The organism is Ketogulonicigenium robustum (genome assembly GCF_002117445.1).
Lineage (GTDB): Bacteria > Pseudomonadota > Alphaproteobacteria > Rhodobacterales > Rhodobacteraceae > Ketogulonicigenium > Ketogulonicigenium robustum.
Map to the genome: position 1 here is coordinate 2,392,293 of NZ_CP019937.1, position 56,592 is coordinate 2,448,884.

Genomic DNA, 56,592 nt, shown 5'->3' on the forward strand with positions numbered 1-56,592 from the left:
CGGGTCACGCGGCAGCTCTCGATTCGGGTCCAGCATGGCCCAAAACTGATCGGCGGCGGTCAGGCCGGTGGCGCCCAATTCCAATTTATACGGCTGCGGTGCGGTGCCCGCCACGACAGGCATCAGCATTGCGAAACTCAATGTCTCGGCCGATCCCAGCGGCCCAACCTGGTCTTGGCTGACGTCGATCGCGCCCAGATTGCTGGCCACAGCCATCCCGTGCTGGTCGAAGTTGAGGTTGAACCCCGTCACACCGATGGTGCTGCGCACAGTGGTGGCGCCGCTGACGACATCCATCACCACGTCGCGCACCGTGCCGTCTGCGGTCACCGTCAGCAGGTTGCGGGCCAGTGCGTCTTGCACGTCGCCAATCGACAGCGGTGTTTGAAGCGTAGCGGTCGATTGCGCGGCTCCGGTGCCGCCGGTCACCGTGACGTTGACGGCGCTGTCGGGCCCGCCATCGGGATCGGGCGGAATCACCACTTTCAGCGACAGCGTGTTCGAGGCAAGGGTCGACGTTGCGTCGATGTGCAGCGTGTCGTTTGCGATATCGGCGTTGATTTTGTAAATCGCGTGATGGTCGATTGATGTCATCGCACCGCGCACTTCGGGCAAGTCGGGGCCGGTTTTACCGTTTTCGGTGATGGCCCCCGCCGGAATGCGGACACCCGACCGCGGGGCGGTCAGTTCCAGCGTGATGGCGGTGGGATCGCCCGAAACAATCAGCGTCTCGTTTTCGTAAAACAGCGTCTGCACAAAGCTAAGCTGCGAGGGCGCGCTACCATCGCCCATATCCACCATGGTCGTGTTCGTGGCATCCATGGTGTCGGGCAGGTCGACCAGCACCGACCCGCCTTCGTGCGGGGCAAAGCTGAGGGTGGGGATGAACAGCGTCGTCTCGCCGCCGTCGGAGGACGGGATAACCAGCGTGATGTCGTTGACGGTGGTGATGCCGTTGGACGTGCTTTCGGTGCCGGTGGTCAGGCTGCCGCTGGTCGATGACGCGACGCCCGACATCAGGCCGCGCATGAAACCCCAAACCTCGGCAGGTTGCAAATCGGCATGGGCGGGGGCCGCAATCGCCAGCGCCAGCACGGATGTGCACCCAAATTTCAGAAACCGCGACATCTTAATGCTCCTTGCGACGGCACCATGATGCCTGCGGATTGGCCACAAGATTGGCCCGCAGAGCGGATGGTGCGAAACTCGCGCGGATGCTAGACGGGCTTCAACCACATTGAAAGACTAAAACCGGGACAAGCACGATGGGTGGGCCAGTCAGCAGCGAAGCATTGCCGGTCGAGGCCGTCGAGGCGCTTGTCGTGGGGGCGGGCCCTGCTGGCTTGATGGCGGCCGAGGCGATGGCGCAGGCGGGCTTGCGGGTCACCATCGTCGACGCCATGCTGTCGCCCGCGCGCAAATTTCTGATGGCGGGAAAATCGGGCCTCAACCTGACCAAGGACGAGCCGCTGGACGCTTTCGTGTCGCACTACCACCCCTTGCCGCCCGTCTTGCGCCGCGCCATCGGGGCATTCGGGCCCGAAGCCGTGAAGGCCTTTGCCGAAGGGTTGGGGCAGGCGGTCTTCACCGGCTCGACCGGGCGGGTGTTTCCGGTGGTGATGAAGGGGTCGCCGTTCTTGCGGGCGTGGCTGGCGCGCTTGGGCGGCCTGGGGGTGGATTTGCGCAAGTCGTGGCGCTGGACGGGGTGGGACGGGGGCGCGTTGCGCTTTGACACGCCTAACGGTGCGCGCGGGCTGACGGCGCGGGTCACCGTGCTGGCGTGCGGCGGCGCAAGCTGGGCGCGGCTGGGCAGCGACGGTGCATGGGCAGGGTGGTTGGACGATGTCGCGCCCTTTGCCCCTGCGAACATGGGCCTGAACATGGGGTGGAGCAGCTTCATGGCCCCTCATTTCGGCCAGCCGGTGAAGGGCGTGGCGCTGCATTGCGGCGGGGCGGTCAGCCGTGGCGAATGGGTTGTCACGGCGCGCGGAATCGAGGGCGGCGGGATCTATCCCTTGGGGCGCCAGTTGCGCGCGGGTGCGCCGCTGCTGCTGGATTTCTTCCCTGATACCACCTTGCCCGCACTGCGGGAAAAACTGACAAAGCCGCGCGGAAAAGGCAGCCTGTCCAACTATTTGCGCAAAACGCTAGGGATGCCGCCAGTGCAGATCGCGCTGCTGAACGAATGCGCGCGCCCGCTGCCTGCCGACCTTGCGCCGCTGCTGAAGGCGCTACCGATCCGCCACAACGGCCTGCGCCCGCTGGACGAGGCGATCTCGGTCGCCGGTGGCGTGCGTTTTGAGGCGCTGGATGAGGGGCTGATGCTGAAAGCGCGCCCCGGCACCTTCGTTGCGGGCGAGATGCTGGACTGGGAGGCCCCGACCGGCGGATACCTGCTGACCGGCTGCTTTGCCACTGGCCTTTTGGCGGGGCGCGCCGCTGCCGGTTGGCTGCGCACCCACTAAAGCGCGCCTGTTGCTCCAAGTGGCAGTTGGCAAGTCGTGTAAACGCAGGCTATCTTGCGTATAATTCGGTCAGCAAAGGACGAACTCCCATGCGCCCATTGACGCCCTCGGTCACCGTTCTGGCTGTTGCGCTGGCCAGCGCGGCCACCGCGCAGGAACGCGGCATTACCTACGCTATGACGGGTGGCCCCGGCTTGGTTGAAATGCCCAGTGCGCTTGCCTCGCCCGATGCCACTTTGGGCACCACGCTGTCCTATGTCGGCGGTGAATATCGCCTGAACTTGGGCTTTCAGGCCGCGCCGTGGCTGTTCGCCTCGTACGGGTTGGGGTTCGTGCCCGACTTCTACCCAGATGACAGCTATTCGGTGCGCGATTTCAACCTGCGTTGGAACATCCGCGGCGAAGACGGCCCTTGGCCTGCATTCGCGCTGGGCATCAACGACCTGACAGGCGGTTACCATTCGGGCGAGTATTTGGTCGCGACCAAGACCATATCGGATACGCTGCGTGTGACGGCGGGCCTCGGATGGGGTCGTATGGCGGGCACGGGGTCGTTCGACAATATTCTGGGGCTGGATGACCGCGACCCGTTTGACCCGACGCCCAACAGCAATTTCAGCCTGTCGCACCTGTTCCATGGCCCGATGGCCGTCTTTGGCGGCGTCGAATGGGCCTTTGCCGATGATTACACCTTGAAGGTCGAATATTCGACCGACGACGGCTACCGTGACGCCACTGGTGCGCGCCTGTTCGACCATAACTCGCCGCTGAACTTGGGTCTGACATGGCGCCCGAACAGCACATTCCACCTGAGTGCGGCCTATATGTATGGCAGCACGTTCGGCCTGTCGGGCACGTTCTTCCTGAACCCCGCCCGCGCCAGTGCACCGGCTGTTGCCGGTGCCGTGCCGCCCCCGCAGCCCATCACGCCGCGCACCGCCGCGCCGACGGTTTTTTCGCCCGAAAACATTGCCAGTCTGAACGCCGCCCTCGCCAGCGAAGGGATTTTGCTGGAAGGGGTCGAGATTACCGGCGACACCGCCCGCATCCGCTATACCAACACGCAATATCGCGCCGATGCTCAGGCGATGGGGCGCAGCCTGCGCGTGCTGACGGGGCAGTTGCCCGCCAGCGTGTCGCGTTTCGTGCTGGAGCCGATGCGCGAGGGGATCCCCCTCAGCCGCGCCAGCTTTACCCGTGCCGATCTGGAGCGGTGGGAAAATCGCGTCGGCGGCACCGAAGCCATTGCCGCCAGCCGCGATCTGCGTGATGCGGCAGGGGGCAGCGCGGGCATCGTTCCCGTCGCGCAGCAGCGCTTCCAATGGGGCTATGGCCCGACCATAGGCCAGTATAGCCGCGGCGATGGGCACCCGACCGAACTGGCGTTGGGCGCGCAAATCAACGCCAGCTACGCCATCTTGCCCAACGTTATCCTATCGGGCGAGGTTCAGGCGCGTTTGCTGTCGAACGTGAAAGATACGCCTGTGGTGCCGAACCCCGACTACCCGACGGTGCGGCGCGACGGCGGATTTTATGGCGACGATGCCCCCGGCATCAGCCAGCTGACGCTGGCGTGGTACGACCGCCCCGCGACGAATGTTTACAGCCGCCTCAGCTTTGGCTTGCTCGAGGCTGCTTACGGCGGCCTGTCGGCCGAGCTGCTTTATAAACCCGTCGACAGCCGCTGGGCCTTCGGGGCCGAGGTGGATTACGTCGTCAAGCGCGACTACGACATGCTGTTCTCGTTCGAGGACTATGACACCGTGTCGGGGCATTTGTCCGGCTATTATGATTTCGAAAACGGCTACATGGCGCAGGTCGATGTCGGGCGGTATCTGGCTGGCGATTGGGGCGCGACGTTCAGCCTGCACCGCGAATTCGCCAACGGTTGGCGGATCGGCGGCTTCATGGCCGTCACCGATATGCCCGAGTCGGATTACGGCAGCGGGGCGTTTACCAAAGGCGTGACCCTGACGATTCCGCTGGATGGGCGCGGCGGCAAGCCGTCGCGGGCGGTGCGCGCGGTCAATCTGGATGGGCCGCTGCGCGATGGCGGTGCGCGTCTGAATGTTGCGGGCCGGTTGTATGACACGGTCCGCAGCGCGCATGGGCCGGATCTGGACGAAAGCTGGGGACGGTTCTGGCAATGAAGAAAATCGGATTCTGGGCGACTGCCGCACTTATGGCGCTGGCCGGGTGCGGGGGTGGCTCGCCGTTGGCGAGTGTCGCGCAGGTTGCGGGCAAGGTGTTACCGCTGGCCATGGGTGACAGCGACACGCCGCCGCCGCCGGTTGTCGTCGACCCTGCGGTATTCCAGCCCGAAGCCATCGCCGCCCGCCCCGACGATTATGTTGTCGTCACGGTTAATGCTATGGGCGTGAACGAAATGGCACATCGCCAACAGTTGTCGGGCGATCGGGCGACATTCATCACCCAGTCGGGACTGCAGTTCACCTTGCAAGACGGCGTTCTGCTGTCGACACGCGGCTTCGGCGCCGATCTGGTGACCACCGGTGCCATTGATCCGGCCGCCCTTCAGGCCGTGATTCGCGCAGGCGAAGGTAGCACGACGCGCATCGTCGAGCGTCTGACCCCGCAGGGCCAGATTGAATCGCAGCGCTTCCAGTGCGTTTTCACCGCCATCGGCCCCGAGGAGGTCGCCCTTGCCCTGTCGACGATCACCGCAAACCGCGTGAACGAGCGTTGTACAGGCCCGCAAATGATCTTCGACAACATCTATTGGCTGGAAGAATCGGGGAAAATCGCCGCCGCCCGACAATATGTCTCGCCAAGTGTTGCATATTTGCGCTTTAATCGTCTTTGATCGCTTGGCCTGTTGCATGCACGTTGGACATGAAAGCTGCTTGCGATAATTATAGGCCACAGCGGTTCACACGCTTTGAATTCAAACTGGAGCAAAAAAATGCGCCTCACCAAGACCCTGATCGCGGCCGCTCTGGCCACCACCGTTGCCGGTTCGGCTATCGCCGGCGGTTTCGCTGCTGAAGTTGTCGAGCCCCCGGTCGTCATCGTCGAGCCCGAAGCCCCCACCTCGTCCTGGGGCATCATCCTGCCGATCGCCGTTCTGGTCGGTCTGGTCGCTCTGGCATCGAGCTAATTATAAGCGATTTCTTGAAGCCGATGCTTCCGGAAATCGTAAGGCGGGGTCTTCGGGCCCCGCCTTTTCTTTTGCGCCTATCAGCGCCGATTGTTGTCTTGCCCGCGCGAACTTTGCGCCTTTGCGATTGACGCAAGCCGCAGCAACATCCGTTCGACCAGCGGCCCTTGCGGGGGCGGGTTTGCAGATCGCAAACGCAGGTCAGTTTCCAAAATGGTTTGCAACGCGCCCTCGACGCGGTCGGTTGTCCAGCCGCGCGACTGGGCGATGATGGCATCGCGGCGTGGGCCGAAAACGGGGGGCTGCGCGCTGGATAGCCCCTCGGCCACGCCGCCGGGGTGCGTCATGGCAGCGTGGAGCTGACGGAAATGGCGCAGGGTGGCGATGCACAGGCCCACAGGCTGCACGCCTTGGGCGTACAGCAGTCGCATCTGCCCCGCGATCTCGCCGCGCCGCCCCAGTGCAACGGTGGCGATCAAGCTGTCTGTATCTGCCTCGTGACTTTGGGGGGCGTTGGCGGCGATATCTGCAGCAGACACCGGCGCAGCATCACCCATCTTGAAAAGCGACAATTTTTCAATGGTTTGCCGCAAATCGCCCGGATCAAGCAGTTTGGATAGGGACAAGATGGCGACCCGCCCATCGTCGGCCACTTGCGTCAGGCCAGCCGTTGCCAGCATCTGCATCACCTCGTCGGGCGAGGGCGGATCATCGTAAAGGACGACAGCGGCGAAACGAGGCGCGCCTTCGGCCAATTTGCGCAGGCTGGATCGCGCCGTCAGCGCGCCTGCGGTGATGATCAGCTGCGCGTCGCCCGCCTGCCATTCTTTCATGGCTTTGCCGATCACCGCCGACAGCCCGTCTGTCGCATCTTCCAGCAGCACCGCCCGCGGCCCCGGAAAAAACCCGATGGCCTTGAGGGCGTCCAGCAGCATCGCGCCATCTTTGCGCAGGTCTGCAGCGGGGATGCGTGTCAGGCGCATCTCGGCCTCGGCGTTGGGGCCAAGCAGCGCGGATAGCACCTGCCGACGCCGTTCGGCCACCCGGACCTGATCCTCGCCGGCGATCAACGCACCCATCCCTGCAGGGTCGGGCCGCTGGAAAAAAGCCAGCGCGTCGCGGGCGTTCAGCTTCATTACGGTGCGGGCGTGGCCGCGGTAGCGACCAGCAATTGCGTGACGATCCGTTCCGCCAGCAGGCGGGCCAGGCGATCCTCGGCGTCGACCCTTGCGGCCGCAACCGCGCGGGTCGAGGCTGATGCCGAATAGCCCGTAAACGCATCGACTGTGCCGCTGGCGACCACGCGCCCGCCCGAATCAGTCAGCCTGTACTGGGCCGTTCCAGGGATAGTGTAGCGCAAAATCTCGCCCCCGCGCGTCTCGGCCGAGGTCACAACACTGGTCGAGACGCTGACGCTGAGGGCCATTTCGCTGCCTTCACCCAGCGAATCACGCAGGGCTTGGCGCAGCCGATAAGCCAGCGCGGTTTCGGGAATCGCGTAGCTGATCCGGTTTGTCAGATGGTTTGCAGGGCCTGACGGGCCGTAGACCGGCGAAAATCCGCAACCGGCTAGGGCACCGGCCAACAGGACGGCCACCCCCGCAAGGGCGGCGCGTCGGGCGAGGGGCGCGCTAGGCCACCACATTGACGATGCGCCCCGGAACGACGATCAGCTTCTTGGGGGCGTTCCCCTCTAGCACCTTTTGCACGGCGGGGTCGGCCAGAACCAGCGCCTCGATTTCGGCGGCAGGCATGTCTTTGGGCACTGTCACTTCCGACCGGCGCTTGCCGTTGATCTGGATCGGCAGCGTCACGCTGTCTTCCACCAGCATGCTTTCGTCGGCCTGCGGCCATGGGGCCAAGGCGCAAAGACCTTCGCCGCCCAGCATCGCCCAGATTTCTTCGGACAAGTGCGGGGTCATCGGTGCCATCAGCTGGGCCAATGCCAACGTGGCGCTGCGCCGCGCGCCGCGGCTGGCACCGGATTTCGACAGCGCATTCGCGAAGGTGTAGATCCGCGCGATGGCGGCGTTAAAGCCGAAGCTTTCCACCCCGCCCGTGACATCCGCAATGGTGCGGTGCATCTGGCGCAGCAGGTCTGAATCGGCGTTGGCATCGCCCGCGTCGTCGCCATGCGCAACGTCCCATCCCATGCGGAAGACGCGCGACAGGAACCGGTGGGCGGCTTCGGCGCCCGATGCCGTCCATTCCACGTCACGTTCGGGCGGGCTGTCGGACAGCACGAACCAGCGCGCAGTATCGGCGCCATAGGTCGAAACGATAGAAACGGGGTCGACCACGTTCTTCTTCGACTTCGACATTTTGGCTGACGGGATGATCTCGACTGCCTCGCCCGTTGCCTTCAGCGCGCCGTTTTCGACGTCTTCGGGGAAGTGGTAGACAGGGCGGCCATTGTTGTCGGTCGTCTTGTAAATTTCATGTGTGACCATGCCTTGCGTGAACAGCGCATCGAACGGTTCAGTCGCGGTGGCGGGCAGGTGCCCCGTGGCGTGCATCGCGCGTGCAAAGAAACGCGAATACAGCAGATGCAAAATGGCGTGCTCGATCCCGCCGATATATTGGTCGACGTTCATCCAGTAATCGACATCTTCCTTTACCGTCGGCGTCGTCGCGTGGGCATTGGTAAAGCGCGTGTAATACCAGCTGGAATCGACAAATGTGTCCATCGTGTCGGTTTCGCGCAGGGCCGCGCGGCCGCAAACGGGGCAGTTGGTGTTGCGCCATGTCGGGTGGCGGTCAAGCGGGTTGCCGGGCACGTCAAAGGTGACATCATCGGGCAGGCGGACGGGCAGGTTCTCTTTCTTCTCGGGAACGGTGCCGCAGCTTTCGCAGTGCACGACCGGAATGGGGCAGCCCCAATAACGCTGACGCGACAGGCCCCAGTCGCGCAGGCGGAACTTCGTCACGCCTTGGCCGACGCCGTTCGCCTCGCAAAACGCGATGGCGCTCTCGATCCCTTCGTTGCCGGTCTGCTGTTCTTCACCGGCAAAGCCGCCGACATAGGCGATCTTTTCGGTCTTTAGCGGGGCAAAGGCGGGGCCGCCGTCTTCGGGCGCGGTATAGGCGGCGTCGCCCAACGGGCGCAGCACCGATACCACGGGCAGGTCATATTTACGCGCGAAATCCAGATCGCGCTGGTCATGTGCGGGGCAGCCGAAGATCGCGCCGGTACCGTAATCCATCAGGATGAAGTTGGCGATATAGACCGGCAATTCCCACGAGGTATCGAACGGGTGGCGCACGCGCAGGCCGGTGTCAAAACCCTTCTTTTCAGCCTTTTCAAGGGCTTCTTCGGTCGTGCCGCCTTTGCGGGCATCGGCGCAGAAGGCGGCGATGTCGGCGTTTTCGGCTTCCAACTTTTTCGCGATGGGGTGGTCGGGCGAGATGCCGACAAAGCTTGCGCCCATCAGTGTGTCGGGGCGGGTAGTGTAAACCTCGATCCGGTCGGTGCCGGCGGCTTCTTCATCCGTGACGGAAAACGCGAATTGCAACCCGCGCGAGCGGCCGATCCAGTTGCCCTGCATCAGCTTGACCTTGGCCGGCCAGTTGTCCAAGCCGTCCAGCGCGCTCAGCAATTCAGGCGAGTATTCCGAGATTTTGAAGAACCATTGCGTCAGCTCGCGCCGTTCCACATCGGCGCCAGACCGCCAGCCTTTGCCGTCAATGACCTGTTCGTTGGCCAGAACAGTCATGTCGATCGGGTCCCAGTTCACAACCGCATTTTTGCGGTAAACCAAGCCCTTATCCAACATGTCGATGAACAGGGATTGTTGCTGGCCGTAGTATTCGGGGTCGCATGTCGCGAATTCGCGGCTCCAGTCGATCGAGAAACCCAGCGGCTTCATCTGGTCGCGCATGTCCGCGATGTTTTGGTATGTCCAATCCTTGGGGTGCCCGCCCGAGGCCATGGCCGCGTTTTCTGCGGGCATGCCGAACGCGTCCCACCCCATCGGGTGCAGTACGGCATGACCCGTTGCGCGTTTATAGCGGGCGATTACGTCGCCCATCGTGTAGTTGCGGACGTGGCCCATGTGGATGCGCCCCGACGGATAGGGGAACATTTCCAGCACATAGTATTTCGGCTTGTCGTCAGAGCGTACGGCCTTGGCGGCCTCGGCCTCATCCCAAGCGGCTTGCCATTTGGCTTCGATCTCGGTGGCAGAATAGCGGGACATAGAAGGGGGCAATCCTTTGGGGGTAATGGCGGTATTTGCCGTGGGTTTTACCCTGTCTTGGCGCGTGTTTCCATAGCCCGCAAAAGGAAAGGGCGGCCCGAAGGCCGCCCCCCTTTGGCGAAGTGCCAAGTTCTTGAATTAGAACTTGAACGAAACTTCGACGGTGGTGCCGTTTTGCCATTCCAGCTTGCCGACTTCGTCGTCGTCCAGGTAGCTGTTCGAGGTTTCGTCTGCATCAACATACGAGACCAGCAGTTTTGCGCCCGAACCCAGGTCATAGGTGCCGCCGACGTAGTAGGCTTCGCCGCTGCCGATGTTCCAGCTGTCACGCGACAGGTAACCGGCATTGAGCGCCAAACCGTTATCCAGTTTGTAGCCGCCTTCCAGTACGACACGAGCGTCACGGCCGCCGATACCAGCGTTGTTTGCCAGACGCTCACCGTAGTCTAGCGAGATGTCGAAGCCGTTCGAAGCGTAGGCAACTTTGACGCCGTAGAAGACGTTCTCGTCAACGAAGTCGCTGATGTCGCCGTCTTCATAAACCAGCCAGCCGCTGAGCGCGACGGGGCCGATCGGGTACGAGGCCGACAGACCCAGCGAGCTTTGCGAGTAGCCGTTGGCCGAAGTCGCGCCGCCGATTGTAAAATCGTCTGCATAGTTGGTGTAGGCATAGGACAGACGCATCGAAGCGCCAGCGTAGGTGGTGCCAACCGACAGCGCGTAGATTTCGTTCTCGTTGAGGTCGTCGCCTACTTTGTGGATGTAGACGTCGTTGGTCAGCGGGTTGTTGTCGTGGTCCCACATGGCGAAGTATTCGTCATCGCCTTTGCCTTGGTAGGCGAACACAACGTCGAACTGGCCGAAGGTGGTCGAAGCAGCCAGGTTCCATTGGCCCATGACGCTGTCATTGGTGCGGTTGGTCGGGCTTTCAACGTCGTTTGCGCTGACGGGGGTCGAGACCGACACAACGACGTCGCCGTAGTTGATGTCGCCGCGCAGGGTGTATTCGCCGTCTTGCTCCGAGAAGCCGTCTGCGAACATGGCGCCAGCGGCTTTCCATGCGTCAACTGCCGAGAACTCGTAGTCGCCGAAGTACAGGCCGCCCAGGTCGCCAGCGGTCAACCACAGTTGCAGGTTCGACGTGGTGACGCTGCTACCCAAGCTGTTGCTGGCAACGCCATTGATACGGAACTTACCGCCGAAGGTCAGGCCGTTGTCCAGCTCTTGCGACAGGCCTGCGTACAGGCGAGCGCGCCAGTAGAAGCCGTAGTTGTCGTCCAGGCGGGCGCCGGTGGTGGTGTGGTAGGCTTCTTTGTCGTTGTAGCCCAAACGTGCGTCACCGGTGAAGGTGACTTCTGCGGCTGCAGCGCCAGCGAAGGCGGTCAGTGCGGCCGAAGCCAGAAGGATGCGTTTCATTTTGTCCCTCGTGTTGCATTCCCGAGAATGCCAGTTTGCCTAGCATTGCCGGATTGTTTGCGCTGACGATGGTGGTCAGACAAGTAATTTGACCACCATCCTCCCGTGTTCGGCGCACCTGATGCAATGTCGCCACACAGGTGGCGTGCGCCATCCATTAGGGGTAATGTTTCAAAAGGCATCTGCCAGATGCACGATTCCTTAACGATGAGCCGATTTAAATGCCGCTTCCCGATATTATCGCCCGTGTCCGCCAGGCCGAGGCTGCCGCAGGCCGCCCCGCGGGCGATGTCACGTTGATCGCCGTGTCGAAAGTGCAGCCCAACGCGCGTGTCGAGGCTGTTTTAAACGAGGGGCAACGGGTATTTGGCGAGAACCGCGTGCAAGAGGCAGCGGGTAAATGGCCCGATTTTGCCGCGCGTTTCGCGGGGGTCAGCGTGCACCTCATCGGCCCGCTGCAGACCAACAAAGCCCGTCAGGCGATGGACCTGTTTGGCGCCATCCATACCCTAGACCGTTTACGTCTTGCTGAAACCTTTGCACGACTTGCGCAAGAAATGGGCAAATGTCCGGATATGTTCGTTCAGGTGAACACGGGGTCCGAGCCGCAAAAGGCGGGCTGCTTCCCTGACGAGGTCGATTCGCTGGTTAACGCGGCCCGCGCGCTGGATTTGCCAGTCGTTGGTCTGATGTGCATTCCGCCCGCCGATTTTGACCCAGCCCCGCATTTCGCGATGCTGGCCGGCATGGCCGCGCGCAATGGCTTGGCGGGCCTGTCCATGGGCATGAGCGGTGACTTTGAAACGGCCATCGCGCACGGGGCCACGCATGTGCGTGTCGGATCGGCGATCTTTGGCGACCGCACGGCTGCGCATTAACGGACGAGGCGCTGGCCTCTACAAATCGAAGGTCGCAAAGACAGGCACGTGATCGGATGGGCCGTCCCACGCGCGGACGGGGCGCAGAACGCGGCTGGAATGGCCCGCATTCGCAATATCGCGCGTGGCCCAGATGTGGTCCAGCCGGCGGCCCTTGTCGGCGGCATCCCAATCGGGCGAGCGGTACGACCACCAGCTATAAAGCCGCCCCTCGGGGATATTGGCGCGGGTGATGTCGACCCACTCACCAGCATCTTGGGCTGCACCCAAATGTTCGACTTCGATCGGCGTGTGGCTGACAATCTTCAGCAGCGCCTTGTGGTTCCAGACGTCGTCTTCGCGCGGGGCAATGTTCAGATCGCCGACCATGATCGACTTTTGCGGTTTTTCCGCGTGGAAGTGGTCGCGCATCTGCGTCAAGTAATCCAGCTTTTGGCCGAATTTCAGGTTCTTCTCGCGGTCGGGAATGTCGCCGCCTGCGGGAACATAAAAGTTGTGGATGGTCACGCCATTGTCCAGCTGGCCTGCGACATGGCGGGCATGGCCCAGTGCGGCAAAATCAAACGCGCTAACCTCGCGGATCGGTAGCCGCGACAGGATGGCGACGCCGTTATACCCCTTTTGCCCGCGCGCGATCATGTGGCTGTAGCCCAACGCCTTGAACACATCCACGGGGATCAGCTCGACCGGTGACTTGCATTCCTGCAAGCACAGCACATCGGGCATTTCCTCGCGCAGCAGACGCGCGACCAGTTCGGCCCGCAAACGGACCGAATTGATGTTCCAAGTGGCAAGGGTGAAGGTCATCGGGCATCCTCGGGGCTGTGCGCGGCGACCCTAACGGGGCTTGGACGGGAAATTAAGCCCCAAAGCAAAACGCCGGGGCAGTGCGGCCCCGGCGTTTGCAAATGTCAGATGACCAGACGATAGCCGCCCGATTCCGTCACCAGCAGCTGTGCGTTCGAGGGATCGGCCTCGATCTTTTGGCGCAGGCGATAGATGTGGGTTTCCAGCGTGTGGGTGGTGACGCCGGCGTTATAGCCCCAGACCTCGTGCAGCAGCACGTCGCGCGCCACCACGCCCTCGGGCGCACGATAGAGGAACTTCAGGATGTTGGTTTCTTTTTCCGTCAGACGGATCTTCTTGTCGTCCGTCGTGATCAGCATCTTGTGCGCGGGCTTGAAGATATACGGCCCCAGATTGAACACCGCGTCTTCCGATTGTTCGTGCGTGCGCAGTTGGGCGCGCAGGCGGGCCAAAAGTACGGGGAACTTGAACGGCTTTGTAATGTAGTCGTTCGCGCCCGAATCCAGCCCCAGAATGGTGTCGCTGTCGCTGTCATGGCCGGTCAGCATCAGAATGGGGCACTTCACGTTCTGCTTGCGCATCAGGCGGCAAAGCTCGCGCCCGTCGATGTCGGGCAGGCCCACGTCCAGAATGATCAGGTCGTAGTGGGGGTCTTTGACCCGCTCCAGCGCATCATGGCCGTTACCGGCTTCGAATACGTCGAATTCCTCAGTCATCACCAGCTGTTCGCTGAGGGCCTCGCGCAGGTCGTCGTCGTCGTCGACCAGCAGGATTTTTTTCAGTTGGGCCATGATCACGTCTCCATGAAATGCCGTGTTTCGCTTGTGTTGCAGGTGGTTCACGGCAGCAGGCGTTGCAAGCTATGCTACAACGGGTCACGCGCTCGTGTCATTTCGGGGCGATTGTTTCAGGATTATTGCAGGGAAAGGGGCCGGATGGGCCAAGATACACTGTGGCTGACGCCCATGGGCCTGCTGTGGCGGGGGCAACGAATCGCCTGCACCATCGGGCGCGGCGGGTTGGTCGCCGACAAGCGCGAGGGCGACGGCGCCACTCCCTTCCACACCCTGCGGCTGAATGGCCTGTGGTATCGCCCCGACCGGCTGGCCCGCCCTGCGCCATGGGCGCGCCCCATCGGTCCGCTTGATCTGTGGTCGGATGACAGCGCTGCGCCCGATTACAACCAACCCGTGCGCGCGCCCTACGCCCCCAGCCACGAACGCCTGCGCCGCGCCGATCCGATGTATGATCTGGTACTGACCACCGACTGGAACATGGACCCTGCCGTGCCCGGGCGCGGATCTGCGATTTTCCTGCACCAGTGGCGGCGGCGCGGTGCGCCGACGGCCGGTTGCATCGCGATGGCGCGGGGCGACCTGATCCGCCTCTGCCGTCAGGTGCAGCCCGGAACGCCCCTGCGCATCACGGGGATGCGCCTTGCCAATCGCACGCGCGGCACTATCTTCGATGCCTAGCCAATATAAAGGGGGCCGCCATGGCCGATGATGTGTTGAAGGTCGAGATCTGGTCCGATGTGATTTGCCCGTGGTGCTGGATCGGCAAGGCCCGCTTTGAGAAGGCGCTGGCCGGTTTTGCCCATGCCGACCGGGTCGAGGTCGTGCACCACGCCTTCCGCTTGGCCCCCGACGCCAATCCGCAGGACTTGTTCGAAAGCCTCGGGGCGAAGTTCGGCGGTGATGCGCAAACCGCGCGCCAAATGGTCGGCCGCGTCGTCGACGCCGCCGCGAACGAGGGGCTGACCTATAACCCCGAGGGGACCCAAAGCGGCGATACTATCGACGCGCACCGCGTGATCAAGTTTGCCGCAGCGCAGGGCTTGGGCGATGTCGCGCTCGACCGCCTATACAAAGCCTATTTCACGGATGGCATCCACGTGGTCGATCGCGTCGCCCTGCTGGATGTCGCAGCCGAGGTCGGCCTGAACCGTGACGACGTCAAGGCGATGCTGGACAGCAATGCCTATGCCGATGCGGTCGAGGCTGATCAGGCCCAAGCCGCGCGCTATGGTGCCGGGGGCGTTCCGTTTTTTGTCATCGACGGAAAATACGGTATTTCGGGCGCACAAGAACCCGCGCTATTCGCGCAGGCGTTGGATCAAGTCTGGGCTGAAAGCGGCCGCAGCGCGCTGAAAACCCTGCAAGGCGACGGCGCGGTTTGCGGCCCCGACGGCTGCGCGATCTGACGCGGCTTAGAAGTTGAAAGTCACACCAATGTTGACGGCATTGGTGACGACATTCGTCTCCAACGTGCCGCCGGTGTTCAGATCGGTGGTATTCATCGAATAGGTGCCTTTGTATTCGCCGAACAGCGACCAGTTATCCGCAATCGGATAGCTGAGGCCGGCCATCCACGTCGCGGCGGGGCCGGTGACCTGATAGTCCGCCGTATTGCTGCCCGCACCGGCGACTTCCACACGCGGCACTGCAATGCCCAAGCCCCCGCCGATATAGGGCGTGCCGAAGCTGAAGGCCTGCGGCCAACGCTTGTAGATGTTCAGCGTCAGGATATTCAGCCCGTCGTTGAAACCCAGCGTGTTCAGACCGGCGTCGGTCAGTGTCTGCCCGTCGGCGTGAATCTTGTTATGCGTGAAATCGACGCCGACGCCGATGTTGTCATCGCGCCACCATGTCGCGCGCACACCCCAATACAGCGGCATCGACAGCGACTTGCCATCCCAAGCGGCGGCAAATTCACGGTCGGCCAATGTGCTGTCGCGGTGGATGCTGACGGTACTGTCATTCGCGCCCTGAACGCCGCCGTAAAAGCCCAGCTCGACCTCGGCCATAGCCGAAGACGCGGCGCCCGCCAAAACGATGGCGGCTGCGGCGATAAAAGCGGGGCGGGGCAAAGCAAACATGATTCGAATTCGTCAAACTGAAAGTGGCATATCGCGGGGCACCAAACACCCCCATTTAAAGCAGACCTAGTGTGCCAAAGGTTAACATGCAATTGTTCCACCCGCGCTTTTTCGCGCCCCGACACAATTGTGAGGTGACCGTGCCACAAACGCGACGCTGGCAGGCCTACACATTGGGGGGCAAAGCGGGGTAAGGGTAGAAAACGCCCTTGCCTACACCCTTTTCGACGCCCTTTCGACGGCCCTTGCAGGACATGGCCCATGTCAGACACGCCCGAATTTCCCGATGTTCCCCCGCCCGCAGGCTCGCGCCGCGATGTGCTGAAAATCGCCGCCGTTGGGGGCGGCGCGGTGGCTTGCGGGGCTGCTGTCTGGCCGCTGATCGACCAAATGAACCCCTCGGCTGATGTCGAGGCCGAGGCAAAGATCCGTGTCGATGTCAGCGGGCTGCAGCGCGGCCAGCAGATGACAGTGCTGTGGCAGGGTCGCCCCGTCTTTATTCGCGCCCGCACCGATGCCGAAATTGCCCGCGCCCGCAGCGAAAGCGCCGACCAGCTACCCGACGCCCTGGCGCGCAACGCCAACTTGCCCGCCGATGCACCGGCAGATGACGCGAACCGCGCCTTGTCGCCCGATGGCGTCTGGTTGGTTCAGATGGGCGTGTGCACGCACCTTGGCTGCGTGCCCATCGGCGGCGAGGGGGACTTCGGCGGCTGGCTTTGCCCCTGCCACGGGTCGCACTACGACACCGCAGGGCGCATCCGCAAAGGGCCGGCCCCGCGCAACCTGCCCGTGCCCCGCGCCGTTTTCATTGACGACACAACGATCGAGCTAGGCTGATGCAAGACCCCGCCGATAACTGGCACCCCAAGGGTCGCATGGCCCGCTGGCTGGACAGTCGCCTGCCCGTGCTGCGCATGGGGCGCAGCTTTTTCACCATTCCCACGCCGCGCAACCTTAACTGGATGTGGATCTGGGGCATGGTGCTGGTTTTCGTTCTGCTGATGCAGATCGTCACCGGCATTGCGATGGCTATGCACTACGTGCCCCATGTCGATATGGCCTTTCGCAGTGTCGAGCACATTATGCGCGATGTGCGCGGCGGACATATGATCCGCTACATCCATATGAATGGCGCATCGCTGTTCTTTTTGGCGGTGTATTTCCACGTCTTCCGCAGCCTGTTCTACGGCAGCTACCGCGCCCCGCGCGAGGTCACGTGGATCATCGGCATCCTGCTCTACGGCTTGATGATGGCGACGGCGTTCATGGGGTATGTGCTGCCGTGGGGCCAGATGTCGCTGCACGGCACAGCCGTCATCACCAGCCTGTTCGGTGCGATCCCGCTGGTGGGCGAGGGGATCCAAAGCTGGTTGCTGGGGGGCAGTGCAGTGGGGCAGCCAGTGCTCAACCGCTTTTACGCGCTGCATTACCTGTTTCCCATCCTGATGGTCGCGCTGGTCGCGCTGCATGTGTGGTCGGTGCACAGCACGGGCAACAGCAACCCCGCAGGTGCCGCAGTGCGCGGCAGGCGCGATACGCTGCCGTTCTGGCCTTATTTCGTCATCAAAGACCTGTTCGCGCTGGCGGTGGTGCTGGTGGGGTTCTTTGCGCTGGTGGCCTATGCGCCGAATTTTCTGGGCAATCCGGTTAATTACGAGCCTGCAAACCCGCTGGTGACGCCCGAACACATCGTGCCGGAATGGTACTTCCTGCCGTTCTACGCCGTGCTGCGCAGCTTTACCGCCGACCTGTGGCTGGTGCGGCTGATCCACTGGGCCAGCTTCGGCACGATCGAGGCAACGCTGATTGGCGCGCTGGCAATGTTCGGGGCGGGCTTTGTGCTGCTGCTGGCACCGTGGCTGGATCGCAGCAAGGTCGCATCGGGGCGTTACCGCCCGATCCAGCGCGTCGCGTTCTGGGGGTTGGTGATCGATTTTCTGGTGCTGATCTGGGCGGGCGCGATGCCGCCGGTGGGGATCTACCCCACCATCGCCCTGTGGGCGACGGCCTATTGGTTCGCGTATTTCCTGATCGTCTTGCCCTTCGCGCCGCTGCTCGAGAAGGTGAAAACCCCGCCCGCCTCGGTCGCCGCAGATTTCGCGCAGCGCCATAAATTGCCGGTGGAGGATGCCGAATGAAGGCGCTGGCCCTTGCCCTGTGTTTGCTGCCGGCTGCCGCTGGCGCGCAGGTGACGGATTTCGCTTTTTCGTTCGACGGGCCGTTCGGCAGTTATGATCGTAACCAGTTGCAGCGCGGATTGCAGGTCTACACGCAGGTCTGCGCCAATTGCCACGGGCTGGATATGGTGGCCTTTCGCAATCTGGCCGATGCGGGCGGGCCTGCGCTGCCGCCTGACCAGATGCGGGCCTATGCCCAAGTGATCGAGGTGCCCGATGGCGCGGGCGGCTTTCGCGCGGGCCAACCGACCGACTATTTCCTGCCCAGTGCCGAGGAACACGCCCCCGACCTGTCGCTGATGGCCAAGGCTCGCACGGGGCATGGCGGCCTGTCACGGCTGTGGCTTGGCATGGGCGGGGCCGATTACATTGCGTCCTACATCGCAGGCTATGCGCCGCCGCCCGATTGCGCGCCCGCAGATTTCCCGGGCTTCTATAACACCGTGTTCAAAAGCGGCGGCTACCCTGCCGAATGCCGCGACGCCGCAGGCAACCCCACCGTCCCCGGCAGCTGGACGCAGATGGAACCGCCGCTGATCGGCGATGATGTGGGGTATGAGGACGGCACCGAAGCCACCCTCACCCAAGAGGCGCAGGACATTGCCGCCTTCCTGATGTGGGCGGCCGAGCCGAAACAGAACGACCGCAAGGCTGTCGGCATGACCGCCGTGGTCTTTCTGGCTGTGCTGGCGTGGGTGCTGTTTATGGTGAACCGCCAGCTATGGGCCCCCTATAAGCCGCGCCGCAGCACCGAAAAGGATGTGGACTGGTAATCAGTCCCCCAGATAGGCCGCCAGCGCAGGGTGGGGGTCTGCCAGCGCCTCGGCTACGGGGCGGGGGGCATGGGCTGTGCCATCGGCTACCAGCACCAGATGGTCGGCCACCCGCGCTGCATCTTGCGGGTCGTGGGTGACCATGAGCATTGTCTGCCTCTCGCTGCGCAGGGTGGCGGCGGCCAGATCCAGCATGTCGTGGCGCTGCGCGGGGCCCAGCGCGGCAAAGGGTTCATCCAGCAGAACGATCGGGCGGGCCTCCAGCAGCAAACGGGCAAGCGCCGCGCGACTTTGTTGCCCGCCAGAAAGCTGCGCAGGCTTGCGTGCGGACAGACCGGCTAGACCCACGCGGGTCAACGCGTCCTCGATCTGCGCGGCCTCGGCCGCGCTGGGCCGCAGGGCGGGGCGCAGCGCAAGGGTCAGGTTCTGGCGCAGGGTCAGGTGGGGGAACAGGTTGTTGTCTTGAAACAGGATGCTGACAGGGCGCTGTTCGGGCGGCAGGTCGGTCAGGTCGCTGCCCTGCCAGTATAGCTTGCCGCTGGTCACGGGCCAAAACCCCGCGATCACCGACAGCAGCGTCGACTTCCCCCCGCCCGATGGGCCGGTGATTGCGGTGAAACTGCCCGCAGGCAGGGCGAAGTCCGCGCCAAGGTGAAAGTCGCCCTGACGTATGTCGATATGATCAAGTCTCAGCACCACGGCGCCCCCAACTGTCGAAAATCCAGAACAGGCCAAAGCTGAGGGTCACCAGCACCAGCCCCACACCCGCAGCGGCCTCGACCCGATAGGCCCCCAGCAGGCGCTGCATTAGCAGGGGAAGGGTCGCTTGCCCCTCGCCCGCGAAGAAGACGATCGCCCCCAGATCGCCCATCGCCAGTGCCGCCGTCAATCCTGCCGCAAAGCCGATCTGTCGCCGCATGCGGGGCAGGTAGACGATACGCAGCCGTGCCCACCCGCGCAGGCGCAGCGCGCGGGCCAGCCGGTCGTAGTCGCGGCGCACGGCATCGGCAGCGGGGGTCAGGATGCGCAGGGCAAAGGGCAGCGCCATAAGCATGTTGACCGTCATGGTCACCGCCAGCGCGGCATCGCTGGGGCGCACGGCCCCGCGTAGCAGTAAAAACGCCCCCGCCCCCAGCACAAGGGACGAGCTGGCCAGCGGCACTGCCGTGGCCAGACCCCGCCCCAGCTTTCCGCCCGCCAGCGCCAGCGGCACGGCGACCAGCAGCACCATCGCCACCGCGCCCAAGGCAATCGTGACCGAGATGATGGCCGAGGCCCACACCGTTGCTGGCATAGCGGCCAGCCCCCAGACCCCGCCAGACAGTGCCGCGCCAAGGGGCACCAGCAAGAACACTGCCATCGCGGCAATGGCGGCGCCGTCGCCAATCGCGCTGCCCCCGGGCAGGGCGATGTGCCGATCCAGCCCGACGCCAAAGCCCGTCTGCCGCCCCAGCACCCCCGCCAGCCCCGCGGCCAGCGCACAGAGCGCGTATTGCACCAGTGCCAGCTGAGCCGCACGGCCCAAGTCAAAGTCGAACAGGACGGCTTGATAGATCGCCAGCTCCAGCGTGGTGGCACGCGGGCCGCCGCCCAGTGTGATCGCCACGGCAAAGCTGGTCAGGCAGACCAGAAAGATCAGGGCAAAGGCGCTGGGCAGCACCTCGCGCAGCATCGGTGCCTCAAGGACGCGAAAGAGTGGGGCGCGCAGGGTGCGGGCCAAGCGCACCCGCTCGGCTGGAATGGACTGCCAGCCTTGCAAGATCAGCCGCACCGCAAAGGGCAGGTTAAAGAACACATGCGCAATGACGACACCATGCAGCCCGTATATGGAAAAGGGCGGCAGCCCCAGCGCGGCCAGCGCGGAATTCAGCCACCCGCCCCGCCCGAACACTGCCAGCAGCCCCAGCACAGCAACCAGCACGGGCAGCAAAAATGGCGCGCCCAGCAGGCTGATGAACAGCCCGCGCCCCCAAAACTGCCGCCGCGCCAGCGCGCGGGCAATTGGCACCGCCAACCCCACCGAAAACACCGCCGACAGCAGCGCCTGCACCACGGTAAAGCGCACGGCCTGCCAGTCGGCCGCCGTCAAGCTACCGCTGAACCCCGCCGCGCGCGCCACCGCCCAAAGCGGCAGCAGGCAGAGGGCGGCCACCGCCGCCCCCAACCCTAGCGCGGCAACTGGGCCGCTTATTGCGCCAGTGCGTCGCGCCATTCATCCACCGCAGGGCCACGCAGGGCCTGCGCCTCGTCCTCGGGCAGCAGCAAGCTGGTGGCGGGGCGCAACAGATCGTCCCATCCCGCGCCAAGGCCCCCTTCGGGCATGACGGCTGGATACATCCAGTTCGTTTCGGGGATGACCGACTGGAAAGCGGGGGTTAGCATGAAGCGCAAGAAGGCATCGGCCAGTTCAGGCTGGCGTGCACCTGCCAGTTTGGCGGCGACTTCCACCTGCATGTAGTGCCCCTCGTCAAAGGGCAGAGCCTGCAGGGAATGGTCGTTTTCGACAACGATATTGTAGGCGGGCGAGGTAGCATAGGACAGTACCAGATCGGATTCGCCCTTTAGGAACAGGCCCCAGCCTTCCGACCAGCCGGGGGTGACGGTGACGATATTGTCGCGCAGATCGGCCCAGACTTGCGCAGCCTCATCCCCATAGGCGGCCTTCACCCACATCAGCAGCCCAAGGCCGGGCGTGGACGAGCGGGGGTCCATAATGATCACCGACGCATCCGATGCTGCCAATTCGCGAAACGACGCAGGCGTCGGGCCGCCGACGCGGCCGATCATGGCGAAGTGGCTCCAGTCATAGGGCAAGAAGACGGGGTCATCCCACGCGAGGGGCAGGTCGACATCGGGGGTGACGCCGTGCGGGGCAAACAGGCCGGTCGCCTTGGCGGCGGCGGTCAGGTTGGTGTCGAGTCCCAACAGGATGTCGGCGTCCGATGTTGAACCCTCCATCTGCAGGCGGGCCAGCAGGGCCGCGCCGTCGCCGGCGGCCACAAATTGCACCGTGCAGGCGCATTCGGCCTCGAACGCGGTTTTAACGGCGGGGCCGGGGCCCCATTCGCTGGTAAAGCTGTCATAGGTATAGATGGTCAGCACAGGGGTATCGGCATGGGCCATGCCCGCCGAAATGAATAGTCCTGCGCTGGCCAGTGCTGCGGCAAACCGCATGGCTGGTTCCTTTCAAAGGTGCGCCGGACGGAAAGATGACGTGGGCCGCCGCGGGGGCTGCCTTGACCATTCCCTCCGCCGGTATGAGCCGGTTCAGGTTCAACGGGTTCGCGCGGCTTTCGCCCGCATCTCAGCCCCAAAACAGGGACACCCCGAGGTGCGCGCCACACTAGTCGAAGCCTGTCATCTTGCAAGCTCTTTCATCGAGGCGCTGTTTCCCCTAAGTCTGAAGAAACGTCGTTTCAGGAAGGACCGGTCATGAGCATCAACACATTTGGCCACCTGTTCCGCTTTACCACTTGGGGTGAAAGCCACGGGCCCGCGCTGGGCGCAGTCGTCGATGGCTGCCCCCCCGGTATCGCGGTCGATGCCGCTATGCTGCAGCACTGGCTGGACAAGCGCAAACCGGGCCAGAACCGTAACACCACCCAGCGGCAGGAACCCGACGCGGTCGAAATTCTGTCCGGCGTGTTCGAGGGGAAAACCACCGGCACCCCGATCCAGCTGTTGATCCGCAACACCGACCAGCGATCCAAGGATTACGGCGACATCGCCACCAGCTTTCGCCCGGGTCATGCCGATATCACCTACTACCAGAAATACGGCATCCGTGATTATCGCGGTGGCGGGCGCTCGTCCGCGCGTGAAACGGCGGCGCGTGTGGCCGCAGGCGGCATTGCGCGCGAGGTGCTGAAGGCGCTGGCTCCGCAGGTCAAAATCACCGCCTACATGGTGCAGATGGGCAGCCGCGCCATCGACCGCACCCGCTTTGACTGGGACGAGATTGCCCGCAACGATTTCTGGTGCCCTGATGCCGAAACCGCCGTGCTGTGGAACGACACGTTGGATCACCTGCGCCGCAAAGACCACGATTCCGTTGGTGCCATGATTGAGGTCGTGGCCAGCGGCGTGCCGGTCGGCCTTGGCGCGCCGATTTACGGCAAGCTCGACAGCGATCTGGCCAGCGCGATGATGTCGATCAACGCCGTGAAGGGCGTCGAGATCGGCGAGGGCATGGCCGCCGCCGCCCTGCGCGGCAGCGAAAACGCGGACGGGATCTATTACGAAGACGGCGAGATCCGCTACGGCTCGAACCACGCGGGCGGGATTTTGGGCGGGATTTCGACGGGCCAGGATATTGTTGTGCGCTTTGCGGTCAAGCCGACTTCCTCGATTCTGACGCCGCGCCAGTCGATCCAGATCGACGGCACCCCGCTGGAGGTCATTACCAAAGGCCGTCACGACCCCTGCGTCGGTATCCGCGCCGTCCCCGTTGCCGAGGCGATGATGGCGCTGGTGTTGGCCGATCATCTGCTGCTGGATCGCGGGCAAACCGGCGGCGTGCGCGGGCATATTGGCGCGGACTGAAATATTTCAATAATGTGATCTCATTTCGGGTCGCCGCATAAAAATAAGATTTGATTTAAATTGAACGCGCTCCTAGAAGCGCGCGTTCTTTCGTATCATCTTTTTTGTGAGGCTCTTGTGGCAACAGTCACTGTGCATCTGCCTGCCGATTTTACTATCACCCGAAATGATGGATCAAATGGTGGTCGCGGATCTTCCACCTGGAATTCCGGCCTGATTCAGGCTGGCCGCGATTACGACGCTTTTGACGGCGAACAGATCGATCTGCGTTTTGTATTCAATAGTTCTGCCGAGCAAACCATCAGCTTTGACGACGAAGACGGCCTTTTAAAGGACGCCACGCAGTCGGTTTCGGGTGACAGCATCCCAACGGATCGCCTGAACAGCGCGATTACGATTGGCGGCACCACCTATACCCCGACGGATATCGGCACGACGATGGGCCAAGGTGCCGTTTATGTCGAAAGCGAATACGCGCTGAAATTGCAAGATGTGGCGGGCAATCTATTTAAGGTTGCAGTCATCTCTATTTCCACGGGATATCAAATTAATATCGTCGGGTTTGTTTTCGAAGGTTCTATTCCTGCCGACGGGACAATTCTCTATTTCCTGACAAACACCGGAAGCTATCTGAACGGGAATGATGCGACGATTTCGCTTGCCCCCGCGCGGCCAGTGACCTGTTTTGCGGGTGGTACCCAAATATTGACGGATAGAGGCTTGCTAGCTGTCGATGATTTGGCCGTTGGTGATATGGTCGTGACTTTGGATGGCGGTGCTATGCCCGTGCGCTGGGTCGGTTCGCGCCATTTGTCGGCGCTGGATCTGGCTGCACAGCCGAAACTGCGTCCCATCCGCATTCGCGCCGGTGCGTTTGGCCCCGGCGTGCCTGCTGCCGACCTGCTAGTCTCGCCACAGCACCGCGTTTTGGTCAATTCGGTGGTGGCGCAGCGCATGTTTAATGCCGCGCAGATCCTGATTGCCGCGAAAGAGCTGGTCGGCTTGCCGGGCGTGGAAGTCGCGGTCGATTTGCAGGACGTGAGCTATTGGCACTTCATGTTCGACAGCCATCAGGTGGTCTTCTCGAACAAGCTGCCGACCGAAAGCCTGTTCACCGGCAAAGAGGCACTGAAGTCTTTGGGTGCGTCGGCGCGTATGGAAATCCTCGCCCTCTTCCCAGAACTGAGCGAGGAGCAGCTGACTACCCGCGCCCCCGCGCGGCAGATCGTCAAGGGCGCGCAGGGCCGCAAGTTCGTTGAACGCATCTTGCGCAACGGCAAACGCCTCGCAGCCTGAGGAACGATAAAAAGGCCGCCCGATGGGGCGGCCTTTCGCGTAAGTCCTGTGTCAATTACAGGCTTGGTCCAATCGCTCTCGCGCCGATTAGGCGTTGACCGAATCCTTCAGCGCCTTGGCGACGGTGACCTTGACGGCCTTGTCGGCGGGCTTCTCGTGGCTCTCGTTGGTGCGGGGGTTGCGCACCATGCGGGCCGGGCGCTCGCGGCAATAGAACTTGCCGACGCCGGGCAGCGTCACGGCGCCGCCTTCGGCGACTTCCTTGGTGATGATCGCGCCGAGGGCGTCGATTGCTGCGGCCGCTGCCTTCTTGTCGGTGCCGGTTGCTTCGGCAAGGGCGGCGACAAGCTGCGTCTTGGTCATCTGGTTTGCCATGTCGTTCTCCTGTGACTTCGCCACTTCTGATGCGGGGCATTGCCGCGCTTTGGCCCGCATCAGAAGCACTTTGCCCCGTAGCTGCACTATGAAATGCGGGGCTTTGCAAGCCTTTTTGCGGTTGGTTGACGCAAATTCACAGGAATGCGGTCTCGTCGAAACTACGTAACTTGCGGCTATGCATCCGTTCCAGCGGCATGTCGCGCAGCAATTCCATCGCGCGGATACCGATCTGCAAGTGTCTGGAAACCTGCGTTTTATAGAAATCCGACGCCATTCCGGGCAGTTTCAATTCGCCATGCAAGGGTTTGTCGGACACGCACAGTAAGGTGCCGTAAGGGACGCGGAAGCGGAAGCCGTTTGCTGCAATTGTAGCACTTTCCATATCCAGCGCGACGGCGCGCGATTGCGACAGGCGTTGCACCGGCCCGCGGGGATCCGACAGTTCCCAGTTGCGGTTGTCGATCGAGGCGATGGTGCCGGTGCGCATGATGCGTTTCAGCTCGTATCCACTCAGGGCGGTGACTTCCTCGACGGCGTGTTCCAGCGCGACCTGAATCTCGGCCAGCGCGGGGATCGGCACCCATGGCGGCAGGTCATCGTCCAGCACGTGATCTTCGCGCAGATAGGCGTGGCCCAGCACGAAATCACCCAAGGCTTGCGAATTGCGCAGGCCCGCGCAGTGGCCGACCATCACCCACGCATGGGGGCGCAGCACGGCGATGTGGTCAGTCGCTGTCTTGGCGTTCGACGGACCAACCCCGATGTTCACCAGCGTGATACCCTGCCCGTTGGCGCGCTTGAGGTGGTAGGTCGGCATCTGCGGCATCTTGGCCAGCGTCGGCAGGGGGGCGTCGGGGGCCGTAATCTTGATATTACCGGGCCCGACAAAGGATGTATAGCCGCTGGCGGGGTCGGCCAGCATGTGGCGGGCGTGGGCCTCGAATTCCTCGACATAGAACTGGTAGTTCGTGAACAGCACGAAGTTCTGGAAATGCGCAGGGTTGGTCGCGGTATAATGCGACAGGCGGGCCAGCGAATAGTCGATCCGCTGCGCGGTGAATGTCGCCAGCGGCGCCGCCCCGTCAGGGTAGCGGAAGGGCAGCCCGTTGGCGATGTCGTCATTCGTGGTGGCCAGATCGGGCACATCAAAGACGTCGCGCAGGATGAAATCCAGCGCCCCATCTTGCGGGATTGTGACCCCATCATCACCCGCCACCGCAAAGTGCACCGGCATTGGCGTAGACGACACGCCAATCGTCACGGGCACCTGATGATTGCGCATCAGAATGTCCAGCTGCTGGGTCAGGTAGTTGCGGTACAGGTCGGGCCGCGTGACGGTGGTGGCATAGGTGCCGGGTTCGGCCACGTGGCCGAACGATAGCCGTGAGTCTGTGCGGGCATAGCTGGTCGTGGTTACGCGGATTTCGGGGTAATAGGCCCGCACGCGCCCCGCAGGGCGGCCCTGCGTCAGCGCGTTCAGGAATTCCGTGCGCAAAAAGCCCGTCGCTTCACGGTACAGGTCTTGCAGCCGTTGAACGGCCGCCGCCGCATCGGTAAACGACTGCGGATCGGTTTCGGGTGGGGACAGAAAGGTCATGTGTTCACCAACAAATCGGTCACTTCAAAGCGGGTCACGTCGACGATGCCAAGGTCGGAAATCCGGATCTCGGGGATCACGACCAAGGCCAGCAGCGAGTGCTGCATATAGGCGTTGTTCAGCGTGCAGCCGGTGTCTTGCATGGCCTGCATCAACTTTTCGGCCTTGGCGGCGACCTCGGCGGCGGGGCGATCGGACATCAGGCCGGCGATGGGCAGTTCCACGAGGGCGCGCTCTTCGCCCTCGGCCCACAACGTGATGCCGCCGCCAACCTCTTGCAGGCGGTTCGCGGCGGCGGCCATCATCTTACGGCAGGTGCCGACCACAATCATGTGGTGGCTGTCATGCGCCACTGTCGACGCCAGCGCCATCTTGCCCTGATATCCGAACCCCGAGACAAAGCCGTTCACCACCGTGCCTGTCGCGCGGTGACGTTCGACCAGCGCGATCTGGGCAACGTCTTGCGCCGCATCGGGCATGACGCGGCCATCGCTCACCTGCAAATCGGCGGTCAGCGCGCGGGTGGGGGCCTGGTTTTCCACCACGCCGATGACGCGGGCGGTCGCGGTATTGGCACCCTCGGGGGCGCTGACGGTGAAATCGGTGTAGGTGACGGGGGCCATGTTGACGGTCTGGCGGGCCCGCTGGGGCCAGTCGTAATGGGGGCAATCGACCAGCAACTTGCCACCCTCGGCCACTTTCACGCCGCGCGCAAAGACCACCTCGATCGGTAGAGTGCGCAGATCTGACGTCAGGATCATATCGGCGCGCCGGCCGGGCGTGATCGAGCCGACCTCGCGCTCTAGCCCAAAATGGGTGGCGGTGTTGATGGTCGCCATCTGCAGCGCGACCAGCGGGTCTGCACCGCAGTCAATCGCGTGGCGCACGGCGCGGTTCATATGCCCGTCATTGACCAGCGTGCCCGAGTGGCAATCGTCGGTGCACAGAATAAAGCTGCGGGGGTCTAGACCCTTTTCAGTGATCGCGGTGATCTGGCTTTCCACATCATACCACGCGCTGCCGAGGCGCAGCATAGCGCGCATGCCCTGACGCACACGGGCGATGGCATCGGATTCGCGCGTGCCTTCGTGGTCGTCGGCAGGGCCGCCCGCGACATAGGCATGGAAGGCGTTGTCCAGCACGGGGCTGGCAAAGTGGCCGCCGACGGTCTTGCCTGCGTCCATTGTCGCGGCAATCTCGGCCAGCATTTTGGGGTCGGCGTGGGCAACGCCGGGGTAGTTCATCATCTCGCCCAAGCCTACGATCCCCGGCCAGTTCATCGCCTCGGCGACATCTTCGGGGGTGATCTCGTAGCCGGTGGTCTCTAGCCCCGGGGCCGAGGGGGCACAGCTGGGCATCTGGGTAAAGATGTTGATCGGCTGCAGCAGCGCCTCGTCATGCATCATCCGCACGCCGTCCAGCCCCAGCACATTCGCGATCTCGTGCGGGTCGGTGAACATGGTGGTGGTGCCGTGGGGGATAACGGCGGCGGCAAATTCGGCCGGAATCAGCATGCCCGATTCAATGTGCATGTGGCCGTCCAGCAGGCCGGGGATCAGATAGCGGCCCTGCGCTTCGACCACGGTGGTCGTATCGCCAATGCAGTGGCTGGCATCGGGGCCTACATAGGCAAAGCGGCCGGCCACAACGGCGACATCCCAGCCTTCCATCACCTCGCGGCTGTGGACGCTGACCACCTTTGCCCCGCGAATGACCACATCGGCATGTGCGCGCCCTGATGCAACATGCACCAGTTGTGGCAAAACTTCGGACCAAGGCTTGGGGATCGACATCATATGCTCCGCTTCGAATCTTTGCCGCAGTTGACCCCTGATTGCCCGCTTTGACTAGCCCCCGCAGCCTTGCATGCGGGGGCTTTGGCGCATAATTCGGGGCATCCCTTGCGACACGAGGCCACCTTGGACGATATTCCCGCCCCACCGGCGTATGATCCCCCGCAAGACCCGCTGGTGATCCTGCATCAGGACCACGAAATCGTTGTGCTCGATAAACCGTCGGGGCTGCTGTCGGTGCCGGGCAAGGGCGAGCATTTGGCCGACTGCCTTTTGGCGCGCGTGCAGCGCGTGTTTCCGACGGCGCTGCTGGTGCACCGGCTGGATCGCGATACGTCCGGCGTGATGGTCTTTGCCCTGACCCCCCATGCGCAACGCCATATCGGGCTGCAATTCGAGCACCGCCAGACCAAGAAAATCTACGTCGCGCGCGTTTGGGGCGAGATGACCGAGACCGAGGGTCACATCGACCTGCCGCTGATCGTCGACTGGCCGAACCGTCCGCTGCAAATGGTCGACCACGAAAACGGCCGCGCGGCGCAAACCGATTGGAAGCTGGTCAAAAAGGGCGGCGGCGAAAGTCGCGTGCGCCTGATGCCGAAAACCGGCCGGTCGCACCAGCTGCGTGTTCATATGCGCGAGATCGGCCATGTCATCTTGGGCGATCCGTTCTATGCGACCGGCCCCGCGCGTGACTACCCGCGCCTGATGTTACATTCGGAAACGCTGCAACTGCGCCACCCCGATGGTGGGCGAACCATGCGGTTCACCGCAAAAGCGCCGTTCTGAAGCAAAAGAAAAGGCGCCCGAGGGCGCCTTTTTAGCCTTTCATGCTGTCCCAGAAATTCTTCACCGCCTTGAAGAAATTGGAACTTTCCGGGTTGTTGCGCGCTTCGCCCAGTTTTTCGAATTCGCGCAGCAGATCTTTTTGCTTGGCCGACAGGTTGACTGGCGTTTCTACAGCCAGTTCGATGAACATATCGCCCATCTCTTTGCTGCGCAGGGCTGGCATGCCCTTGCCGCGCAGGCGCATCTGGCGCCCGTTCTGGCTGCCCTCGGGGATCTTCACCCGCGACTTGCCGCCATCAATGGTCGGCACCTCGATATCGCCGCCCAAAGCTGCCGTCGCCATCGATACCGGCACGTGGCAGTGCAGGTGCACCCCGTCGCGCAGGAACAGCTCGTGCTCGCGCACCTCGATGAAGATGAACAGATCACCCGCAGGGCCGCCGCGCAGGCCAGCCTCGCCCTCGCCGGACAGGCGAATGCGGGTGCCTGTTTCGACGCCGGCGGGGATGTTCACCGACAGCTGTTTTTCTTTCTCGACGCGGCCCGCGCCGTGGCAGATCGTGCAGGGGTTTTTGATGATCTGACCCAAGCCGTTACAGGTCGGGCAGGCGCGCTCGACCGTGAAGAAGCCTTGCTGTGCGCGCACCTTGCCCATGCCGCCACAGGTGGGGCAGGTGACAGGCTCGGACCCGTCCTCGGACCCGGTGCCGTGGCAGTGGTTGCACGACACCGATGTGGGCACGGTGATCGTCTTTTGCGCGCCCAGATAGGCCTCGCCCAGCGTGATGCGCATGTTATAGCGCAGGTCGGCCCCGCGCTGCGCGCGCTGACGCCCGCCGCCGCCGCCCGAACGTCCGCCAAAGTCGCCGAACAGGTCTTCAAAAATATCGGAAAAGGCCCCAAAGCCGCCACCGCCGCCGCCATTGCCGCGGAAGCCGCCCCCACCGCCGCCGCCCATGCCGCCTTCAAAGGCTGCGTGGCCATAACGATCGTAGGCCGCTTTCTTGTCTTCGTCCTTCAGGACTTCATAGGCTTCGTTGGCTTCCTTGAACTGCTCCTCGGCGGCCGGATTGTCTTTGTTCCGGTCGGGGTGCAATTCCTTGGCCTTCGCGCGGTAGGCCTTTTTGATCTCATCGGCGCTGGCCCCGCGGGAAATGCCCAGCACCTCGTAATAATCACGTTTTGCCATCGGCTCTCACTCTTCAAGGCAAAAGGAGGGCCGGCACTGAGGCCGGCCCCTTGATCGCGGTCGCTGATCAGCGGCGCGGGTTTTCGCCCAGATCCTCGAAATCGGCATCGAGGATGTCGTCGTCACCCTTCTCGCTGCCGCCCTTGCTGGGGGCCTCGCCATCGGCCTCGGCTTGCTGCGACTTGTAGATCGCCTCGCCCAAGCGCATCGAGGCGTCGGTCACGTTCTGGATGCCAGCGCGGATCTTGTCGACGTTCTCGTTTTCCAGCTCGTCGCGCAGGGCGGCGATGGCCAGTTCGATCGCTTCGATGGTCGAGGGATCGACCTTGCTGCCGTGGTCGGCAATCGACTTCTCGGTCGCGTGGACAAGGCTTTCACCTTGGTTTTTCACTTCCACCAATTCGCGGCGGGCCTTATCGGCATCCGCGTTGGCTTCGGCGTCCTTGATCATCTGTTCGATGTCAGCATCCGACAACCCGCCCGAAGCTTGGATCGTGATGCGGTGCTCTTTGCCGGTGCCCTTGTCCTTGGCCGAAACCGACACGATGCCGTTAGCGTCGATGTCGAAGGTCACCTCGATCTGGGGCATACCGCGCGGGGCCGGCGGAATGTTTTCCAGGTTGAACTGGCCTAGCATCTTGTTGTCGGCCGCCATTTCACGCTCGCCTTGGAAGACGCGGATGGTCACGGCATTCTGGTTGTCTTCTGCGGTCGAGAAGACTTGGCTCTTCTTGGTCGGGATCGTCGTGTTACGGTCGATCAGACGGGTGAAGACGCCGCCCAGCGTTTCGATACCCAGCGACAGCGGGGTCACGTCCAGCAGAACCACGTCTTTGACGTCGCCTTGCAGAACGCCGGCTTGAATAGCAGCACCCAGCGCCACGACTTCGTCGGGGTTCACACCCTTGTGGGGCTCTTTACCGAAGAAGGCGGTGACGGCTTCGACGACTTTGGGCATGCGGGTCATGCCGCCGACCAGAACGATCTCGTCGATGTCACCCTTGGATACGCCAGCGTCTTTCAGGGCGTCGGCACAGGGCTTCAGCGACTTCTTGATCAGGTCTTCCACAAGGCTTTCCAGCTTCGAGCGGGTCAGCTTGACAACCAAGTGCAGCGGCTGGCCGTTCGAACCCATCGAGATGAACGGCTGGTTGATTTCGGTTTGTTGGGCCGAGGACAGCTCGATCTTGGCCTTTTCAGCGGCCTCCTTCAGGCGCTGCAGGGCCATCTTGTCCTTGGTCAGGTCGACGCCGTTCTCTTTCTTGAACTCTTCCGCCAAGAACTGAACGATGCGCATGTCAAAGTCTTCGCCGCCGAGGAATGTGTCCCCGTTGGTCGATTTTACTTCGAACAGGCCGTCGTCGATTTCCAGAATGGTGACGTCGAACGTACCGCCGCCCAAGTCGTATACGGCGATGGTCTTGGTGCCCGATTTATCAAGGCCGTAGGCCAGCGCAGCGGCGGTCGGCTCGTTGATGATGCGCAGCACTTCCAGACCGGCGATCTTGCCGGCGTCTTTGGTCGCTTGGCGTTGGGCGTCGTTGAAATAGGCGGGCACGGTGATGACAGCCTGCGTGACGCTTTCGCCCAAGTAATTCTCGGCGGTTTCTTTCATCTTTTGCAGGATGATGGCCGAAACCTGCGCGGGCGAGAATTTCTCGCCGCGAACTTCAACCCACGCATCGCCGTTGCCGCCGTTCACGATGGCATAGGGCACGAGGTTCTTGTCTTTGGTCACTTCCGCATCGTCAACGCGGCGGCCGATCAGGCGCTTGACGGCAAAGACGGTATTTTCGGGGTTGGTGACGGCTTGGCGCTTGGCTGCTTGCCCTACCAGTCGTTCACTCTCGGTGAAGCCGACGATCGAGGGCGTGGTGCGCGCGCCTTCGGCATTTTCGATCACACGGGGTTGCGAACCATCCATGATGGCGACGCAGCTGTTCGTGGTGCCAAGGTCGATGCCAATAACTTTCGACATGTTTCAAATCCCTTTCCAACAGGCGGTTTGAGCGGCCCGGGCCCCAAAGGCACCCCGGCCGGACGTATCATTTACGGCTTTCGGGGCGATGCGCCCCATGCCGGATCACGGGCTATATAGGCAGGGGCAACGCGCCCTGCAACATGCCGCCCCCGTGACTTGATGCTGTTTTTTGCCGAACCCAAAGCATTTGCCTAAAGGCCCAGCACATCCATCATGTCATAGGCGCCCGGCGCCTTGTCCTGCCCCCACAACACGGCCTTCAGCGCGCCGCGCGCGAAAATGGCGCGGTCGGTTGCCATATGGCGCAGCACGATCCGCTCGCCATTGGCGGCAAAGATCACGTCATGTTCGCCCACGATGTCGCCGCCGCGCACGGACGAAAAGCCGATATGGCCGCGCTCGCGCGCGCCGGTAATGCCGTCGCGGCCACGGTCGGATACGGTGTCCAGATCCACACCGCGCCCTGTGGCGGCGGCCTCGCCCAGCATCAGGGCCGTGCCCGAGGGGGCGTCGACCTTGTTGCGGTGGTGGGCCTCGACGATCTCGATGTCGAAATCGGCGTCCAGCACTTCGGCCACCTTTTGCGTCAGGCGCACCAGCAGGTTCACGCCCAAGCTGGTGTTGCCCGCACGGATGGCGACGCAGTGGCGCGTGGCGGCCTGCAGCTTGGCGATGTCCTCGGCCTCGAACCCGGTCGTGCCGATCATGTGGACGGCGCGGGCCTGCGCGGCCAGTTCGGCATAGCCCACGCTGGCGGCGGGGGTGGTGAAATCCAACACGCCCTGCGCGGCGGCAAATGCGCCGACCGCATCATCGGTGACCAGCGTGCCGATGGGTTGCCCGCCCAGCATCACGCCGACATCCTGCCCGGCCCAAGCGTTCCCCGGGCGCACCAAAGCCGCCGCCAGACGGCACTTGTCCGAGGCCAGAACCTCGCGCAGCAGCATCTGCCCCATGCGGCCCGACGCCCCCGTGACCACGATCCCCGGCAATTCCATCTTTGCGCCCCTTGTTTGGCAAAATCGCGCAACTTTAGGCGAGGGCGGGCGGGAAGGTAAAGGTGCGCTTGGCAATCGCGCGCCAAGGCCTTATTTGAAAGGTATGAGCAAGAACCGTTCCTCCTCCGCCGATCACGGGTTTTCGGGCCCCTCGCAACGCCAGCTGCGCGTGGGCGAGCTGATCCGTCGCACCCTTTCCAGCATTTTGCAGCGCGGCGACGTGCACGACCCCGACCTGCAACGCGCCTCGATCACCGTGGGCGAGGTGCGCACATCGCCCGACCTCAAGGTCGCGACGGCCTATGTGCTGCCGCTGGGCGGCGGCAATGCCGAGGCGGTGCTGGCCGCCCTGCGCCGCAACAAAGGCGAGATCCGCCATATGATCGGCCATGGCATGACGCTGAAATTCGTGCCCGACCTGCGCTTTGAAATCGACCGCACGTTCGACCGCATGGACGAGACGCGCCGCCTGTTCGACGACGAACACGTCCGCCGCGATCTGGACGCAGCCGAGCCGCAGGACGACTGATGCTGCGCTGGCTGGCCTTCCTGTTTGGCCTGTGGGCCGCGCCGGTGGCCGCCGCCAACTGCCGTGAAATGGCGTTCGACGGGGCGGATTACACGATCTGCACCGTCGATTTGCAGGCGGATGATCTGCGTCTGTTCCTGAATGACGACAGCGGCAAGCCGATCGGACAGTTTACGACGTTGGAACGCGCCGTCGGGCCGCTGGCCTTTGCGATGAACGCGGGGATGTATCATCCTGATCGTCGCCCTGTGGGTCTTTTTATCGAAAATGGTGTTGAGAAAGCGCGTCTGGTGACCGCCGCGGGCCCCGGTAATTTCGGCATGCTGCCCAACGGCGTGTTCTGTATTGAGGATGGCCGCGCGCAGGTGCTGGAAACCCTGCGCTATGCGGCCAACCCGCCTGCCTGCCGTTTTGCCACGCAATCAGGCCCGATGCTGGTGATTGATGGCGCACTGCATCCGCGCTTTCTGCCTGACAGCACGTCGCGCAACATTCGCAACGGGGTTGGGACGACCGACGACGGGCGCACAGCTTATTTTGCCATTTCCCGTCAGCCTGTGACATTCCACGCCTTTGGCCGCCTGTTCCGCGATGGGTTGGGCGTCAAACAGGCACTGTATCTGGACGGGCGGATCTCGCGCCTGTGGGCGCCCGAGATCGGTCGCCGTGATGGTGGGCTGCAATTGGGGCCGATTGTGGCGGTTGTGGGCGATCAACCCGCAGCTCAGGTTGACCAACCCGTCAGTGGGCGCTAAGCGCGGGCCTTAATTTCAAAGCAGGGGCGTTTCATGGCGCGCGGACGCAAGGGTCGCAATATTTCGGGCTGGGTGATCGTCGACAAACCGGCGGGCATCACCTCGACATCGGTCGTCAACAAGATCCGCTGGGCGTTCGACGCGCAAAAGGCGGGGCATGCGGGCACGCTCGACCCAGATGCGACGGGCCTGCTGGCCGTCGCCTTGGGCGAGGCGACGAAAACCATCCCCTACGTGACCGACGCGCTGAAGGCGTATGAATTCACCGTCACCTTCGGTGCGGCCACAACCACCGACGATGCCGCAGGTACAGTGACTGCCACCAGCGCGCTGCGCCCCAGCGACGATCAAATCAAAGACGCCCTCGGCGCGTTTCTGGGCGAGATCATGCAGGTGCCGCCCGCCTTTTCCGCCGTGAAAATCGACGGCGAGCGGGCCTACGACTTGGCCCGCGAGGGGCAAGAGTTCGAAATCGCGGCTCGTCCCCTCTGGGTCGAAGAGCTGATCCTGACCGGCCGCCCCGATGCCGACCACGCCACGCTGGAAATGGTCTGCGGCAAAGGCGGCTATGTGCGCGCCATTGCGCGCGATCTGGGTGCGGCGCTGGGGTGCTATGGCCATGTGCGCGAACTGCGCCGCATCTGGTCGGGGGTCTTTGATCTGGACGGTGCCGTCACACTAGAACAGGTCGAGGCGCTGGCCCGCACGGACGCCATTGACGCCCTGCTGAAACCGCTCGAGGTGGCATTGGCCGACATTCCCGCCGTCACCGCCCCCGAAGCCAGCATCACCCGCCTACGCAACGGCAATGCCGCCATGGTCTTCCCCCCCGCTGGGCTGGAATACGGCGACGAGGCATGGGTTAACCACAATGGCCGCGCCTTGGCGATCGGCCAGTATCGCAGCGGCGAATTGCACCCCGCGCGGGTGATCGTCGGCGTCTGACCGCATTAACCCTTTTTGCGGATCGCGCGTTAGTTTGCGGGCGATCCGTGCTATCCGGCCCATGGTATCCTTTATGTTCGGGGGCATGGGGCAGATGTTTGCGGTGTTTGGTTTGATCGGTTTGATGTTCGCAGGCTATGCCCTGTCGCCTATATTGGATATCGCCCGCAGCGCCCCCCCCGATGACGACGACCCCCAAACCGGCGATGACGACGACACGATGCCCGCCACCGGCGGCAACCTGCTGTTCGATGACGAACCCCCCATCGAGACGACCGATCCCGCCCCGCTTGACCCCTTGCAAGGCATTCTGGCTTGGGCCGCCCCCGCCGGCGAGCGGATGGAAGGTGGCGATTTGAACGACTACTTGATGGGCAGCGACGCCGACGATGCTCTGCTGGGCGGCGATGGCGACGACACGCTGCAGGGCAATGGCGGCGACGACATTCTGGCGGGCGGCGCGGGGAATGACAGCCTTTATGGCGGGATGGGCGACGATGTTCTGCTGGGCGAGGATGGCGACGATCTGCTGCACGGCGGCGAGGGGGACGACTACCTGCACGGCGGCGCGGGCGATGATGTGCTGCACGGCGGGCCGGGCGACGACATTATCGTCGGCGGCCTCGGCAGCGATACCCTGTTCGGCGGCGCGGGCGATGACGTGCTGGACGGGCGCGAGCCGACCGGCTTTGCGGCGCGCGATTTCCTCAACGGCGGGGCGGGCGACGACCGTATCTATCTGGGCGCGCTGGACACGGCCCATGGGGGCACGGGCCGCGACACCTTTGTGCTGGACGGTGCAGATGCTGCCGAGGGCACAGCCGAAGTACAAGATTACTTGGCCGATGACGACATGATCGAGGTGCTTTATTATACCGACACCCCCCCTGTACTAAGCACCGAGGCGGGCGAGGGGGGCGTGACCCTGTTCGCCGATGGTACAGCGCTGGCGTTCTTTCGCGATAACGCCGACCTGCCGCTGGATCGCATCGTGCTGACCCCCGCCTTGAACGACGTGACCGACCGCACCGGTGCCGACTGGCTGCGGCAATGGCAAAGCCGCAAGGGCTGATCCATCCGGCGGGATGACGTGGGGTCTCTTGACGCTTTCCTTTTGTGCGGAACTGGGCTATTGGCAGCCATCCGTTTGGCCTTGCGCCACGCGGATTTCGCGGACCTTGCTGGACGACATCCCGGCCTGGCCCATCCTGTTTTCTGACCTAAGGAGAGACCGATGTCGATTACGCCCGAAGAAAAGACCCGCCTGCTGAAGGAATTTGCGACCAAAGAAGGCGACACCGGTTCGCCCGAAGTGCAAGTCGCAATCCTGTCGTCGCGCATCGCGACGCTGACGGAACACTTCAAGTTCCACAAAAAGGACAACCACGGTCGCCGTGGCCTGCTGAAGATGGTTGCTCAGCGCCGTAAGCTGCTGGACTACGTCAAAGGCAAGGACGAGTCGCGCTACCAGAGCCTGATCGAGCGTCTGGGTCTGCGTCGCTAAGGACGAAAGCAAGGCCGTGCCAGCGATGGCACGGCCTTCATTGATGAATTGCTGGTACGAGGCAAACGGGCCGGGCCCGACCCGCCTGCCAAGCAAAAACAAGGGCCAGGGGCATACGGCCCCTACGCAAACGGCCTCGTTCGGGGGCCCGGATAGGAAAACCGATGTTTAATGAAGTAAAGAAATCCATCCAATGGGGTAACGAAACCCTGACGCTGGAAACGGGCAAAGTCGCTCGCCAAGCGGATGGTTCCGTCATCGCCACACTGGGTGAAACCAGCGTCATGGCGAACGTGACATTTGCAAAATCGCCCAAGCCCGGTCAGGATTTCTTCCCGCTGACCGTGCACTACCAGGAAAAATACTACGCAGCCGGTAAGATTCCGGGGGGCTACTTCAAGCGCGAAGCCCGCCCGACCGAGCGTGAAACGCTGATTTCGCGTCTGATCGACCGCCCCTGCCGCCCGCTGTTCGTCGAAGGCTTCAAGAACGAAGTTCTAGTCATGGCAACCGTGCTGTCGCACGATCTGGTCAACGACCCCGACATCGTCGCCATGATCGCCGCTTCGGCTGCGCTGACCATTTCGGGCGTGCCTTTCATGGGCCCGATCGGCGCTGCGCGCGTTGGTTATTCGAACGGCGCCTACACGCTGAACCCCGCCATTGACGACCTGCAGGACATCCGCGCGAAGTCCGAGCAACGTCTGGATCTGGTCGTCGCCGGCACCAAAGACGCCGTGATGATGGTCGAATCCGAAGCCTACGAGCTGTCGGAAGACGAAATGCTGGGCGCCGTCGTGTTCGCACATGAACAGATGCAGCCGGTTATCGACCTGATCGTCGATCTGGCCGAAGCCGCCGCGAAAGAGCCTTTCGCCTTCCAACCCGCCGACACCTCGGCCCTGTTCGAGGCTGTCAAAGCCATCGGCGGCGACGATATGCGCGCAGCCTTCGCCATCCGTGGCAAGCAAGAGCGTGTCGCCGCAATCGACGCAGCCGTCGCCAAGATCAAGGCTGGCCTCAGCGAAGAGCAACTGGCAGACGCCGGCCTCGGCGCGGTGATCAAACAGCTGGAATCCGACGTGCTGCGCAGCGACATCGTGAAAAACGGCCGCCGCATCGACGGTCGTCGTCTGGACGAAGTGCGCGACATCACCTGCGAAACCGGCCTGCTGCCGCGTGCGCACGGCTCGGCGCTGTTCACCCGTGGCGAGACCCAAGGTCTGGTCGTCACCACGCTGGGCACCGGCGATGACGAACAGTTCATCGACGCGCTGCATGGCAACTATAAGCAGAACTTCCTGCTGCACTACAACTTCCCGCCCTATTCGGTCGGCGAAGTGGGCCGCGTCGGCTCGCCCGGTCGCCGTGAAATCGGCCACGGCAAGCTGGCATGGCGTGCGCTGCAAGCTGTGCTGCCCGCCAACACCGACTTCCCCTACACCATCCGCGTCGTGTCCGAGATCACCGAATCGAACGGCTCGTCCTCGATGGCGTCGGTCTGCGGCGGCTCGCTCTCGATGCTGGACGCAGGTGTTCCGCTGAAGGCGCCGGTTGCCGGTGTGGCCATGGGCCTCGTGCTGGAAAAAGACGGCTCGTGGGCTGTTCTGACCGACATCCTGGGTGACGAAGACCACCTCGGCGACATGGACTTCAAAGTGGCCGGTACCGAAGCAGGTATCACCTCGCTGCAGATGGACATCAAAGTCGCCGGCATCACGCCCGAAATCATGCGCAAGGCGCTGGCACAAGCCCGCACGGGCCGCCTGCACATCCTGGGCGAAATGGCCAAGTCGCTGACGACCGCGAATGCCTTCTCGGCCCACGCCCCGCGCATCGAAACCATGCAGATCCCGACGGACAAAATCCGCGAAGTGATCGGCTCGGGCGGCAAGGTCATCCGCGAAATCGTCGAAGTGTCGGGCGCCAAGGTCGACATCAACGACGACGGCACCATCAAGATCGCATCGTCGAACGGCGAAGCCATCAAGAAGGCCTACGACATGATCTGGTCGATCGTGGCCGAGCCGGAAATCAACGGCATCTACAAAGGCACCGTCGTCAAGCTGGTGGACTTTGGGGCGTTCGTGAACTTCTTCGGCAAGCGCGATGGTCTGGTGCACGTCAGCCAAATCGAAAACCGCCGCCTGAACCACCCCTCGGATGTCCTGAAAGAAGGCCAAGAGGTTTGGGTCAAGCTGCTGGGCTTTGACGATCGCGGCAAGGTTCGCCTGTCGATGAAGATCGTTGACCAAGAGACCGGCCAAGAGATCGTTAAAGAAGAAGGCGCTGAAGCCAGCGAATAAGGCTTCAAAGCTTTTATCAAAACCGTGGGCCCCGAGCATCGCTCGGGGCCTTTTTTACTGTTTTGACTTGCCAAAGATTGAAAGCAGGTGGATGGCTGCCTAGTCTTTTGACAAGCGTTAAGGTTTTTGTTCAATGTTTTGCGCTGCAACTGAACGCTTCGGTTTGTCGTGGCCAATAGGTCGGAGGAAAGTAATGACGACGCGTCGAAAGTTAATTTTTGGGGCCGCTGCCGGTCTGCTGGCGACGCCGACGTTGGCCTTGGCGCAGGCTGCGCCGCTGCGCCTGTCGATTACGCCCGAACAGATCAGTGACGATCTGCATTTGCCCCCAAACGTCGAGGGGAACTACCAGATCCCCGAGCGGTATCAGGCGCGGGTTGTTCCCGTGCAGCCTGGGCTGCAACCGGGCAGCTTGCACATCGTGCCGAACAGTTTCCACCTCTACTACGTTCTGCCCGAAAATCGCGCGATCCGTTATGGCGTCGCCATCGGCTCCGAAGGGCTGGGCTGGCATGGCACCGCAACCATCCAGCGCAAGGTCGAGTGGCCGTCGTGGCGCCCGACGAACGAGATGATCGAGCGTAATCCAGCGGCCTATGAAAAATACCGCGATGGCATGCCGGGTGGTCCGACAAACCCCTTGGGCGCACGCGCGCTATACTTTTACCAAAACGGGCGTGACACCGCGATCCGCGTGCATGGAACGGTTCAGCCCTCGTCCATCGGGCGGTCGGTTTCGAACGGGTGTTTCCGTATGTACAACAGCCACGTGATTGATCTGTATTCGCGCGTACCGGTCGGTACGACCGTTTACGTCTATTAAGGGCGGAAAACGGGGCGAAAGGGCGGGCCGGACGTGACATTGCCGGCCTGTTCGTCTATTGTGGGTGGGTAGACTATACGGGATAAACCGAATGAGCGAGCCCAAGCCGCAGCCGGGTGAATACGGCGCCGATTCCATCAAGGTTCTGAGGGGCTTGGACGCTGTTCGCAAGCGTCCGGGCATGTATATCGGCGATACCGATGATGGCTCGGGCCTGCACCACATGATCTATGAGGTCGTCGATAACGGGATCGACGAAGCGCTGGCGGGACACGCGACCAGCGTGACCGTGAAAATCCACGCAGACAGCTCGGTTTCGGTGCGCGACAACGGCCGCGGCATCCCTGTGGGGATCCACCCCGAGGAAGGCGTTTCGGCGGCCGAGGTCATTATGACCCAGCTGCACGCGGGCGGTAAATTCAACAATACCGACGACAGCGGCAACGCCTACAAGGTCTCGGGCGGTTTGCACGGCGTGGGTGTTTCGGTTGTGAACGCGCTGTCCGACTGGCTGGAACTGCGCATCTGGCGCGACGGCCACGAATATCACGCGCGCTTTGAACATGGCGATGTGGTCAAGCACGTCGAAGACCTCGGCCCGTCGGATGGCGAACGCGGCACCGAAGTGCGCTTCCTTGCCTCGGTCCGCACCGGTCCGAACGAGGGGACGTTCTCGAACCTCGAATATTCCTACGACGTGCTGGAACGCCGCCTGCGCGAGTTGGCCTTCCTGAACTCGGGCGTGCGCATCGTGCTGGAGGATGAACGCCCCGCCCAGCCGCTGAAGACCGAGCTGTACTACGAGGGCGGCGTGCGCGAGTTCGTGAAGTATCTCGACCGCTCGAAAACCTCGATCATGCCCGACCCGATCTTCATGACCGGCGAACGCGGTGGCATCGGGGTGGAAGTCGCGATGTGGTGGAACGACAGCTACCATGAAAACGTGCTGCCGTTTACCAACAACATTCCCCAGCGCGATGGCGGCACCCATATTGCGGGCTTCCGCGCCGCGCTGACGCGCACCATCACCAAGTACGCGCAAGACACCGGCATCGCCAAAAAGGAAAAGATCGACCTGACCGGCGATGACGCGCGCGAGGGGATGACCTGCGTGCTGTCGGTCAAGGTGCCCGACCCGAAATTCTCCAGCCAAACCAAAGACAAGCTGGTTTCATCCGAGGTGCGCCCCGCGGTCGAGAACTTGGTCGGCGAAAAGCTGTCCGAGTGGTTCGAGGAAAACCCGCAGATGGCCCGCATGATCGTCGGCAAGATTATCGAGGCCGCCCAAGCCCGCGAAGCCGCCCGCAAAGCGCGCGAGCTGACCCGCCGCAAGACGGCGCTGGATGTGAATTTCATGGCCGGAAAGTTGAAAGACTGCGCCGAAAAAGACGCCAGCAAGACCGAACTGTTCATCGTCGAGGGGGACTCGGCAGGTGGTTCGGCCCAGATGGGTCGCGACCGCCGCACGCAAGCCATCCTGCCCTTGCGCGGTAAAATTCTGAACGTCGAACGCGCGCGTTTCGACCGGATGCTGTCCAGCGCCGAAATCGGCAATCTGGTGATGGCGCTGGGAACGGGCATCGGCCGTGACGAATTCAACCTCGACAAGCTGCGCTACCACAAAATCGTCATCATGACCGATGCTGACGTCGACGGCGCGCACATTCGCACGCTGCTGCTGACCTTCTTCTTCCGGCAGATGCCGCAGTTGATCGAGGCTGGCCACGTCTACATCGCGCAGCCGCCGCTGTATAAGGTTTCACGTGGAAAGTCCGAGGTCTACCTGAAGGACCAAGCCGCGTTTGACGAATACCTGATCCAGCAAGGGGCCGAGGGCACCGTGCTGCGTCTGGGCAGCGGTATGGAACTGGCCGGCCCCGATCTGGTCCGCGTGATCGAGGAAGCGCGCCAGATGCGCCGCGTCCTTGATGCCTTCCCGACCAGCTACCAGCGCCACATTCTGGAACAGGCGGCTATCGCGGGTGCCTTTGTCCCGGGTGCCGTCGATGGTGATCTGCAAGGCGTCGCCGACCGCGTTGCCAAGCGGCTGGATCTGATCGCCGCCGAATACGAACGCGGCTGGGTCGGCCGTATCACGCAAGATCGCGGCATCCGTCTGGCCCGCATTCTGCGCGGGGTAGAGGAAGTGCGGACGCTGGATGGCCAAATGCTGCGGTCGGGCGAAAGCCGCCGCGCGGGCACCTTCACCCAGTCGCTGCAAGAGGTTTACGGCACCCCCGCGACCTTGGTGCGCAAAGATCGCGCCCAAGCCATCAACGGCCCGCTGGATCTGATGAAAGCCATCCTGTCCGAGGGTGAGCGCGGCCTGCAACTGCAGCGCTACAAGGGCTTGGGCGAGATGAATCCCGAACAGCTGTGGGAAACCACGCTGGACCCCGATGCCCGCACCTTGCTGCAAGTCCGCGTCGATGACGTGACCGAGGCTGACGACATCTTCACCAAACTGATGGGCGATGTCGTTGAACCGCGGCGCGAGTTCATTCAGACTAACGCCCTCAGCGTGGCGAACCTGGATTTCTAAGGAATAGGGGCCCTGCGGGGCCCCTTATCGCAGGCGGTTGCGAAGTAGCGTGAAAATGGGCTGCGCGACCGCAATAATCAGGATGATGCGCAAGATGTGCATGGTCGAGACATAGGCAACCTCTTCGTTCATCGCCAAGGCCAGCAGGCTCATCTCGGTCACGCCGCCTGCGGCATAGCCAAGGAAAGCCTGCGGTGAGGGGATGCCTGTCAGCGCGGTCAACGCCAGCGCGAACAAATAGGTGATGCCGATCATCAGTACCGTCACGAAGATGGATGGCACCATCGCGCGCAGCACGGCCCGCGCCTGCATCCCCAAAAAGCGCGCCCCGATGGTCGCCCCCATGACAATCTGCGCCATGTTGACCAGTACCGAGGGCGGGGGAACCTGAACCCATCCGGCCAAATGCGCCACCGCGCTGATTACCATCGGCCCCATCAGGTCGGCGGCGGGCAGGTGCAGTTTATGGGCGGCAACCTTGCCCAGTACCGCGCATATCGCCAGAATGATGTAATCGCGCAGGCCGGGGTCGGATAGCGTCACCCAATTCCCGCGCCCGCCGCCCGTGCTGACGCCATACATCAGGCCAAACACCACCGCGATCAGCGACACCGTCAGCATGATACGCGTGGCATGGGCCAGCGCGATCTGCCGCTCGTCCCCGCCTGCGGCGGCGCCCAGCATATACATCTCGTTCAAGCCGCCGGGCATTGCGCTGAAAAACGCGGTCACCGGGTCCATCCGCAGCACTTTGCGGTAGATCACATACCCCGCCAGCGCCGAGACGCCCAAAACCGGCACCAGCCCCACCATCGCCAGCACCCAGTCGCCCAGCTGCGAGAACATGTCGCTGTTGACCCGCGACCCCATCATCACGCCGATGATCGGCACCACGAACGGACGAATTTTTCCCGGCCCCGCCACGGGCGCACCCGCCAGCGACAGCACGGCCAACGCAAACATCGGCCCCATCATCCACGGCAGGGGCATCCGCACACTATAGGCCGCAAAACCCGCCGCTATGGCCACACTCAGGCCAAGGCCAAGGCGGGCCGCGACGTTCATTCATCCGCCTCGGCGGTGAGGGGGGTGATGTCCTGGCCCAGATGGTGTTCACCGCGCTTTTTGGCCAGCGCGATCTGCTTTTGCCGTTCGCGGAAGCGGGCCTTGTCGGCATCGCTGCTGGTGGTGATGCAGTGGCGGCAGCTGACGCCTTCTTCGTAACTGTTCAGGGCGCGATCGGCGGCTGACAGGGGCATGCGGCAGGCATGGCACAGGGTGTGCTCGCCTTCCTCCAGCCCGTGCTTCAGGGCCACGCGGCCATCGAAGACGAAACATTCGCCCTGCCACATGCTGTCGTCGGCGGGGACATCTTCCAGATATTTCAGAATGCCGCCCTGCAGGTGGTAGACGTCGCTGACGCCTTCGTTCAGCAGGAAGTTGGTCGACTTCTCGCAGCGGATCCCGCCGGTGCAGAACATGGCGATGCGCTTGCCCGCAAATTCGTGTTTGTGTTCGGCCCACCATGCGGGGAAATCGCTGAACGCTTTGGTTTGCGGGTCAACGGCCCCTTCGAACGTGCCGATGGCGACCTCGTAATCGTTGCGGGTGTCGATGACGGCGACATCGGGGGCCGAAATCAGCGCGTTCCAATCGGCAGGGGCAACGTAGTGGCCGGTGCGTGCCAGCGGGTTCACATCGGGCTGGCCCATCGTCACGATTTCCTGCTTCAGCCGCACTTTCATGCGCAGGAAGGGCTGTTCGCTGGCGGTGCTTTCTTTCCAGACCAAATCATCGCAGCCGGGCAGCGCGCGAATATGCGCAATCAGCGCATCAATCCCCGCACGCGGGCCTGCGACGGTGCCGTTGATCCCCTCGGCGGCCAGCAGCAGCGTGCCGCAGATGCCGTTTTGGCGGCATACCTCCAGCAGCGGCGCGCGCAGCGCGACGTGGTCTTCGAAACGGGTGAAATGGTAGAGGGCTGCAACAGTGAACATGGCTTGTCATTATGACGGACGCCCTGCGGTGACAAGCGCCTGACCATTGACCATGCGGGAATTCGTCCTTACCGATAGGGCGAAATCTGCCCAAACCGCACGAGGGGCCCATGCAGGCGCAAGATACTTTCCCCGCAAACGAGGCGCTGATCGTCATCGACGTCCAGAACGATTTCTGCCCCGGTGGTGCGCTGGCGGTGGTCGGCGGCGACCAGATCATTCCCGAAATCAACGCGTTGATGCAGCGCTATCAAACCGTCGTGCTGACGCAGGACTGGCATCCGGCGGGGCATTCGTCGTTCGCGTCCAGTCACGCGGGTCAGGACGCCTATGACGTGATCGACATGCCCTACGGCCCACAGGTGCTGTGGCCCGATCACTGTGTGCAGGGCACCGACGGCGCTGATTTTCACCCCGACCTGAACGTCGATGGTGCGCATCTGATCGTGCGCAAGGGCTTTCGCCCCACCATCGACAGCTATTCGGCGTTCTTTGAAAACGACCACACCACCGTCACCGGCCTTGATGGCTACCTGCGCGCGCGCGGCATCGACCGTGTGACGATTGTGGGCATCGCGACCGATTACTGCGTCAATTATTCTGCCGTCGACGCGGCAAAGCTGGGGCTGGTGGTCACGGTCGACACCAACCTGTGCCGCGGCATCGATCTGCACGGCTCGCTGGCCGAGGCGCTGGCCGCGATGACCGCCGCCGGCGTTGTCGTGCGCTAAGGGGGTTTCATGGTGGATATTGCAACCCGCGTCTGGAACCATAAATGGCGGATCGACCCCATCGTCCGTTCGCTGATCGACGATGATTTTTACAAGCTGCTGATGTGCCAATCGGTGCGCCGTAACCGGCCCGATGCACAGGTGACGTTCAGCTTGATCAACCGCACCAAGTCCATCCGCCTTGCCGACATCATCGACGAGGGCGAGCTGCGCGAGCAGTTGGACAACGTCCGCACCCTGTCGCTGACGCGCGGCGAAAGCACGTGGCTGCGCGGCAACACGTTCTACGGCAAGCGCCAGATGTTCAGCCCCGACTTTATGGAGTGGTTCGAGAAGCTGCGCCTGCCCGCCTACCATCTGGAAAAGCGCGACGGCCAATACGAGCTGACCTTTGAAGGTAGCTGGCCCGAAGTGATGCTGTGGGAAATCCACGCCCTTACCATCTTGATGGAGCTGCGCTCGCGCGCGGTGCTGCGCGATATGGGCCGGTTCGAACTGCAAGTGCTTTATGCCCGCGCGATGACCAAGGTCTGGGAAAAGGTCGAACGGCTGCGCAAAGTGCCCGAGATCCGCATCGCCGATTTCGGCACCCGCCGCCGTCATTCGTTCCTGTGGCAAGACTGGTGCGTGCAGGCCCTGCAAGAGGGGCTGGGCGCCAGCTTTACCGGCACGTCAAACTGCCTGATCGCCAAGAACCGCGACCTCGAGGCGATTGGCACCAACGCGCACGAATTGCCGATGATCTATTCGGCGCTAGCCAACAGCGACGACGAACTGGCCGCCGCCCCCTACAAAGTGCAGGCCGACTGGCAAGAGGAGCACGACGGCAACCTGCGCATCATCCTGCCCGACACCTATGGCACCGAAGGGTTCCTGGCCCGCGCCCCCGAATGGCTGGCCGCGTGGACGGGCATCCGCATCGATTCGGGCGACCCCGCCGAAAAGGCCGAAATGGCCATCCGCTGGTGGCGCGACCGCGGCGAGGACCCGACAACCAAGCTGGTGATTTTCTCGGACGGGCTCGACGTTGACCAGATGTTGACGCTGCAGCAGCAGTTCTATGGCCGCATCAAAGTCAGCTTTGGCTGGGGCACGATGCTGACCAACGACTTCATCGGGCTTGTGCCCGGCGACCGTCTGGCACCCTTCAGTCTGGTGGTTAAGGCCGCATCCGTGAACGGTCGCCCCACCGTGAAACTGTCGGACAATCCCGAAAAAGCCATGGGCCCCGCTGATGAGGTCGCGCGGTACAAACGCGTTTTCGGCGTGGGTGACCAACAGCGCTTTGCGGTGAAAGTCTAAGCTTCACCCTCGTCAGGGCGCGCGCGCAGCGATTTCACGCTGCCCGCGCGCTTTTTGGCGTCCAGCCGCCGCCGGACCGACCCTGCCGTGGGTTTGGTCGCAATGCGGCGTTTGGGGACGACCAGCGCGGCTTGGATCAGTTCGGTCAACCGCTCGCGCGCGATGTCGCGGTTGCGGGCTTGGCTGCGGGTGTCCTGCACGGCGATGATAATCGCGCCATCGCCCGTCCAGCGCCAGCCAGCCAGCCGCTTTAGCCGCTTTTTCACAGGGTCGGGCAGGGAAGGCGAGCGTTCCGCCTCGAACCGCAGTTCGACTGCGGTCGAGACCTTGTTCACGTTCTGCCCGCCCGGGCCCGAGGCCCGGACGAACTGTTCGGTCAGTTCCCAATCTTGAATCGTGATCTGATCCGAAATTTTCAACATGGGGGTCCTCAGGCAGTCCGTGCGCTTAGGTATCGCACAAGACTGCGGAAAGGCACCAGCGCCAGCAGCGCGATCAAGATTTTCACGCTCCAATCCGCAATCGCCAGCGAAACCCACAGCGGCATATCAGGCCCGATGTGCAGCAGCGGCACGGCCTCGGACGCCCAGGCGATTTGCGCATCTGCCGCAGGGCCGAACAATGTGATGAACAGCGCAAAGGAGATGGTGAAAAACAAGATCGTGTCCAGCACCGACCCGCAGACCGAGGAGACCAGCGGCGCCTTCCACCACACTTGCGTGCGCAGGCGGTTGAAAACGGCAATGTCCAGCAACTGCGCGGCCCCAAAGGCGATGGCCGATGCCCATGCCGTCCGCGTCGCGACAGCAGGGCCGAATTCCAGCATGATTTGCGTGCCGATCAGCGAACAGATGATCCCCGTGACAAAGCCCGCGAACACGACCTGCCGCGCGGCTTTCGGGCCGTAGACGCGGTTCGTGACTTCGTTGATGAGGAACGCAATCGGATAGGTAAAAGCACCCCAAGTCAGGATCCCATCAAGGATCAGGAACTGAACAAGGATGTTGGATGCGACCACAGTGGCCGCCATGGCGAGAACGCCCGGAAGGAATTTCATGACTCTGTCCGTTTTGACAAGGTGACCGGATGACTTGGCCCGACCTATGTCGGACAGGCGGCGGGTAAACCTGCTGCGCCCATCCGTCAAGGGCCAGTTAATCCAGCGTCAGCGTCACAATCTGGCTGGGGAACAACTGGCTGAAGTTGTCGTCCGCCACCATGGTTGCCATCCGGTGCGGCCCGTCCTGCCAGATCGACAACCCCTCGAGGTTGCCGAATTGCCCGAGCGCGGTCGTCACCTCGACCCGCAGGTCAGTGCCGTCGGAGGCCATGCTGCGGATGCGGCTGCGAAAGCCGATGCCCATCAACGCCCGTTCCAGCACATAAAGCCGCCCGTCCTGCCCGAAGTCGGCGGATGTGACCATCCACAGCCGCCCATCACGGGGCAAGGTAAAGGCGATTTGCCAGGCATCCGCGCCAGCTGGCAGCCGATAGACGGGAAATCCATCGCTATTGCCGCCCTCGGGCAGAGCAAACAATGCACCATTCGTGTCAATCGCCAGCGCTTCCAGCGCGCGATTGGACGGCAGGGTGGCAAAATCGGAGTGGTTGGGCAGCGCAAAAGGCTGGCCATGCAGCCCCCGTTGCCCCTGAACGCGGGGCTCCCCCTCAAAGCTGATATAGATCGTGCCATCTGCGGCGATGGCCAGATCCTCGCTATCGCTGCGCGGGCCGGACAGGAGGCCGCCGTCGGTGTCGCGCAAAGGGGCGTTATCCGTGATCGTGATGCGCTGGCCCGCTGCATCAAAACGCAATGTTCCCGTCACCAAATGGCCACGGTCGGAAACGGCGGTAAATGGGCGCCCCTCGGCTGTCACCTCGTCCGAGACGTCGATCCCCGACCACCCGCCGAACCATGGCGCATCATGCTGCCATGGGGTGCTGATCGGGTCCGCCTGCGCCGTCGTTGCAAGGGACAGCGCGATTAGCGCGCTGCCAAAACCGCTGTGCATTGGACAGGCAACTCGTTCACTTGCAGGGGGCCGCGCGGCGGGGCCGGGGGCGGCGCATTCGGATCGCGCGGGCGCGCGGGCGGCGGGTTCAGGATGTTGGCGACGAAGGCCTCGGCCTCGGCGCAGCCGTCACCGGCGGGCGGCGGGGCCTGATCGGCGCAGTAGGTCGCGCCCGCAGGGCAGTTCAGGCGGACGTGAAAATGGGTATTGTGACCCGCCCAAGGGCGGATTTTGCTAAGCCAGCTACGATCGCCCGTCGCGTTTCGGCACATCTCTACCTTTGCCCCACCAAAGACGAAAATGCGCGCGACGCGGGGGTCTTCTGCGGCGCGGCGCAGCAGGGCTTCGTGCTGTGGCGTCCAACTGCTGTTGACAGCCGCCCCCCGCGCGCGCTGCATATCGCGCGAGGAAATTGCTTCGCGCTCGGCGCGGGTCAGGTTCAGGCGGTCGGGCGGCAGCATCCAAATATCCATATCCAGCCCCGATTGGTGGCTGGCGTGCCCCGAGGACATGGGGCCGCCGCGGGGTTGGCTCATGTCGCCGACATACAGCCCGTCCCACCCCGGCAGCGTGGCGGCAAACCGGCTAAGGTCCTGCACGAAGCCCACAGTTTGCGGCTGCGCCCAGTTGCGGTTGCGCGACAGGCGCATGGCCTGCCATGTGGGGCCGGTTTCGGGCAGTTGCACCGCGCCAGCCTGACAGCCTAACGCATAGCCGCCAATCGGCCCCAGCGCGATATTCGCGGGGCTGCTTTGCGGGCCGAACACATCACGGGCGATGCGCCGGTCGGACAGGTGGGCCTGCAAGTTGGGGTCGGCCTGTTCCCCACGACACGCGGCAAGGGCCGCCAATAAAACCAATGCCGCCCCGATTTTCCGCATCATCTTGCCTGCCCCCCGTTTTTTACCACATTAGCAGCCCTTGGGCGCGCGCGAAACGGTTTTGCGCCTTCGGCGGGGATTGTTCTTCGCGCGTCATCGCCTTAGGTGCTTGGGGGATGAATGACGGGTAGGGCTGATGACAACGCTGATTGAATTTCTGCTGATGATCCTGGGGATCGCGCGCTACGTGATCTTGATTTATTTCGCGCTCAGCTGGCTGATCACCTTCCAGGTGCTGAACCTGCGCCAACCCATCGTGGCGCGTATCTGGTACACGATGGTGCGCCTGACCGAGCCTGTCTTTGCCCCCGTGCGCCGCGTCATCCCCCCGATGGGCGGGATCGATTGGGCACCGCTGGTTGTCATCCTCGGCATCAGCGTGATCGAGATGCTGCTGCGCCAGAACCTCTACACATTCTGACGTGATGCAAAAACAAGACGCCCTGCGGACGGTGTTCGGCTTTGACGCCTTCCGCCCCGGGCAGGAAGAAATCGTCGATGCGGTGACGGCGGGGCGCAATACGCTGGCCATCATGCCGACGGGCGGCGGCAAGTCGCTGTGCTACCAACTGCCCGCGCTGTGCCGTGGGGGCGTGACGGTGGTCGTCTCGCCGCTGATCGCGCTGATGCGCGACCAAGTGCGCGGCCTGACGCAGCAAGGCGTGGTCGCGGGCGCGCTGACATCGGCCAACACTCCCGATGAAAACGATGCCATCTGGCGCGCGCTGTCCGACGGGCAGATGAAGCTGCTGTATCTGGCCCCCGAACGGCTGGCGGCTGGCGCGACGGTGCAGATGCTGGAACAGGTTGGCGTCGGCCTGATCGCGGTGGACGAGGCCCACTGCGTCAGCCAATGGGGCCACGATTTCCGCCCCGACTACCTGCGCATCGGCGCATTGCGCCGCGCGCTGGATGTGCCGCTGGCCGCCTTTACCGCAACCGCCGACCCCGAAACGCAGGCCGAAATCGTCCAGAAACTGTTCGACGGCCACAGCCCCGCCACCTTCCTGCGCGGGTTCGATCGGCCGAACATCCACCTTGCCTTTGCCGCCAAAGACGGCCCGCGCCAGCAGATTTTGCGCTTTGCTAGCGCGCGTAAGGGGCAGTCGGGCATCGTCTATTGCGGTACCCGCGCCAAGACCGAGGTGCTGTCCCAAGCTCTGCGCGAAGCGGGGCTGCCCGCCTGCCACTACCACGGCGGCATGGACCCGACCCTCCGCCGCGAGACCGAGGAACGCTTTCAGCAAGAAGACGGGCTGATCGTGGTGGCGACGGTGGCCTTTGGCATGGGCATCGACAAACCCGACATCCGCTGGGTCGCCCACGCCGACCTGCCCAAATCGATCGAGGGCTATTATCAGGAAATCGGCCGCGCGGGCCGCGACGGCGCCCCTGCCGAAACGCTGACCCTGTTCGGTGCCGACGACATCCGCTACCGCCGCGCCCAGATCGACGAGGGCGCCGCCCCCGATGACCGTAAGGCTGCCGACCATGCCCGCCTGAACGCCCTGCTGGGGCTGGCCGAGGCGCAGACCTGCCGCCGCCACGGCCTGCTGACCTATTTTGGCGAAGCGCCGCCGCCCCCTTGCCATAACTGCGACCTGTGCGACGCGCCCCCCGCGCTGTTCGACGCGACAACGCCGGTGCGCATGGCGCTGTCGGCCATTTTGCGCACCGACCAAACCTTCGGCTCGGGGCATATCATCGACATCCTGACCGGCAATGCGACCGACAAGCTGTGCGAGCGGGGCCACGATGCGCTGCCGACCTTTGGTGTTGGCCGCCAATGGTCGCGCCCGCAGTGGCAGGGCATGTTCCGCCAGATGATGGGGCTTGATCTGCTGCGCCCCGACAGCGCTCGCCACGGCGCGCTGTATCTGACCGAGGCCGCCCGCCCCGTGCTGAAGGGCGAGCAGCCTGTCACCCTGCGGTCCGACGCGCTGAAGGTGGCAAAATCTGCCCCCGCCGCCCGCGCCATCGTGGCCGAGGAAGACGCGCCGCTGTTTTCCGCCCTACGCGCCAAACGCGCCGCGCTGGCCAAGGCCCAGAACGTGCCCGCTTATGTCATCTTTCCAGACAAGACGCTTGCCGAAATGGTCGCCCACCACCCCGCAACCTTGGACGAGATGGCCAAGATCAGCGGTGTCGGCGCCAAGAAGCTGGAACAATATGGCGAGGCCTTTCTGGCCGTTCTGACGGGCGACGCCGCCCCCTTGCACCCCGCGCGGCGCAAACTGGCGGGGCAGGGCGGGGGCGAACTCTACGACCGCCTTCTGGCTGTTCAGGCCGACCTGCAACGCGGCGAGACCGGCTTCGACAAACCCCTCAGCCTGTCGTCCAGCGAATTGGCGCGCGTGGCCAAGGCGCGCCCCCACGACATGCCCGCGCTGACCCGCCTGATCGGCGAAAAACACGCCGAACGCTTCGGTGCCGCTTTTCTTCGTGAAATCGAAGGCGCACAGTAGCGCCACACCGCATCAAAGGACGCCGCCCGTGCTGACCGTCATCTCGCCCGCTAAAGCCCTAGACCTGTCGCCCGTGACCACATCGACCACTCGCCCCGCGTGGCAGGACGATGCGACCTATCTGGCCGGCCTGATGCAGAAAAAATCCGTGGACGAGATCCGCAAGATGATGGACCTGTCCGAAGATCTGGCCCAGCTGAACCGCGACCGCTTTCTGGCCTTCGCCAGCGCGCCTACCCCCGATGTCGAAAAGCCGGCGATTTTCACTTTCAACGGCGATACCTATCAGGGGTTCGATGCCCCCACGCTGGATGCGCAAGCCCTGTCGTATGCGCAAGGACACCTGCGGATCCTGTCCGGCCTTTACGGGATGCTGCGGCCGCTGGATGCGATCCAACCCTACCGGCTGGAAATGGGCCGCCGCCTGCAAACCAGCCGCGGCACCACGCTTTATGCCTATTGGGGCGACCGCATCGCCCGCGCCCTAAACGATCAGGCCGAGGAAATGGGCACAGAATTCCTGATTGATTGCGCCAGTCAGGAATATTTCAAGGTCATCGACCGCAAGGCCCTGCAGCTGATGGTGATCACCCCGACCTTCCTTGAAATCAAGAACAACGTCGGCAAAACGGTGTCGTTCTATGCCAAACGCGCACGCGGCGCGATGGCGCGGTTCGTCGTTGAAAACCGCATCACCGACCCTGCCGACCTGCGGGCCTTCAACGTGGGCGGTTACAAGTGGGATCCGGCCAGCCAGCCGGGTAAGCCGGTTTTCACGCGGCCCTCGCCCACAGCCTGATCTGCGCGCAACGGGGTTGACTTCCCCTGCGTCCGGCATTCTTTGTCGCCTGTTCCCGAAGAAATGACAGGTGCCGATGATGCTGCGACAGTTTTTCTCTTACTACAAACCGTGGCGGCGGCTGTTCCTGCTCGACTTCGGGTCGGCGGTGTTGTCGGGCATTCTGGAACTGGCCTTCCCGCTGGCCATCACGTGGTTCATCGACAGCCTGTTGCCGCTGGGCGATCTGAAGCTGACCGTGTTTGCCGCGTTTTTGCTGGCGGGCGTCTATGGGCTGAACGCATTCCTGATGTATGTGGTGATCTTTTGGGGGCACCAGCTGGGCATCAACATCGAAACCGAGATGCGCCGCCAAGCCTTTGACCACCTGCAAAAACTGTCGTGGAGCTTCTTTGACACCCAGCGCACAGGCAAGCTGGTCGCCCGCGTGACCCGCGATCTGGAAGAAATCGGCGAGGTCGCCCACCACGGCCCCGAGGATTTGTTCATCGCCATCATGACCTTTATCGGGGCTTTCGCAATGATGGCCATGTTGCACCTGCCGCTGGCGCTGCTAACGCTGGTGATTGTGCCGGTCGCCTTTGCGGTGGTGCTGTTCTTTGGCCGCCGCATGACGAAAACGTGGCGCGCGATCTATGCCCGCGTTGCGGGTTTCAACGTGCGGCTGGAAGAAAACGTCGGCGGTATCCGCGTTGTGCAGGCCTTCGGCAACGAAGAACACGAACGCGCGCTATTTGCCAAAGACAACGCCGCCTACCGCAATACGAAAATCGACGCTTACCGGTATATGGCAGGGTCCAACGCGGTGACCTATATCGGCATGCGCGCCACGCAGATTCTGGTGATGGTGGCGGGTGCGGCGTTCGTCGTCTCGGGCAGCCTGACCACGGGCGGCTTCGTCGGCTTCTTGCTGCTGGTCAACGTCTTCCTGCGCCCGCTGGATAAAATCGCCACCGTGATCGAGATGTACCCCCGCGGTATCGCCGGGTTCAAAAACTTTCAGGACCTGATGGCGACCGACCCCGATATCGCCGACAAACCCACCGCCATTGCCGCTCCGAAGCTGACGGGCGACATCCGGTTTGACGACGTGAAATTCGCTTATTCCGATGGCCGCCCCGTGCTGCGCGGCATCAGCTTTGCCGTCAACCCGGGCGAGACTGTGGCCTTCGTCGGCCCCTCGGGGGCGGGGAAAACGTCGCTGCTGGCGCTGCTGCCGCGCTTCTATGACGTGACCGAAGGGCAGATCCGCGTCGATGGCCACGACATTCGCGACCTGCAGCTAGGCATGTTGCGCGCGCAGATTGGGCTGGTCAGTCAGGATGTCTACCTGTTCGGCGGCACGCTGCGCGAGAACATTGCCTATGGTCGCCTTGGTTCCAGCGATGACGAGATCATGGAAGCCGCACGCCTTGCACAACTGGCCGATATGATCGCGGGCATGCCGGCGGGGCTGGATACCGTGGTGGGCGAGCGCGGCGTGATGCTGTCGGGCGGGCAGAAGCAGCGGGTCGCCATTGCGCGCCTGTTCCTGAAGAACCCCCCGATCCTGATTTTGGACGAAGCGACCTCGGCCCTCGACACCCAGACCGAGCGTGAGATTCAGGCCGCGCTTGACCGGTTGGCCGTGGGCCGCACGACGCTGGTCATTGCCCACCGTCTGGCTACGATCCGCAATGCCGACCGTATCTTTGTGATGGATCAGGGCCAGATTGTCGAAACCGGCACCCATGCCGAACTGGTCGCGGCAGGCGGGCATTACGCCAAGCTGGACGCCGCCTAGCCCAGCAGCAGCCGGATCGCCAGCAGCGAGGATGTGACAACCAGCAGCGGCTTGATGATCCGCGCCCCGACCCGCATCGCAAGGCGCGATCCGACATAAGCGCCCGCGATTTGCGCCACGCCCATCAGCAACCCCGTGATCCACCACGGGGTTGCGACGATGGCAAAGGCCAACATCCCCCCGACGTTCGATGCAAGGTTCAGCAGCTTGGTGTGGGCCGTCGCCTTCAGCACGCCGTAGCCCGCCAACAACACGAAGCCGATCATATAGAACGATCCCGCCCCCGGCCCGACCAGCCCGTCATAGAACCCGACCAGCGGCACGACGGTCGCTGCAAACAGCGTGCCCGTCAGGCGTTGGCGGCGGTCGGTATCGTCAAGGCCGGGCTTCAGTGCAAAGAACAGCGCAATTCCTACCAGCAAAAACGGCAGACCGGCTTTGATCCACTCGACCGGCAAGTGGCTGGTCAGCACCGCGCCGCAGATCGACGCGATAAAGGCCACTAACGCTGGCCAGACTTGTTTTCTAAGATCCACATGCCCCGCGCGGGCATAGCTGTAGGCGGCTGTTGCGGTGCCGAACACGCCTTGGATCTTGTTGGTCGCAATCGCGGTGACGGGCGGCGCGCCCGCCAGCATCAGCACGGGCAGGGTGATCAACCCCCCGCCGCCTGCGATGGAATCGATAATACCGGCAAAGAAGGCCGCTGCCATCAGCAGGGCCAGAACGTCAGGGGCGACTTCCAGAAACATGATCAGGCGGCAAACTCGCTACGGGCATAGCCCTGAATGAACAACAGGGCCGACAAATCGCCGTGGTTGATGCGGATGTCGCATTCGGCGGCCACGGCAGGTTTGGCATGCAGCGCGACGCCCGCGCCCGCCAGCCCCAACATTCCCAGATCGTTCGCCCCATCGCCGACGGCCATGACCTGATCGTTGCTTAGGCCCAGCTTGTCGCGCAACTCCTCCAACGCCTCGATCTTGGCGGCGCGGCCCAAGATGGGGGTAGCGACCGCGCCGGTCAGGGCGCCATCTTCCACCAGCAGCGTGTTCGCACGGTTCTCGTCGAACCCCAGCGCAGCACCGACGCGCGCGGTAAAGGCGGTGAACCCGCCCGAGACCAGCGCGCAATACGCCCCGTTTGCCTTCATCGTAGCAATCAGGTCGCGCCCGCCGGGGGTATAGGTGATGCGGGTGTCCAGCACGTGCTGGATGATCCCTTCGGGCAGGCCGCGCAGCAGGCCGACGCGCTCGCGCAGGGCCGCCTCGAAGTCCAGCTCGCCGTTCATGGCGCGGGCGGTGATGTCGGCGACACGCGCGCCGACGCCAGCCTCGGCGGCCAGCTCGTCAATGCATTCCTGCCGGATCATGGTCGAATCCATATCGGCCAGCAGCAGCTGCTTTTTGCGCCCCGTTGTCGGCTGCACGACCAGATCAACGCCCAAGGCTTGCAATGCCTCCCACCGCTGCCACTGATCGGCGGGCTGGGCGGGCATATCGAATTCCGCCGCCTCGCCGACCGACAGCCAACGCGGTGCGCCGCCTTGCCAGCTGGCGGCAAGGCTGTGGACCAGCGCCTCCTCGAGCACGGGGGATTGTGGGTCGGTCAGCAGGGTTGCGGTGAACATGGGCGCCCTCGGCGGTGGATGGGTTTGGGGCGGTTGTAATCCCGCCGCCGCGGCAATGAAAGCACCAACCCTGCTAGATGACAGGGCTGGGCAGGGGCCGCCCCGCGAAATGCGCGGCCAGATTGGCAACCATCAGTTCCCCCATCGCCACGCGCGCAGCGGCTACCGCCCCGCCGACATGCGGCTGCAGCAACACGTTATCCAGCGCAAACAGCGCCTCGGGCACCTTCGGCTCGTGCGCGAACACGTCCAGCGCGGCCCCGCCCAACGCGCCGCTTTGCAGCAGCTCGACCATGGCGGGTTCGTCAATCACA

53 protein-coding genes and 1 riboswitch (2 of these 54 running past the window's edge) are annotated in these 56,592 nt (G+C 63.2%); of the genes, 27 read left to right on the forward strand and 26 right to left on the reverse strand.

Annotated features, from left to right (window positions below; genetic code table 11):
* Positions 1-1,128 carry the 5' portion of a DUF2125 domain-containing protein gene (locus BVG79_RS11925; protein ID WP_085787100.1) on the reverse strand. It extends 408 nt beyond the left edge of the window, so 1,128 of the gene's 1,536 nt are visible here — the first part of the coding sequence; the start codon lies at positions 1,126-1,128; the stop codon falls past the left edge of the window.
* 137 nt (positions 1,129-1,265) lie between these two features.
* Between BVG79_RS11925 and BVG79_RS11930 the strand changes: the two genes are divergently transcribed.
* The 4 genes from BVG79_RS11930 to BVG79_RS11945 all read left to right on the forward strand — a co-directional run bounded on the left by BVG79_RS11930 (position 1,266) and on the right by BVG79_RS11945 (position 5,583).
* Positions 1,266-2,465, forward strand: a complete 1,200-nt coding sequence (locus BVG79_RS11930; RefSeq protein ID WP_085787101.1) for a TIGR03862 family flavoprotein — start codon at positions 1,266-1,268, stop codon at positions 2,463-2,465.
* A gap of 89 nt (positions 2,466-2,554) precedes the next feature.
* Entirely contained in the window at positions 2,555-4,615 is a 2,061-nt protein-coding gene (locus tag BVG79_RS11935) for a YjbH domain-containing protein (RefSeq protein WP_085787102.1), read from the forward strand.
* A complete protein-coding gene (locus BVG79_RS11940) occupies positions 4,612-5,289 on the forward strand; it encodes a YjbF family lipoprotein (protein ID WP_085787103.1) in 678 nt (225 codons plus the stop codon). Before BVG79_RS11935 ends, BVG79_RS11940 begins: the two co-directional genes overlap by 4 nt.
* A 99-nt stretch (positions 5,290-5,388) precedes the next feature.
* Positions 5,389-5,583, forward strand: a complete 195-nt coding sequence (locus BVG79_RS11945) for a hypothetical protein (protein WP_085787104.1) — start codon at positions 5,389-5,391, stop codon at positions 5,581-5,583.
* 80 nt (positions 5,584-5,663) lie between these two features.
* Here the strand turns inward: BVG79_RS11945 and BVG79_RS11950 are convergent, their stop codons facing one another.
* The 4 genes from BVG79_RS11950 to BVG79_RS11965 form a co-directional block, all read right to left on the reverse strand.
* Positions 5,664-6,719 carry a DNA polymerase III subunit delta gene (locus tag BVG79_RS11950; protein WP_085787105.1) on the reverse strand — a complete coding sequence of 352 codons (1,056 nt, stop codon included), beginning with the start codon at positions 6,717-6,719 and terminating at the stop codon, positions 5,664-5,666.
* Positions 6,719-7,228, reverse strand: coding sequence for an LPS assembly lipoprotein LptE (lptE, locus tag BVG79_RS11955; protein WP_085787106.1), 510 nt, complete (start codon positions 7,226-7,228; stop codon positions 6,719-6,721). Before lptE ends, BVG79_RS11950 begins: the two co-directional genes overlap by 1 nt.
* Positions 7,215-9,779, reverse strand: a complete 2,565-nt coding sequence (gene leuS / locus BVG79_RS11960) for a leucine--tRNA ligase (RefSeq protein ID WP_085787107.1) — start codon at positions 9,777-9,779, stop codon at positions 7,215-7,217. The genes lptE and leuS overlap by 14 nt, the downstream gene beginning before the upstream one ends.
* A 138-nt stretch (positions 9,780-9,917) precedes the next feature.
* Entirely contained in the window at positions 9,918-11,195 is a 1,278-nt protein-coding gene (locus tag BVG79_RS11965) for a porin (RefSeq protein ID WP_085787108.1), read from the reverse strand.
* Between the two features lie 221 nt (positions 11,196-11,416).
* On the opposite strand from BVG79_RS11965, the gene BVG79_RS11970 reads away from it, so the two are divergent.
* Positions 11,417-12,073, forward strand: a complete 657-nt coding sequence (locus BVG79_RS11970; RefSeq protein ID WP_085787109.1) for a YggS family pyridoxal phosphate-dependent enzyme — start codon at positions 11,417-11,419, stop codon at positions 12,071-12,073.
* Positions 12,074-12,091: 18 nt separating this feature from the next.
* On the opposite strand, the gene BVG79_RS11975 is transcribed toward BVG79_RS11970, so the two are convergent.
* Entirely contained in the window at positions 12,092-12,880 is a 789-nt protein-coding gene (locus BVG79_RS11975; protein WP_085787110.1) for an exodeoxyribonuclease III, read from the reverse strand.
* Positions 12,881-12,984: 104 nt separating this feature from the next.
* Positions 12,985-13,671 carry a response regulator transcription factor gene (locus BVG79_RS11980; RefSeq protein ID WP_085787111.1) on the reverse strand — a complete coding sequence of 229 codons (687 nt, stop codon included), beginning with the start codon at positions 13,669-13,671 and terminating at the stop codon, positions 12,985-12,987.
* Between the two features lie 144 nt (positions 13,672-13,815).
* Between BVG79_RS11980 and BVG79_RS11985 the strand changes: the two genes are divergently transcribed.
* Both BVG79_RS11985 and BVG79_RS11990 read left to right on the forward strand, forming a co-directional pair.
* The gene (locus BVG79_RS11985) at positions 13,816-14,355 is read left to right on the forward strand and encodes a L,D-transpeptidase family protein (protein ID WP_085787112.1); all 540 of its coding nucleotides are present in this window, start codon (positions 13,816-13,818) and stop codon (positions 14,353-14,355) included.
* 20 nt (positions 14,356-14,375) lie between these two features.
* Positions 14,376-15,083, forward strand: coding sequence for a DsbA family oxidoreductase (locus tag BVG79_RS11990; RefSeq protein WP_085787113.1), 708 nt, complete (start codon positions 14,376-14,378; stop codon positions 15,081-15,083).
* 6 nt (positions 15,084-15,089) lie between these two features.
* Here BVG79_RS11990 and BVG79_RS11995 read toward each other — a convergent pair whose 3' ends face one another.
* Entirely contained in the window at positions 15,090-15,758 is a 669-nt protein-coding gene (locus BVG79_RS11995) for an outer membrane protein (RefSeq protein WP_085787114.1), read from the reverse strand.
* A 261-nt stretch (positions 15,759-16,019) separates the two neighbouring features.
* Between BVG79_RS11995 and petA the strand changes: the two genes are divergently transcribed.
* Genes petA through BVG79_RS12010 form a run of 3 tightly spaced genes read left to right on the forward strand, consistent with a single transcriptional unit; the run spans position 16,020 to position 18,711 of the window.
* A complete protein-coding gene (petA, locus tag BVG79_RS12000; protein WP_085787115.1) occupies positions 16,020-16,598 on the forward strand; it encodes a ubiquinol-cytochrome c reductase iron-sulfur subunit in 579 nt (192 codons plus the stop codon).
* A complete protein-coding gene (locus BVG79_RS12005) occupies positions 16,598-17,899 on the forward strand; it encodes a cytochrome b (protein ID WP_085787116.1) in 1,302 nt (433 codons plus the stop codon). Before petA ends, BVG79_RS12005 begins: the two co-directional genes overlap by 1 nt.
* Entirely contained in the window at positions 17,896-18,711 is an 816-nt protein-coding gene (locus BVG79_RS12010; protein WP_085787117.1) for a cytochrome c1, read from the forward strand. The genes BVG79_RS12005 and BVG79_RS12010 overlap by 4 nt, the downstream gene beginning before the upstream one ends.
* Here the strand turns inward: BVG79_RS12010 and BVG79_RS12015 are convergent, their stop codons facing one another.
* From BVG79_RS12015 to thiB, 3 genes are read right to left on the reverse strand one after another with little or no spacing between them, the layout of a single operon-like run.
* Positions 18,712-19,407 carry a thiamine ABC transporter ATP-binding protein gene (locus BVG79_RS12015; RefSeq protein WP_085787388.1) on the reverse strand — a complete coding sequence of 232 codons (696 nt, stop codon included), beginning with the start codon at positions 19,405-19,407 and terminating at the stop codon, positions 18,712-18,714.
* Positions 19,394-20,923, reverse strand: coding sequence for an ABC transporter permease family protein (locus BVG79_RS12020; RefSeq protein WP_085787118.1), 1,530 nt, complete (start codon positions 20,921-20,923; stop codon positions 19,394-19,396). Before BVG79_RS12020 ends, BVG79_RS12015 begins: the two co-directional genes overlap by 14 nt.
* Positions 20,899-21,885 (reverse strand): thiamine ABC transporter substrate binding subunit, encoded by a 987-nt coding sequence (thiB, locus tag BVG79_RS12025; RefSeq protein ID WP_085787119.1) that lies wholly within the window; start codon positions 21,883-21,885, stop codon positions 20,899-20,901. Before thiB ends, BVG79_RS12020 begins: the two co-directional genes overlap by 25 nt.
* Positions 21,886-21,937: 52 nt before the next feature.
* Positions 21,938-22,050: riboswitch (TPP riboswitch) on the reverse strand.
* Positions 22,051-22,143: 93 nt separating this feature from the next.
* Between thiB and aroC the strand changes: the two genes are divergently transcribed.
* Together aroC and BVG79_RS12035 are read left to right on the forward strand one after the other, a co-directional pair.
* A complete protein-coding gene (gene aroC, locus BVG79_RS12030) occupies positions 22,144-23,253 on the forward strand; it encodes a chorismate synthase (protein WP_085787120.1) in 1,110 nt (369 codons plus the stop codon).
* Positions 23,254-23,370: 117 nt separating this feature from the next.
* Positions 23,371-24,549 carry a Hint domain-containing protein gene (locus tag BVG79_RS12035; protein ID WP_236951366.1) on the forward strand — a complete coding sequence of 393 codons (1,179 nt, stop codon included), beginning with the start codon at positions 23,371-23,373 and terminating at the stop codon, positions 24,547-24,549.
* A gap of 87 nt (positions 24,550-24,636) precedes the next feature.
* On the opposite strand, the gene BVG79_RS12040 is transcribed toward BVG79_RS12035, so the two are convergent.
* From BVG79_RS12040 to ade, 3 genes are all read right to left on the reverse strand, one after another.
* On the reverse strand, positions 24,637-24,924 hold the full coding sequence (locus BVG79_RS12040; protein WP_085787390.1) for an HU family DNA-binding protein: 288 nt from the start codon (positions 24,922-24,924) through the stop codon (positions 24,637-24,639).
* Positions 24,925-25,060: 136 nt separating this feature from the next.
* On the reverse strand, positions 25,061-26,524 hold the full coding sequence (locus BVG79_RS12045; protein WP_085787121.1) for an AMP nucleosidase: 1,464 nt from the start codon (positions 26,522-26,524) through the stop codon (positions 25,061-25,063).
* On the reverse strand, positions 26,521-28,320 hold the full coding sequence (gene ade, locus BVG79_RS12050; RefSeq protein ID WP_198167855.1) for an adenine deaminase: 1,800 nt from the start codon (positions 28,318-28,320) through the stop codon (positions 26,521-26,523). Before ade ends, BVG79_RS12045 begins: the two co-directional genes overlap by 4 nt.
* Positions 28,321-28,425: 105 nt before the next feature.
* On the opposite strand from ade, the gene BVG79_RS12055 reads away from it, so the two are divergent.
* On the forward strand, positions 28,426-29,106 hold the full coding sequence (locus BVG79_RS12055; protein ID WP_236951367.1) for a pseudouridine synthase: 681 nt from the start codon (positions 28,426-28,428) through the stop codon (positions 29,104-29,106).
* Between the two features lie 31 nt (positions 29,107-29,137).
* Here the strand turns inward: BVG79_RS12055 and dnaJ are convergent, their stop codons facing one another.
* The 3 genes from dnaJ to dapB form a co-directional block, all read right to left on the reverse strand.
* Entirely contained in the window at positions 29,138-30,295 is a 1,158-nt protein-coding gene (gene dnaJ, locus BVG79_RS12060) for a molecular chaperone DnaJ (protein ID WP_085787123.1), read from the reverse strand.
* A 67-nt stretch (positions 30,296-30,362) separates the two neighbouring features.
* Positions 30,363-32,273 carry a molecular chaperone DnaK gene (gene dnaK, locus BVG79_RS12065; RefSeq protein ID WP_085787124.1) on the reverse strand — a complete coding sequence of 637 codons (1,911 nt, stop codon included), beginning with the start codon at positions 32,271-32,273 and terminating at the stop codon, positions 30,363-30,365.
* A gap of 194 nt (positions 32,274-32,467) precedes the next feature.
* Positions 32,468-33,274: a 4-hydroxy-tetrahydrodipicolinate reductase gene (dapB, locus tag BVG79_RS12070; protein ID WP_085787125.1), complete on the reverse strand. Its 807-nt coding sequence runs from the start codon at positions 33,272-33,274 to the stop codon at positions 32,468-32,470.
* Positions 33,275-33,377: 103 nt separating this feature from the next.
* Here dapB and rbfA point away from each other — a divergent pair, with 103 nt between their 5' ends.
* From rbfA to gyrB, 8 genes are all read left to right on the forward strand, one after another.
* Positions 33,378-33,803 carry a 30S ribosome-binding factor RbfA gene (gene rbfA, locus BVG79_RS12075; RefSeq protein WP_085787126.1) on the forward strand — a complete coding sequence of 142 codons (426 nt, stop codon included), beginning with the start codon at positions 33,378-33,380 and terminating at the stop codon, positions 33,801-33,803.
* On the forward strand, positions 33,803-34,558 hold the full coding sequence (locus BVG79_RS12080; protein WP_198167856.1) for a phosphodiester glycosidase family protein: 756 nt from the start codon (positions 33,803-33,805) through the stop codon (positions 34,556-34,558). The genes rbfA and BVG79_RS12080 overlap by 1 nt, the downstream gene beginning before the upstream one ends.
* A gap of 33 nt (positions 34,559-34,591) precedes the next feature.
* Entirely contained in the window at positions 34,592-35,503 is a 912-nt protein-coding gene (gene truB / locus BVG79_RS12085) for a tRNA pseudouridine(55) synthase TruB (protein ID WP_085787127.1), read from the forward strand.
* 73 nt (positions 35,504-35,576) lie between these two features.
* Positions 35,577-36,575 (forward strand): calcium-binding protein, encoded by a 999-nt coding sequence (locus BVG79_RS12090; RefSeq protein WP_236951368.1) that lies wholly within the window; start codon positions 35,577-35,579, stop codon positions 36,573-36,575.
* Between the two features lie 162 nt (positions 36,576-36,737).
* Positions 36,738-37,007, forward strand: a complete 270-nt coding sequence (gene rpsO / locus BVG79_RS12095; RefSeq protein WP_085787128.1) for a 30S ribosomal protein S15 — start codon at positions 36,738-36,740, stop codon at positions 37,005-37,007.
* 164 nt (positions 37,008-37,171) lie between these two features.
* Entirely contained in the window at positions 37,172-39,313 is a 2,142-nt protein-coding gene (pnp, locus tag BVG79_RS12100; RefSeq protein WP_085787129.1) for a polyribonucleotide nucleotidyltransferase, read from the forward strand.
* Positions 39,314-39,506: 193 nt separating this feature from the next.
* On the forward strand, positions 39,507-40,136 hold the full coding sequence (locus BVG79_RS12105) for a L,D-transpeptidase (protein ID WP_236951369.1): 630 nt from the start codon (positions 39,507-39,509) through the stop codon (positions 40,134-40,136).
* A gap of 91 nt (positions 40,137-40,227) precedes the next feature.
* Positions 40,228-42,678: a DNA topoisomerase (ATP-hydrolyzing) subunit B gene (gyrB, locus tag BVG79_RS12110; RefSeq protein WP_085787130.1), complete on the forward strand. Its 2,451-nt coding sequence runs from the start codon at positions 40,228-40,230 to the stop codon at positions 42,676-42,678.
* A 24-nt stretch (positions 42,679-42,702) separates the two neighbouring features.
* Here gyrB and BVG79_RS12115 read toward each other — a convergent pair whose 3' ends face one another.
* Both BVG79_RS12115 and trhO read right to left on the reverse strand, forming a co-directional pair.
* On the reverse strand, positions 42,703-43,743 hold the full coding sequence (locus tag BVG79_RS12115; protein WP_085787131.1) for an AbrB family transcriptional regulator: 1,041 nt from the start codon (positions 43,741-43,743) through the stop codon (positions 42,703-42,705).
* Entirely contained in the window at positions 43,740-44,675 is a 936-nt protein-coding gene (trhO, locus tag BVG79_RS12120) for an oxygen-dependent tRNA uridine(34) hydroxylase TrhO (RefSeq protein ID WP_085787132.1), read from the reverse strand. The genes BVG79_RS12115 and trhO overlap by 4 nt, the downstream gene beginning before the upstream one ends.
* A 110-nt stretch (positions 44,676-44,785) precedes the next feature.
* Between trhO and pncA the strand changes: the two genes are divergently transcribed.
* Both pncA and pncB read left to right on the forward strand, forming a co-directional pair.
* Complete coding sequence (gene pncA, locus BVG79_RS12125; protein ID WP_085787133.1) at positions 44,786-45,406, forward strand: bifunctional nicotinamidase/pyrazinamidase; 621 nt, start codon at positions 44,786-44,788, stop codon at positions 45,404-45,406.
* Between the two features lie 9 nt (positions 45,407-45,415).
* A complete protein-coding gene (gene pncB / locus BVG79_RS12130; protein WP_085787134.1) occupies positions 45,416-46,708 on the forward strand; it encodes a nicotinate phosphoribosyltransferase in 1,293 nt (430 codons plus the stop codon).
* On the opposite strand, the gene arfB is transcribed toward pncB, so the two are convergent.
* The 4 genes from arfB to mepA form a co-directional block, all read right to left on the reverse strand.
* Positions 46,705-47,130 (reverse strand): alternative ribosome rescue aminoacyl-tRNA hydrolase ArfB, encoded by a 426-nt coding sequence (arfB, locus tag BVG79_RS12135; RefSeq protein WP_085787135.1) that lies wholly within the window; start codon positions 47,128-47,130, stop codon positions 46,705-46,707. The genes pncB and arfB overlap by 4 nt on opposite strands.
* Positions 47,131-47,138: 8 nt before the next feature.
* Positions 47,139-47,765 carry a queuosine precursor transporter gene (locus tag BVG79_RS12140; RefSeq protein ID WP_085787136.1) on the reverse strand — a complete coding sequence of 209 codons (627 nt, stop codon included), beginning with the start codon at positions 47,763-47,765 and terminating at the stop codon, positions 47,139-47,141.
* Positions 47,766-47,862: 97 nt separating this feature from the next.
* A complete protein-coding gene (locus BVG79_RS12145; RefSeq protein WP_085787137.1) occupies positions 47,863-48,720 on the reverse strand; it encodes an esterase-like activity of phytase family protein in 858 nt (285 codons plus the stop codon).
* A complete protein-coding gene (mepA, locus tag BVG79_RS12150; RefSeq protein ID WP_085787395.1) occupies positions 48,693-49,601 on the reverse strand; it encodes a penicillin-insensitive murein endopeptidase in 909 nt (302 codons plus the stop codon). The genes BVG79_RS12145 and mepA overlap by 28 nt, the downstream gene beginning before the upstream one ends.
* A 136-nt stretch (positions 49,602-49,737) precedes the next feature.
* Between mepA and BVG79_RS12155 the strand changes: the two genes are divergently transcribed.
* The 4 genes from BVG79_RS12155 (at position 49,738) to BVG79_RS12170 (ending at position 54,648) form a co-directional block, all read left to right on the forward strand.
* Positions 49,738-50,022, forward strand: a complete 285-nt coding sequence (locus BVG79_RS12155; protein ID WP_085787138.1) for a YggT family protein — start codon at positions 49,738-49,740, stop codon at positions 50,020-50,022.
* Positions 50,023-50,026: 4 nt separating this feature from the next.
* A complete protein-coding gene (recQ, locus tag BVG79_RS12160; RefSeq protein ID WP_085787139.1) occupies positions 50,027-52,066 on the forward strand; it encodes a DNA helicase RecQ in 2,040 nt (679 codons plus the stop codon).
* A gap of 28 nt (positions 52,067-52,094) precedes the next feature.
* Positions 52,095-52,865: a peroxide stress protein YaaA gene (gene yaaA / locus BVG79_RS12165; RefSeq protein WP_085787140.1), complete on the forward strand. Its 771-nt coding sequence runs from the start codon at positions 52,095-52,097 to the stop codon at positions 52,863-52,865.
* Between the two features lie 79 nt (positions 52,866-52,944).
* Entirely contained in the window at positions 52,945-54,648 is a 1,704-nt protein-coding gene (locus tag BVG79_RS12170; protein ID WP_085787396.1) for an ABC transporter ATP-binding protein, read from the forward strand.
* On the opposite strand, the gene BVG79_RS12175 is transcribed toward BVG79_RS12170, so the two are convergent.
* The 3 genes from BVG79_RS12175 to BVG79_RS12185 all read right to left on the reverse strand — a co-directional run.
* Positions 54,645-55,400, reverse strand: coding sequence for a TSUP family transporter (locus tag BVG79_RS12175; protein ID WP_085787141.1), 756 nt, complete (start codon positions 55,398-55,400; stop codon positions 54,645-54,647). The genes BVG79_RS12170 and BVG79_RS12175 overlap by 4 nt on opposite strands.
* Positions 55,401-55,402: 2 nt before the next feature.
* Positions 55,403-56,278: a phosphoserine phosphatase SerB gene (gene serB, locus BVG79_RS12180; protein WP_085787142.1), complete on the reverse strand. Its 876-nt coding sequence runs from the start codon at positions 56,276-56,278 to the stop codon at positions 55,403-55,405.
* Between the two features lie 73 nt (positions 56,279-56,351).
* Positions 56,352-56,592 carry the final stretch of a 2-hydroxyacid dehydrogenase gene (locus tag BVG79_RS12185; protein WP_085787143.1) on the reverse strand. Its footprint extends 698 nt past the window's final position, so only the last 241 of its 939 coding nucleotides appear in the window; its start codon lies beyond the right edge, outside the window; its stop codon occupies positions 56,352-56,354.

Coding starts and splice junctions, on each gene's coding strand:
- BVG79_RS11940 (WP_085787103.1), top strand. CDS start 4,612: ATGAAGAAAATCGGATTCTGGGCGACTGCCGCACTTATGGCGCTGGCC.
- truB (WP_085787127.1), top strand. CDS start 34,592: ATGGCGCGCGGACGCAAGGGTCGCAATATTTCGGGCTGGGTGATCGTC.
- BVG79_RS12080 (WP_198167856.1), top strand. CDS start 33,803: ATGCTGCGCTGGCTGGCCTTCCTGTTTGGCCTGTGGGCCGCGCCGGTG.
- BVG79_RS12140 (WP_085787136.1), bottom strand. CDS start 47,765: ATGAAATTCCTTCCGGGCGTTCTCGCCATGGCGGCCACTGTGGTCGCA.
- arfB (WP_085787135.1), bottom strand. CDS start 47,130: ATGTTGAAAATTTCGGATCAGATCACGATTCAAGATTGGGAACTGACC.
- serB (WP_085787142.1), bottom strand. CDS start 56,278: ATGTTCACCGCAACCCTGCTGACCGACCCACAATCCCCCGTGCTCGAG.
- lptE (WP_085787106.1), bottom strand. CDS start 7,228: ATGTGGTGGCCTAGCGCGCCCCTCGCCCGACGCGCCGCCCTTGCGGGG.
- leuS (WP_085787107.1), bottom strand. CDS start 9,779: ATGTCCCGCTATTCTGCCACCGAGATCGAAGCCAAATGGCAAGCCGCT.
- BVG79_RS12105 (WP_236951369.1), top strand. CDS start 39,507: ATGACGACGCGTCGAAAGTTAATTTTTGGGGCCGCTGCCGGTCTGCTG.
- BVG79_RS11950 (WP_085787105.1), bottom strand. CDS start 6,719: ATGAAGCTGAACGCCCGCGACGCGCTGGCTTTTTTCCAGCGGCCCGAC.
- BVG79_RS12040 (WP_085787390.1), bottom strand. CDS start 24,924: ATGGCAAACCAGATGACCAAGACGCAGCTTGTCGCCGCCCTTGCCGAA.
- BVG79_RS12175 (WP_085787141.1), bottom strand. CDS start 55,400: ATGTTTCTGGAAGTCGCCCCTGACGTTCTGGCCCTGCTGATGGCAGCG.
- pnp (WP_085787129.1), top strand. CDS start 37,172: ATGTTTAATGAAGTAAAGAAATCCATCCAATGGGGTAACGAAACCCTG.
- BVG79_RS11990 (WP_085787113.1), top strand. CDS start 14,376: ATGGCCGATGATGTGTTGAAGGTCGAGATCTGGTCCGATGTGATTTGC.
- BVG79_RS12005 (WP_085787116.1), top strand. CDS start 16,598: ATGCAAGACCCCGCCGATAACTGGCACCCCAAGGGTCGCATGGCCCGC.
- pncA (WP_085787133.1), top strand. CDS start 44,786: ATGCAGGCGCAAGATACTTTCCCCGCAAACGAGGCGCTGATCGTCATC.
- BVG79_RS12090 (WP_236951368.1), top strand. CDS start 35,577: ATGTTCGGGGGCATGGGGCAGATGTTTGCGGTGTTTGGTTTGATCGGT.
- BVG79_RS11935 (WP_085787102.1), top strand. CDS start 2,555: ATGCGCCCATTGACGCCCTCGGTCACCGTTCTGGCTGTTGCGCTGGCC.
- BVG79_RS11975 (WP_085787110.1), bottom strand. CDS start 12,880: ATGACCTTCACCCTTGCCACTTGGAACATCAATTCGGTCCGTTTGCGG.
- thiB (WP_085787119.1), bottom strand. CDS start 21,885: ATGCGGTTTGCCGCAGCACTGGCCAGCGCAGGACTATTCATTTCGGCG.
- pncB (WP_085787134.1), top strand. CDS start 45,416: ATGGTGGATATTGCAACCCGCGTCTGGAACCATAAATGGCGGATCGAC.
- gyrB (WP_085787130.1), top strand. CDS start 40,228: ATGAGCGAGCCCAAGCCGCAGCCGGGTGAATACGGCGCCGATTCCATC.
- aroC (WP_085787120.1), top strand. CDS start 22,144: ATGAGCATCAACACATTTGGCCACCTGTTCCGCTTTACCACTTGGGGT.
- BVG79_RS12020 (WP_085787118.1), bottom strand. CDS start 20,923: ATGGCGCGACGCACTGGCGCAATAAGCGGCCCAGTTGCCGCGCTAGGG.
- BVG79_RS12045 (WP_085787121.1), bottom strand. CDS start 26,524: ATGACCTTTCTGTCCCCACCCGAAACCGATCCGCAGTCGTTTACCGAT.
- ade (WP_198167855.1), bottom strand. CDS start 28,320: ATGATGTCGATCCCCAAGCCTTGGTCCGAAGTTTTGCCACAACTGGTG.
- BVG79_RS11985 (WP_085787112.1), top strand. CDS start 13,816: ATGGGCCAAGATACACTGTGGCTGACGCCCATGGGCCTGCTGTGGCGG.
- dnaJ (WP_085787123.1), bottom strand. CDS start 30,295: ATGGCAAAACGTGATTATTACGAGGTGCTGGGCATTTCCCGCGGGGCC.
- BVG79_RS12155 (WP_085787138.1), top strand. CDS start 49,738: ATGACAACGCTGATTGAATTTCTGCTGATGATCCTGGGGATCGCGCGC.
- BVG79_RS11970 (WP_085787109.1), top strand. CDS start 11,417: ATGCCGCTTCCCGATATTATCGCCCGTGTCCGCCAGGCCGAGGCTGCC.
- recQ (WP_085787139.1), top strand. CDS start 50,027: ATGCAAAAACAAGACGCCCTGCGGACGGTGTTCGGCTTTGACGCCTTC.
- rpsO (WP_085787128.1), top strand. CDS start 36,738: ATGTCGATTACGCCCGAAGAAAAGACCCGCCTGCTGAAGGAATTTGCG.
- BVG79_RS12145 (WP_085787137.1), bottom strand. CDS start 48,720: ATGCACAGCGGTTTTGGCAGCGCGCTAATCGCGCTGTCCCTTGCAACG.
- BVG79_RS11965 (WP_085787108.1), bottom strand. CDS start 11,195: ATGAAACGCATCCTTCTGGCTTCGGCCGCACTGACCGCCTTCGCTGGC.
- BVG79_RS12170 (WP_085787396.1), top strand. CDS start 52,945: ATGCTGCGACAGTTTTTCTCTTACTACAAACCGTGGCGGCGGCTGTTC.
- BVG79_RS11980 (WP_085787111.1), bottom strand. CDS start 13,671: ATGGCCCAACTGAAAAAAATCCTGCTGGTCGACGACGACGACGACCTG.
- BVG79_RS11945 (WP_085787104.1), top strand. CDS start 5,389: ATGCGCCTCACCAAGACCCTGATCGCGGCCGCTCTGGCCACCACCGTT.
- BVG79_RS11930 (WP_085787101.1), top strand. CDS start 1,266: ATGGGTGGGCCAGTCAGCAGCGAAGCATTGCCGGTCGAGGCCGTCGAG.
- mepA (WP_085787395.1), bottom strand. CDS start 49,601: ATGCGGAAAATCGGGGCGGCATTGGTTTTATTGGCGGCCCTTGCCGCG.
- rbfA (WP_085787126.1), top strand. CDS start 33,378: ATGAGCAAGAACCGTTCCTCCTCCGCCGATCACGGGTTTTCGGGCCCC.
- BVG79_RS12010 (WP_085787117.1), top strand. CDS start 17,896: ATGAAGGCGCTGGCCCTTGCCCTGTGTTTGCTGCCGGCTGCCGCTGGC.
- dapB (WP_085787125.1), bottom strand. CDS start 33,274: ATGGAATTGCCGGGGATCGTGGTCACGGGGGCGTCGGGCCGCATGGGG.
- BVG79_RS11995 (WP_085787114.1), bottom strand. CDS start 15,758: ATGTTTGCTTTGCCCCGCCCCGCTTTTATCGCCGCAGCCGCCATCGTT.
- BVG79_RS12115 (WP_085787131.1), bottom strand. CDS start 43,743: ATGAACGTCGCGGCCCGCCTTGGCCTTGGCCTGAGTGTGGCCATAGCG.
- trhO (WP_085787132.1), bottom strand. CDS start 44,675: ATGTTCACTGTTGCAGCCCTCTACCATTTCACCCGTTTCGAAGACCAC.
- dnaK (WP_085787124.1), bottom strand. CDS start 32,273: ATGTCGAAAGTTATTGGCATCGACCTTGGCACCACGAACAGCTGCGTC.
- petA (WP_085787115.1), top strand. CDS start 16,020: ATGTCAGACACGCCCGAATTTCCCGATGTTCCCCCGCCCGCAGGCTCG.